The following is a 56,788-nucleotide window of genomic DNA, read 5'->3' as shown; positions in this document are numbered from 1 at the left end:
AGCAGACCCTTGCCCAGCGAGTTCTGGGAGCGGGCGAGCCGGGCCCGGAGGCGGACGAGGCGTCCGGCGGTGGGCTCGGGCACCTCGATCTCGGGGGCGGTGACGACGTCCTCGGGGGTGACGACGACCGGGTCCTCGACGGCGGCGGGGGTCTCGACCGCCTCCTCGGCGGTCGGGAGGCCGACCTCCTCGACGGTGCGGCGTGGTTCTTCCCGCGGCGTCTCCGCCTCGTCGCCGACGTGCGGCTCGGCGGGCGGAGCGGTGATGGTCGGCGTGGTGGACGGCGGCAGCTGCTTCTTCTTGCGGCCGCTGATCACGAGTCCGCTGGTCACGGCGACCGCGACGACCAGTGCGATGACTACAGCAAGGATGAGTTCCATAACAGTCACCAGTATCGGCCACACCCCGGCCGGTGACGCAGTACGTACGCAGCGTGGGTCGCGACCGGTCGGGCACGCCCGTTCTCATCTGACGGCACGTCAGCTATGGTCGCCCCTCGCCGGCAGCCCACCCGCGGAGGGGACCCCATGGCCTTCACCGTCGTACGGTTCAACCTCGTCGAGCCCCGCGCCACCCCCGAGTCCCTGGCGGAGCGCTACCGGGCCGTCCTGGACATGGCCGCGTACGCCGACGGGCACGGGGTGGACACCGTCCAGACCGAGGAGCACCACGGGGTGGAGGACAACTGGCTCCCCTCCCCCTTCGCCCTGGCGGGCGCGGTCTTCGGCGCGACCCGCCGGATCGCGGTCACGGTCTCGGCGATCATCGGCCCGCTGCACGACCCGCTGCGGCTCGCGGAGGAGATCGCGGTGCTCGACCTGCTGAGCCGCGGCCGGCTCGTGACGGTGGCGGGGATCGGCTACCGGCCGGAGGAGTACGAGGAGCGCGGGGTCGACTGGGGGCGGCGCGGGAGGCTCCAGGACGAGCTCCTGGAGACCCTCCTCGCGGCGTGGACGGGCGAGCCGTTCGCGTACCGGGGCCGTACGGTACGGGTCACCCCGCGGCCCTTCACCCGGCCGCACCCGCTGCTGCTCGTCGGGGGCTCCTCGAAGGCGGCGGCGCGGCGCGCGGCCCGCCTCGGTCTGCCGTTCTTCCCGTCCGCGCACCTGCCGGACCTTGAGGCGTACTACCGGGAGCGGTGCGAGGAGTACGGCACCGAGGGGTGGACGATGATGCCGGCGCGGGAGACGCCGCTGCTGCACGTCTCGGAGGATCCGGACCGGACCTGGGCGGAGTACGGGGAGCACTTCCTGCACGAGGCGCGGACCTACGCCTCCTGGCAGTCGAAGGACATCCGCTCGGCGGTGCGGTCGGCGGCGTCGAGCGTGGCGGAGCTGCGGGCGGAGGGGGTGTACCGGGTGGTGACGCCCGGGGAGTGCGCGGGGCTGGGCCTGGAGAGCCTGGTGCTGCACCCTCCCCCTACGCCCTGGGGGCGTGGGGGGACCCCCAGTGCGGCGGGATGCCGGTCGAGGAGGGGTGGCGGAGCCTGCGGCTGTTCTGCGACGAGGTGCTGCCCCGGCTCGGGGCACAGGGCCTCGGGCCGGGGCAGCCGTCGTGAGGAGAGGGGCAGCGGGGAGTTAGCCCATCTCCTCCAACGCCTTGCCCTTGGTCTCCTTCACGAACGTGAGCACGAAGGGGATCGAGAGCACGGCGAAGATCATGTAGATGACGTAGGTGCCGGAGAGGTTCCAGTCCGCGAGGGACGGGAAGCTGGCCGTGATGATCCAGTTGGCGATCCACTGGGCGGAGGCGGCGACGCCGAGGGCGGCGGCGCGGATCCGGTTGGGGAACATCTCGCCGAGGAAGACCCAGACGACCACGCCCCAGGAGAGGGCGAAGAAGAGCACGAAGACGTGGGCGGCGACGAGGGCCACGACGCCCTGGGTCTCGGGGAGCTTGCCGTCGACGAGGTCGGCGGAGAAGGCCCAGGCCTCGAAGGCGAGGGCGATCGCCATGCCGGCGGAGCCGACGAGGGCGAGCGGCTTGCGGCCGACCCGGTCGACCAGGACCATCGCGATCACGGTGCCGACGATGTTGATGATCGACGTGGTGAACGAGTAGAAGAACGAGCTCGACGGATCGACGCCGACGGACTGCCAGAGCGTCGCGGAGTAGTAGAAGGCGACGTTGATGCCGACGAGCTGCTGGAAGACGGAGAGTCCGATGCCGACCCAGACGATGGGGAGGAGCCGGAAGCGGCCGCCGGGGGCGAACAGGTCCTTGAAGGTGGACTTGTGCTCGCTGCGCATGGCGCGCTCGATCTCGGCGACCCGGCGGTCGAGGTCGACGCTGTGGCCCTCGACCTCGGCCAGGACCTCCTTGGCCCGGTCGGTCCTGCCGACGGAGATGAGGAAGCGGGGGGACTCGGGGATGGCGAAGGAGAGCAGCCCGTAGAGGAGGGCGGGGACGACCATCACGCCGAGCATCCACTGCCAGGCCTCCAGGCCGCCGATCTCTCCGCGCTGGTCGCCGTCGGCGAGCTGGAGGATGCCGTAGTTGACGAGCTGGGAGATGGCGATGCCGATGACGATGGCGGCCTGCTGGAAGGAGCCGAGGCGGCCCCGGTAGGCGGCGGGGGCGACCTCGGCGATGTAGGCGGGGCCGATGACGGAGGCCATGCCGATGGCGAAGCCGCCGATGATCCGCCAGAGGGCGAGGTCCCACAGGGCGAAGGGCAGCGCGGAGCCGACGGCGCTGACGCTGAAGAGGACGGCGGCGATCTGCATGCAGCGGATGCGGCCGATGCGGTCGGCGATCCGGCCGGCGGTCGCGGCGCCGAGGGCGCAGCCGATCAGGGCGATGGCGATGACCTGGGCGAGGGTGCCGGAGCCGATGTCGTAGCGGTCCCGGATGGCCTCGACGGCGCCGTTGATGACGGAGCTGTCGTAGCCGAAGAGGAAGCCGCCCATCGCGGCGGAGGCGGTGATGAAGATGACGTGGCCGAGGTGGTCCGGGTGGGCCGCCCTGCCTTCGGAAGGCGGCGGCGTGGGGGCCTGCGCGGTGTCGGTCACATGGACTCCTGGGTGGTGGAACAGCCCTTCGGTGGCTTCCAGTGGCGCATGACTCCGCGCCGCCCACCACATGAAGGTCAAAGCGACGTTGCAGAGACTATGCGTTCAAGTTTTGAAGTCAATAGGCGATGTCATATGACTTTAACCAAGTTTTCGACGCAGTGATCTTCATTGTTTGAAGAAATGAAGTCGGGAGGGGTGTGTAGGGTCTCAGCGGAGCCGCTGGCTGATCACCTTCGAGACGCCGTCGCCCTGCATCGACACGCCGTAGAGCGCGTCCGCGACCTCCATCGTCCGCTTCTGGTGGGTGATCACGATGAGCTGCGAGGCCTCCTGGAGCTCCCGCATGATCCCGATCAGGCGCTGGAGGTTGGTGTCGTCGAGCGCCGCCTCGACCTCGTCCATGACGTAGAAGGGGCTCGGCCGGGCCTTGAAGATCGAGACCAGCAGGGCCACGGCGGTCAGGGAGCGCTCGCCGCCGGAGAGCAGCGAGAGCCGCTTGACCTTCTTGCCCGGCGGGCGGGCCTCCACCTCGACGCCGGTGGTGAGCATGGAGTCGGGGTCGGTGAGCACGAGCCGGCCCTCGCCGCCGGGGAAGAGGCGGGAGAAGACGCCCTCGAACTCGCGGGCGGTGTCCCGGTACGCCTCGGTGAAGACCTGCTCGACGCGCTGGTCGACCTCTTTCACGACCTGAAGCAGGTCGGCGCGGGTCTTCTTCAGGTCCTCCAGCTGCTCGGAGAGGAAGCGGTGCCGGTCCTCCAGGGCCGCGAACTCCTCCAGGGCCAGCGGGTTGACCTTGCCGAGCTGCTGGAAGGCACGCTCGGCCGCTTTCAGCCGCTTCTCCTGCTCCGACCGGATGAACGGCCGGGGCTCCTCACGCGGGCCGGGCTCCTCGGGGGAACCGCCGTCGGACGCGGTGGCGCCGTCGGCGGGCGGTGACGGCGGGACGGGCTGGTCGGGGCCGTACTCGGCGACGAGCGCGCCGCTCTCGACGCCGTGCTCCTCCAGCGCCTTCGCCTCCAACTGCTCGATCCGCAGCCGCTTCTCGGCGCCCAGGACCTCGCCGCGGTGGACGGAGTCGGTGAGCCTGTCGAGCTCGGCCTTGAGCTCGCGGCCCCGGGAGCGGGCGGCGGCGAGGCCCTGCTCGCGGTCGGCGCGGGCGGCGGCGGCCGCGGCGCGTTCGCGCTCGGCCCGTTCGAGGGAGACCTCGACGTGGGCGAGGAGGGTACGGGCTCCGGCGGCGACGGCGCTCGCGACTCGGGCCTCGTGGCGGAGCCGGGCCCGGCGCTGTTCGGCACGCGCGCGTGCGTCCCGTTCCGCGCGGGCGGCCCGGTCGAGGGAGTCGGCCCGGCCGGCCAGGCCCTTGACCCGCTCCTCGTGGGTGCGGACCTGGAGGCGGGCCTCCATCTCGGTCTGGCGGGCGTTGGCCCCGTCGATGGCGAGGCGGTCGCGGACGGAGGTGTCGGGCTCCTCCTCGGCCGGTGTCTCCTCGGCGACGAGCAGCCGCTCGGCCAGCTCGTCGGCCTCGGCGACGGCCCGTTCCAGGACCTCCTGGGCGCGGGCGACGGCGGCGGCGGTGCGCTCGGCCTCGCCGGCCGCTCCCCTGGCCTGGCCGGCGAGCCGGCCGAGGGCCTGGGCGACGGCGGCCCTCTCCTTCTCCGCGGTACGTCGGAGGGCGTCGAGCTCCTCGACGCGCGCGGCGGCGGCCCTGCGGCGCTCGGCCGCCTCCTCCTTGGTGCGGGCCAGTTCCTCGCACCGTGCGCCCAGTTCGGCCAGGTCGGCGGCGGCCTCGTCGACCTGGGCCCGCACTTCGAGCAGGCTCGGCGCACCGGCCGAGCCGCCCTGGGCGCGGTGCGCGCCGAGCAGGTCGCCCTCGGCGGTGACGGCGGTGAGTCCGGGGTGGGTGCGGATCAGCTGACGGGCCTCGTCCAGGCCCTCGACGACCACGATCCGGGCGAGCAGCCGCCGTACGGCTCCGAGGAGTCCGGCGGGTCCGGTGACGAGTCCGGCGGCGGGCAGGGCGTGCGCGGGCAGCGGCGGGCCCGGGAGGTCCTCCGGTGCGGGGGCTGTCTCCTCCCCCATGAGGATCAGGGTCGCCCGGCCGGCGTCCTGTTTGCGGAGGAGGCGGAGGGCCTCGGCCGCGGTGTCGGGGCCGTCGGCGGCGACGGCGTCGGCGGCGGCGCCGAGCGCGGCGGCGACGGGGACCTCGTACCCGGGGGTGATGGTGAGGAGCCCGGCGGCGGGGCCGAGGACGCCGCTGAGGCCGGCGGAGAGCAGGGCGCCGGTGCCGTCCTTGCGGCGGAGGCCGAGGACGAGGGTGTCGTGGCGGGCCCGGGTGGCGGCGCGACGGCTCTCGGTGTCGGCGGCGGCCTCGCGGGCCGCGCTCAGGGCGGTCTCCGCCTCGGCGAGGGCGCGGCGGGCCTCCTCGTACCGCTCGGTGTGCTCGGTGTCGGCGGCGTCGAGGCCGTCGACCTCGGCCCTGAGCCGCTCGTACTCCTCCTGTGCGGCGGCGGCCCGTTCGACGGCCTCGTCGCGGGCGGCGGTGAGCCGGTCGATCTCGGCCTGGGCCGAGGCGGCGCGGGAGCGGGCGGCGTTGACCTGGCCGTGCAGCCGGGCGAGGCCCTCGCGGCGGTCGGCGAGGGCGCGGGCGGCGTCCTTGAGGCGCCGTTCCTCGGCGACGAGGGCGCGTTCGAGGTCGGCGCGGTGGGCGACGGTGTCCTCCAGGGCCCGTTCGGCGGCCTCCAGGGCGGCCTCCAGTTCGGCCTCCTGCTCGCGGACGCGGGCGGCCTCGCGCTCCAGGTCCTCGGGGTCTCGGCCGCGCCGTTCCTCGGCGGGGGCGTCGGTGGCGCTCTTCACCCGGGCGTCGGCGAGGGAGATCGTGCCGCGGACGCGTTCGGCGAGCTGGGAGAGGGCGTACCAGCTCTGCTGGGCGCGCTCCAGGCGCGGGGCGAGGGCCCGGACCTCGGCCTCCAGAGCGGCCTCGCGGGCGAGGGCGGCACGCAGCTCCTCCTCGGCGGCCTCCTTGCGGGCGAGGAGCGCGGCCTCGTCGGCGAGTTCGGCGTGCAGGGCACGCTGGAGGCGTACGAGGTCGTCGGCGAGGAGCCGGAGGCGGACGTCGCGCAGCTCGGCCTGGATGACGACGGCGCGCCGGGCGACGGCGGCCTGCCGGCCGAGCGGCTTGAGCTGGCGGCGCAGTTCGTCGGTGAGGTCCTGCACGCGCGCGAGGTTGGCCTGCATCGCGTCGAGCTTCCGCAGCGCCTTCTCCTTGCGCTTGCGGTGCTTGAGGACGCCGGCGGCCTCCTCGATGAAGGCGCGGCGGCCCATGGGGTCGGCGTGCAGCACCGAGTCGAGCCGGCCCTGGCCGACGATGACGTGCATCTCGCGGCCGATGCCGGAGTCGGAGAGGAGGTCCTGGATGTCGAGCAGCCGACAGGTGTCGCCGTTGATCTGGTACTCGCTGCTGCCGCCCCGGAACATGATCCGGGTGAGGGTGACCTCGGCGTAGTCGATCGGCAGGGCGCCGTCGGAGTTGTCGATGGTGAGGGAGACCTCGGCGCGGCCGAGCGGGGGCCGCCCGGTGGTGCCGGCGAAGATGACGTCCTCCATCTTGCCGCCGCGCAGCGACTTGGCGCCCTGCTCTCCCATGACCCAGGACAGGGCGTCGACGACGTTGGACTTTCCGGAGCCGTTGGGGCCGACGACACAGGTGATTCCGGGTTCGAACCTCAGCGTGGTGGCGGAGGCGAACGACTTGAATCCGCGGAGCGTCAAGGCCTTGAGGTGCACCTTCGGGACTCTACCTGGGGTGTCGCGTTTCACCCGTGATCGCGCAGGGCAGACCCTCGGGTGAGGCGCGGTGTGACACGGGGAGGCGAGAGGGAAGAGGGGGGCCGGGGATCATCGGGGATCAACCGGCGGTCAAGAAAAGAAGGGACGCCGGAGCGCCCCTTGCCTATTCAGCTGTTCCCACCTGATCCCCTCGGGGCTGGGTGTCAGGTGAGCGCAGGCTCCGCCTGGGGTACGTCGAGGTCGATGCGGTCGAGCAGCGTCTCGCCCTGGTGCTGAGCGGCGGCAGCGGCGAGCGCGTCGTTCTCGGACTGGATCCGTACCAGCTCGGATTCCAGGTCCTGGACGCGCTGCTGAAGCCGTCGCATCTCGGCGAGGAGTCGCGGGTCGGAGCCGCCGACGTAACCGAGAAGCGCCTTTGCCATGATGAGTGGTCCTCCACACTGAGTGACCGACCGATTGCGGTGTGGGTCGTGAGGGATGGATTCGCACCCGCGGTGCTCGGCAGTACGTGAGTCGTGCCGGTGTTCTACTGCCACACAGCTAAGGTGCGCGGGGCTTCCAGAGTCTCACCAAAAAGTTTGACGGTCAACACGATCACGCCCCGATCGGTGCGGCGGACGGGGAGTTCGCGGCCGCGTCGCAGGCGGCGGCGCCTCTCGACCCGTTCACCCGGGGCGTGGTGATGATCCTTACCCGGGGAAGCCTTGCACGTGTGTCGAAACTTGGCAACCACCTGGTGCTTCTCCTGTTCACCCTGGGGAAACCGGGTCTTCGTCCGGCGCCGCCGCGGCGCCCGGACGGAGGAGCGGAAGGGGCGGCGGGTCAGCGGATGGCGAAGCCGTCGTAGCCGCCGCGGGGGGTGCCCCATATCTCGGTGACGCCGTCCACGCGGCCGGGCGTGTCGCCGGTCCGCAGCCAGTCGAGAAGACGGTGGCAATTCTCACTCGGCCCCTCGGCCACCACCTGGACCCGGCCGTCGTCGAGGTTCAGGGCGAAGCCGGCGAGGCCCCCGATCTCCAGGGCGTTTGCCCTGGTGAACCAGCGGAAGCCCACTCCCTGCACCCGTCCGCGCACCCAGGCGGTCATCCGTACGTCGTCGCTCATGGCTGCACGCTAGCGGGCGGATTGCCCGGACAGCACGTCGCGGCGGCTTCTCATGGCGTACAGTCCGACGGAATGCGGCTTTCACCCACACGGGTGCGCGCTTCTCGGCCGTCCGTACGCGGCGTACGCCCTCCGGACGGACCCATGCCGAAAGCAAAGGCTGCTGCCGAACTGCAAAGGCAGCAAAGTCCTGGCCCCGGACCCCGGAGGCAGCCGCAGGCATACCAGCAGGCAGAGACACCAGCAGAGAGCCAGTTCAGGGAGGCAGGCAGATGGGACGCCACCGTCGCACCGGCGCCGCGCCCGCCGAGGCAGACTACGCGACCGGCACCGGCCACGGTCACGGGGGTGCCCGCCGCAAGCGGCGCGGTCCCGTGCGTACCGGGCTGCTCGGCGCCTCGGCCGCGGTCGCCGTCGGCGCCGTCGCGGTCACCACGGGGCTCCTCCCCGGCGGCGAGACCCTCACCGCGGGCAGCGCGGGCAGCAGCCGGCCGGTCGCCACGGAGACCCGGCAGACCCCGGAGCTGACCACGCAGGGCGGGGCCGCCCGCACCCAGGCCCCCTCGGGCACGGGCCGGAGCGCGGCGGACACCGGCAGGACCACGGCCCCGGCCTCCTCGAAGCCCACGCCCGCTCCTACTCCCACGAAGACCGCGTCGCCCTCCCCCGCACCGGCGAAGACCGCGCCCACCGCCGCCCCGCCGAAGCCGAAGCCCACGCCCACCACCCGGGCCGCCGCCCCGAAGCCCACGCCCACCCGCGAGGCCCCGGTCGAGGAGACGACGGCGGAGGCCGCAGGCTCCACCGCCGACCGTGCGGACGCGGCCGAGGCCGAGGTGCTGCGCCTGGTGAACGTCGAGCGCGGCAAGGCCGGCTGCTCCCCGGTCCAGCCCTCGGGGGGCCTGGCCGAGCTGGCCGGCGCCTTCAGCGCCGATATGGCGAACCGCGGCTTCTTCGACCACACCGACCCCGACGGCGCCACCCCGTGGGCCCGTGCCGAGGCCGCCGGTATCACCGGCCTCGGCGGCGAGAACATAGCCCGCGGCCAGGTCGACGCGACCGCCGTGATGGTCTCCTGGATGAACAGCGACGGCCACCGCGCCAACATCCTGAACTGCGACTTCACCACCCTCGGCGTCGGCGTCCACTTCGCCGACGGCGGCCCGTGGTGGACCCAGGACTTCGGCTACTGAGGACCGTCAGCGCGCTCACTTTTCGAAAGCGCGGTCTGGTGGTGAGTGAGGGGCGCGGTTACCGTGGGGGTATGACCGACGATCTCGCCTTTGACGTGTTCGCGCGGGGGTGTGCCTCGCGGGTGACGCTGGAGCACGTCACGGGGCGATGGGGCAGCCTCACCCTCGGGGCGCTGTACGAGGGCTCCTTCCGCTTCAACGAGCTGCGGCGGCGGGTCGACGGGGTCAGCGAGAAGATGCTGGCGCAGACGCTGCACGCGCTGGAGCGGGACGGGCTCGTGCACCGGGAGGCGCAGCCGGTCAATCCGCCCCGGGTGGACTACCGGCTCACCCCGCTCGGGCGGGAGATCGCCGAACGCCTCGTCGGGCTGATCGCGCTGGTGGAGGGGCGGATGCCGGAGGTCGTCGCGGCCCGCGAGGCGTACGACTCCGAGCGCGCCGCCGTCACGGGCTGACGGTCACGGGCCGACGCGCGGCGGGCGCTGGCAGCGCGGGCAGAAGTAGCTGGAACGGTTCATCCAGGGGCGGCGGCGCATCGGCGTGCCGCAGCGACGGCACGGCTCGTCCTCCCGCCCGTACGCGTCGAGCGAGCGGTCGAAGTAGCCGGACTCGCCGTTCACGTTCACGTAGAGGCTGTCGAAGCTGGTGCCGCCGGCCGCGAGCGCCGCGTTCATCACGTCGCGGACGTGGCCGAGGAGTTCGGCCGCGCGCGGCCGGGTGAGGGTGGCGGTGGGCCGGTCGTAGTGCAGCTTCGCGCGCCACAGCGCCTCGTCGGCGTAGATGTTGCCGACGCCGCTGATCAGCGACTGGTCGAGGAGCGCCCGCTTGATCGTCGTACGGCGCAGGCGGAGCGCGGTCTGGAAGGCGGCGTCGTCGAAGGCGGGGTCCAGCGGGTCGCGGGCGATGTGCCCGATGACGTCCGGCAGGCCGTCGGCGCTGTCGGGGGCCGTGTCGTGCAGCGAGAGGCCGCCGAAGGTGCGCTGGTCGACGAAGCGGAGCTCCGTACCCTCCGTATCGTCGAAGCGGATCCGGATCCGCAGGTGCTTCTCGTCCGGGGCGGTCTCCGGCTGGACGAGGAGCTGCCCGCTCATCCCGAGGTGGCCGAGGACGGAGGTGCCGGTGTCGGCTAGCGGCAGCCACAGGTACTTGCCCCGGCGCCGGGCGGGCTCGAAGCGCTGCCCGGTCAGCCGGGCGGCGAAGTCCGCGCCGCCCGCGAGGTGGCGGCGTACGGCCCGGGGGTGGAGCACCTCGACGCCGGCCGCGGTCCGGCCTGCGACCCAGCGCTCCAGTCCGCGCCGGACGACCTCGACCTCGGGCAGCTCGGGCACGGGACTCCTCCGAAAGGGGGTACGGGGGTGGTGGTCCTCGCAGCCTACCGCCCGGGAGGACCCGCCTTCCGGTTCCCGGAAAACAGCTCCGCCCGCCCCTGGCGGGGGCGGGCGGGAAGACTCCGCTGAAGGAGGCTGTGGAAGCGCGCGAGGTCGCGGTCAGGCGGTGGCCGGGGCGGCCCCGTCCTTCCGGTCCTGTCCGCCGGTCGCGTCGGCCTCGGCCGCCGCGCGCTCGTCCGCGGCCGCGCGGATCGCGCGCCACGCGGACTCGGCGGCCTGCTGCTCCGCCTCCTTCTTGCTGCGGCCGGTGCCGGTGCCGTACGAGACACCACCGACGCGGGCGGCAGCAGTGAAGGTCTTCTCGTGGTCGGGGCCCTCCTCGGAGACGAGGTACTCCGGCACGCCGAGGCCCTCGGCCGCGGTGAGCTCCTGGAGGCTGGTCTTCCAGTCCAGGCCGGCACCGAGGTTCGAGGACTTCTCGATCAGCGGGTCGAAGAGCCGGTGCACCAGCTCGGACGCCGCGTCGAGACCCTGGTCGAGATAGACCGCGCCGATCACCGCTTCGAGGGTGTCGGCGAGGATGGATGCCTTGTCCCGGCCGCCCGTGCCCTCTTCGCCCCGGCCGAGCCGGATGAAGGAGCCCAGGTCGAGGCCGCGCCCGACGTCCGCCAGCGCACGCGAGTTGACCACCGCGGCCCGGAGCTTGGCCAGCTGGCCCTCCGGCAGATCGGGGTGGGTGCGGTAGAGGGTGTCGGTGACCACCAGGCCGAGCACGGAGTCCCCGAGGAACTCCAGGCGCTCGTTGGTGGGCAGACCGCCGTTCTCGTACGCGTACGAGCGGTGGGTCAGCGCACGCACCAGAAGGGCGGACTCGAGACGATACCCGAGCCGCCCTTCCAGAAGCGTGTGGGACGAGGCGCTGCTGATCTTGTCAGACATCGTGCCTCTCACCAGCCCGCTCAGACCGAGAGGACCTGGCGCTTGTTGTAGGTGCCGCAGCTCGGGCACGCGATGTGCTGCTGCTTCGGCTCCTGGCAACGCTCACACGAAACCAGGGTGGGGACCGCAGCCTTCCACTGCGACCGGCGGTGGCGCGTGTTGCTGCGCGACATCTTCCGCTTCGGAACAGCCACGGCTACTTCTCCTGCTTCTCGTCGACACCGGTAGCGGCGTCGCTCATGTTGTCCTTCTCGTCGGCTCCCAGCGAACCGGCGAGTTCCTGCAGTGCCGCCCAACGGATGTCGGTGGCGTCGTGGTGGTGGTCGGGGTTCTCGTTCAGGTTGATTCCGCATTCGGAACACAGACCCGCACAGTCCTCCCGGCACACCGGCTGCATGGGCAGCGCGAGCACCACTGCGTCACGCAGCACGGGTTCGAGGTCGAACATGCCGTCCTCGAGGGGGGTCATGTCCTCGTCTTCATCGTCCTCGCCGTCCTGGGCCGCCTTGGCGCGGCCCCGGTCGTCGGAGTCGGGGTACGAGAACATCTCCTGGAAGTCCGCGTCGAGCTCCAGCTCGACGGGCTCCAGACACCTTACGCACTCCCCTGCGGCCGATGCACGGGCGGTGCCTGTGACAAGCACCCCTTCCATGACCGACTCGAGTCGGAGCTCGATCTCCACCGGGTCGCCCTCGGGCACTCCGATGACTCCCGCGACGCCGAGGTCGGCGGGGGCGTCGACCGTGCGGGAGATCCGCTGGAGGGCACCGGGACGCCGCCCCAGCTCGTGCGTGTCGAACACGAGGGGGTTGCGGTGGTCGAGGCGCGTGCTCAGGGCTCTTCCTGCTTTCGGGTCGTTCGTGGCGCAAGTTCACGGGGCTGCCGCTCGCGGGCAGCATGGATCGCGGGCATACACGCGACCGAAGGGCCAGGATACTGGACGCTTCGCCCAGGGCCCAATCCGGCCCCTCGGCCGCCCCGTCCGCTACTGGCCCTGCTCGTACCGGCGCAGCTGCTCCAGGTCGATCATGCTGGTGTCGAAGAAGCTGGTCTCGTCGAGCGCGGCGGGCTGGGCCTGGGGCTGGGGCTGCGCAGGATAGGGCTCGGCGTAAGCCGCTCCAGTGGAGCCGGTGCTTGCACCGGAGTACGGGTCCTGCTGCTGGTAGCCGTACGGGTCCACCTGCTGGGGCTGCTGCTGGTACGCGTAGGGGTCCTGCTGCTGGTAGCCGTACGGATCCACCTGCTGGGGCTGCTGCTGGTAGCCGTAGGGGTCCTGCTGGGCCGGGATCTGCGCGGCGGGGGCGGGCGCGGCGGCGACCGGCTCGGGGTCGGCGAGCTCCGCCAGTCCCGCGAGGTAGTCCGCGTCGCTGGTGTGGACGGACTGGCCGAGTCCCTCCTGGGCTGCCATGTGCTCGCCGAGGGCGTCGGTGGCGATCCGGCCGTGCAGCTTCTGCCGGCCGCGGCCGACGGCCTCCAGGGTCTTGGAGAGGACCGCCTCGAAGGCGCCCAGCTTGGCGTCCACGTACTCGTCGGCGCGATGGATCAGGGTCTGCGGGTCGGCGCTGTACTCGGGGGCGTCCTCGTCCGCGTAGCCGTGCTCGTCCAGGCCCGGGCCGCGGCCGAGGAGCTTCTCGCGGCCGCGGTCGACGGAGCCGATGGTCTTGTTGAGGACGACCTCGAAGTTGGCGAGCTTGGAGTCGACGTACTCGTCGGCCTCGGCACGGATCTCCTCGGCCTCGCGGCGGGCCTCGGAGAGGATCCGGTCGGCCTCCTCCTGGGACTGCCGGGCGATCTGGGTGTCGGAGACGATCGTGCCGCGCTCGGCGTGGGCGGCCTCGATGATCCGCTCGGCCTCCTGGCGGGCCTGCTCGACCATCTGCTCGCGTCCGCCGATGAGCTCCTGGGCCTGGGCGAGGGAGTCCGGGAGGGCGCCCCGTACCTCGTCGAGGAGGGCGAGCAGTTCGGCGCGGTTGACCACGCAGGAGGCCGACATGGGCATCGAGCGGGCGTTCTGTACGGTCGCGACGATCTCGTCGAGCTTCTTCTGCACGTCCACCGGGTGCTCGCCACTCTCTACAGCTGGATGGAGACGGACGGGACGACTGTAAGGGCAGTCGTGGCCCGTCCGACACCAGGTGACGGAGCGTCAGCGGCGGTGGCCGCGCGTCACTTCCGGCCGAGGCGCTCGGTGAGCCGGCCGAGGACCGCCGGGGGCACCAGGTGGGAGACGTCGCCGCCCCAGGCCGCGACCTCCTTGACCAGGGAGGACGAGAGGAAGCTGTACGTGGGGTTGGTGGGCACGAACAGCGTCTCGACGCCCGACAGGCCGTTGTTCATCTGGGCCATCTGGAGCTCGTAGTCGAAGTCGCTGACCGCGCGCAGTCCCTTGACGATGGCTGGGATGTCGCGCTGCTTGCAGAAGTCGACGAGGAGGCCCTGGAAGGACTCCACCTCGACGTTCCCGAAGTCGGCGGTGACCTCGCGGATCAGCTCGATCCGCTCCTCGACCGTGAACAGGCCCTTCTTGGACTGGTTGATCATCACCGCGACGTGCACGACGTCGTACAGCTTGGAGGCCCGGGCGATGATGTCGAGGTGTCCGTTGGTGATGGGGTCGAACGACCCCGGGCAGACGGCGCGGCGCATCCTGCTTCCCTCGCTCTCCGGTGCGGTCATCGTGCGTCTTCGTCGGATCGTGCGTCCTCGTCGGTGGCGGTCCCGGCCGGGGCGGTGACGCCGCCGTACCAGAACGTTCCCTCACCGTAGCGGCGGGACCGCAGGGCCTCGAAGCCGTCCGGCCAGACGAACTCCCCGCCCCGCGTGGCGCGCTCCACGGTGACGACGGCATCCTCGCTCAGCCAGCCCCCGGCGCGCAGTGTGAGGAGGATCTCGCGGAGTTCCTCGTCGGCGACGGCGTAGGGCGGGTCGAGGAAGACCAGGTCGTACGGCTCCGCCGGGGCGGGTCCCGTGACGACCTGCTCGGCCTTGCCGGTACGGGCCTCGGCGCCGGGCAGGCCGAGGGCGCGCACGTTCTCCCGGACGGTGCGGGCCGCACGGGCGTCGGCCTCGACGAGCAGGGCGTGGGCCGCGCCGCGGGAGAGCGCCTCCAGGCCGACGGCGCCGGAACCGGCGTACAGGTCGGCGACCCGCACCCCGTCGAGGGTGCCGAGGAGCGCCTCCCAGGTGGAGAAGAGGCCCTCGCGCGCCCGGTCGGAGGTGGGGCGGGTGCCGCTGCCCGGGGGCACGGCCAGGCGCCGTCCGCCGGCGGTGCCGGCGATCACGCGGGTCATCGGTGTCCTCGTCCTCGACTGCTGGTGCTTGTGTGTTGCGCGCGCAACACACAAGCACCAGCTTAAGGCGGCTTCCGCGGTCAGCCCTTCTCCAGGTACTCCTCCCTCTCCTCGCTCAGCAGGGCGTCCAGGGCGGTGCGCAGGCCTGGGTGGGCTTCGAGGTCCGGGTCGGCGAGGACGAGGGCGGTGGCCTCCTCGCGGGCGGCGGCGATGACCTCCTCGTCGTCGATGACGGCGAGGACCCGCAGGGAGGAGCGGGCGCCGGACTGGGCCTGGCCGAGGACGTCGCCCTCGCGGCGCTGTTCGAGGTCGATGCGGGAGAGCTCGAAGCCGTCGAGGGTGGCGGCGACGGCGCCGAGGCGCTGCCGGGCGGGGCTCGCCTCGGGCATCTCGGTGACGAGGAGGCAGAGGCCGGGGGCGGAGCCGCGGCCGACGCGGCCGCGGAGCTGGTGGAGCTGGGAGACACCGAAGCGGTCGGCGTCCATGATCACCATGGCGGTGGCGTTGGGCACGTTGACGCCGACCTCGATGACGGTGGTGGCGACGAGGACGTCGAGCTCGCCGGCGGCGAAGCCGCGCATGACCTCGTCCTTGTCGTCGGGGTGCATGCGGCCGTGCAGGGCGGCGACGCGAAGCCCGGCGAGGGGGCCGGTGCGGAGCTTCTCGGCCACGTCGAGGACGGCGAGCGGGGGCCGCTTCTCGGCCTCGTCCTCCGGGGACGGCCTGGCCTTCTTCTTCTGGTCCTCCTCGTCGCCGATGCGGGGGCAGACGACGTACGCCTGGTGGCCGTTGGCCACCTCCTCGCGGACCCGCTCCCACGCGCGGGCGAGGAAGTGCGGCTTGTCGGCGGCGGGGACCACGTGGCTGGCGATCGGGGAGCGACCGGCGGGGAGCTGGTCGAGGACGGAGGTCTCCAGGTCGCCGAAGACGGTCATGGCCACGGTCCGGGGGATCGGGGTGGCGGTCATGACGAGGAGGTGCGGCGTCCGCTTCTCCCCCTGGGAGTGCCCCTTGCCCCGCAGGGCGTCGCGCTGTTCGACGCCGAAGCGGTGCTGCTCGTCGACGACGACGAGGCCGAGGTCGTGGAACCGCACCTTGTCCTCGATGAGGGCGTGGGTGCCGATGACGATCCCGGCCTCGCCGGTGACCAGGTCGAGCAGGGCCTGCCGACGGGCCGCGGCCCCCATGGAGCCGGTGAGCAGCACCACCTTGGTGGCGTGCTCGGCGCCGCCGAGCATCCCTCCCTCGGCGAGCTCGCCCATCATCTCGGTGACCGAGCGGTGGTGCTGCTGGGCGAGGACCTCGGTGGGGGCGAGCATCGCGGCCTGTCCCCCGGCGTCGACGACGGTGAGCATGGCCCGCAGCGCCACCATCGTGTTGTGCGTCACGGTGAAGTGATCCGTCACGTACGCGTGATCGGGATGCGCGACACTGATGCACTGGACGGGCTTGCGCCCGACGTACTCGACAGCGCGAATGGCTCGCCGGAAGGTGTTGTACTTCGGCCGTGGTCGTACGCGGACGGCCTTGCGAGACAGCCTGAACGGGGCGTACTCGTCAGGGAGACCCACCGAGACGTTCAAGGCATCCTTCTTGGGCAGGACACGTGCCCTGCCCCCGAGGGAACGCACCAGCCAGGCGACGTCCTCCGCGAGCCGGGGAGAGACCGATGCCAGGGACACACTCATTCCGGTCTTCTGGATGGTGCCGTCGGTGTCCAGCAGCCCTTGGAGAAGCGCGAGTCGATTCTTGATCGATGTGTTCTTGAACTCGTCAGGGACGAACTTGCCGTGCGAGGAGGCACCCCACAGGCCAAGGTCGCGCAGGGCCTGGATCACGGGGTTGCGAGCGCCGCCCGTGCGGTGCGTCAGCTGGATCGTGTAATCGCAGGCGGAGCCAGCTACGGGAACGAGCCGACAGTCGGGCGCCACAGCCGTCGCCACGGCGTCGTGGATCTCCCGATCAATCGTGGACAGCCGCAGGTTGTGCCGGAATGAGCCGTCCCCAAGCAGCACCCCCAACAGGTAGGGGTCGAGCGGCAGCGCGGCATCACCGCCGAGGTCCACGGGCGTCGCCGGGGGCACGTACCACTTCGATGTCCCGTTCGCTTTGACGAGGTCGTCGCGGATTTCCCGGGTGGTCATCACTTTGGGCGTCTGGCCACGGTGCCACCCGCAGCTCGTACCGACGATCCAGAGGTGTTCGTCATCGCATTCCACCGTGGTGTCGTCGGACAGGACGAGGCGCCATGTCTCGCGTTCCCCCTGCGGGAAGACCCCGTCGACCAAGGCGATCTCGCCGGAGGGCACGATGACCTCGTCCCCGGCCCTCACGTCGCCCATCCGCCGGAAGCCGCCGGGCGTCAGGACCGACGAGTCCAGGGGCTGGGCTTTGCCCGAGCCGACCTCGCCCTGGAGGAGGCGGTGCATGGGGTGGTCGGTGGCGAGGTCGTCGAAGATCTCCTTGGAGACCTTCTGCTGGCCGTCGGTGAGGGTGAAGGGCAGCTTGGCGTCGAAGGCGGCGAGGATGCCGCCGTCGGCGGGCCGTCGGGGGACGGCGGGGAGCTGGGTGTCGGTGTGCCGGCGGCGGGCGAGGGCGACCTGGAGGACGAAGGCCTCGTCCCACTTGAGCCGTTCGCGGGCGGTGGCGACGTCCGCCTTCGTGCGGGGGTGGTGGATCAGGCGCAGGGCGTCGGGAAGTTCGGCGAGGCCCCGGCCCTCGCGGAGGGCCGGGGGCAGCGGGTCGACGGCTTCGGCGGCGGCCGGCAGGACGGTGCTGACGGCCTTGGCGATCTTCCAGGACTCCAGTTTGGTGGTGGCCGGGTAGATCGGGATGAGGGCCCCGGCCCAGGTGTCCACGGCCACGTCGTCGTCGCCGCGCAGGAGTTCGTACGCGGGGTGGGCGAGCTGGAGGCGCCGGTTGAAGAGGGAGACCTTGCCGGAGAACATCGCGCGGGTGCCGGGCAGCAGGTCGTGGTGGGGCTTGTGCACGCCCTTGCCGAAGAAGACCAGCTGGAGCCGGCCGTGGCCGTCGGTGAGGGTCACTTCGAGGCGCTGGCCGCGGCCCTTGGTGCCGTTGAAGGTGTGCACGCGGGCGTCGGCGACCTGGGCGACGACCGTGACGTGCTCGTCGAGCGGCAGGTCGGAGAGGGTCGTGAGCTCGCCCCGCTCCGCGTACCGCCGGGGGTAGTGGTGGAGGAGGTCGCCGACCGTGTGCAGGTCGAGGGCCTCGGCCATGACCTTGGCGGTGGCGGGGCCGAGGGACTTCTTGAGGGGTTCGTCGAGCGCGGGCACGCGTTCCATTTCACACCACGGGGCCGACAGTCGGGGGGAGGCCTGTGGACGACCTCCCTCCTGTGGACAGTCCCCCGGAGCGTCCCGGCTACTCCACCCCGATGAGGAGCGGCGGGGCGCCCTCGCCCGCGTGGTACGTGACGGTGTCGACGGCCAGGTAGCCGCGCCGGACGTGGGCTTCGAGGGTGTCGGCGAGGGCGGGCGGGGTGCCGTCGGCGACGACGAGGGTGACGAGTTCGCCGCCGGCCTGGAGCATCCGGTCGAGGACGGTGCGGGCGGTCTCGGTGAGGTCCTGGCCGATGACGGCGACGTCGCCCTCGATGAGGCCGAGGACGTCGCCGGCCTGGCAGACGCCGGCGGAGGTGAAGGACTGGCGTTCGGCGACGGCGAGTTCGGCGTAGCGGGTGGCGCCGGCGGCGGCGGTCATGGCGACGACGTCCTCGTCGAAGCTCTGGTCGGGTTCGTGGACGGCGAGGGCGGCGATGCCCTGGACGGCGGCCCTGGTCGGGATGAGGGCGACGCGGATGCCCTCGGCGCGGGCGCGTTCGGCGGCGGCCGCTGCGGCCTTCCGCAGCTCGGCGTCGTTGGGCAGGAGGACGACCTCACGCGCGTGGGCGCGGCGGATCGCGTCGACGAACTCCTCGCCGGCGGGCGGTTCGCCGGGCCGGGCGAGGACGGTGGTCGCGCCGGCCTCGGCGCACAGGCCGGCCAGTCCCTCGCCGGGGACGACGGCGACGACGGCCCGCTGGGCGCGCTCGCTCCCGGCCGTGGCTCCGGCGGTCGCGCTCGCGAAGTGGGTGATGCGGATCCGGTGCGGCCGGCCGGCCTCGATGCCGGCCTCGACGGCGGCGCCCGGGTCGTCGACGTGGACGTGGACGTTCCAGAGGCCGTCGCCGCCGACGACGACGAGGCAGTCGCCGAGGGCGTCGAGCCGGGCCCTGAGGAGGTCGACGGCGGCGTCCTCGGCCTCCAGGAGGTACAGCACCTCGTAGCCGGGGCCCTGTTCGCCGGGCCCGCAGGTCTCCCCCGTACCGGCGGGACCGGCGGCCGGTACGGCCCGTACCGGCGGGAACGGGGGCAGGGGGGCGGGCGCCCGGCCGGTCACCGTCTCCACCAGCGCCCCGAGGACGGCCACCAGGCCCTGTCCCCCGGCGTCCACGACCCCCGCGCGGCCGAGCACCGCCAGCTGCCCCGGGGTGGCCTCCAGGGCCGTCCTGGCCCCGTCGTAGGCCCTCCCGGTCACCTCCGGGAGGGTTCCGCCGTCCGCGCAGGCGGCCGCGGCGGCGTCCGCGACGGTGAGGACGGTGCCCTCCTCGGGGTGGGCGACGGCCGCGCGGGCGGCGGCGGCGGCCGCGGCGAGGGCCCGGGCGAGGTGGTCGCCGTCGGCGCCCCGCGCGAGCACGCCGGCCATGCCGCGCAGCAGCTGGGAGAGGATGGTCCCGGAGTTGCCGCGGGCGCCGAGCAGCGCCCCGTGGGCCATGGCCCGTACGGCGTCGGCGGTGTCAGGGGCGGAGTCCCCCGCGGCCCCGGGGGCGGTGAAGACGGCCTCGACGGCCTCGTGGGCGGCCTGGGCGGTGAGGTACAGGTTGGTGCCGGTGTCGCCGTCGGCGACCGGAAAGACGTTGATGGCGTCGATCGCGGCCCGCTCCCGCCCGAGGGCCCCGGCCGTCCGCGCGCTCCAGGCCCGGACCGCCTCCGCGTCGAGGACGAGGCGCCCGCCGCCGGGGATGCCGTCGGCGTCGTCGTCGGCGTCGTCAGCGTCGTCAGCGTCGGCGGCGTCGTCGAGGGGGTGGGGGGCTCGCGACAACGGGGGTCCTCCTTCGGCGGTGAAGCTCACCGCAGGGTAGACCGGGGCGCCGTGGACCCGGGGGCCGGGACGGTCAGGGGCCGGACCGTGGTAGTTTCGTTCCACGGGAGCAGCCGTTGTATGCTGCTTCGGTTGCCCGGCACTCGCCGGGCCATACCCCGGCAAGCCACTTCAGACTCCTGATTCCGGTGCGCCGGATCTCACTGTAAATCTGAAGTCTTTGGAGTGACCCGTGGCTGCCAACTGCGACGTCTGCGGCAAGGGGCCGGGCTTCGGCAACAACATTTCGCACTCGCACCGCCGTACGTCCCGTCGCTGGAACCCGAACATCCAGCGCGTGCGTGCCGTGGTCGGTCGGACGCCGAAGCGGCTCAACGTCTGCACCTCGTGCATCAAGGCCGGCAAGGTCTCGCGCTAATCGCGACGTTCCGTGTCGTAGCGCAGCCCCTGCGGTTGCCTTGAAAGGCCGGTTCACCTCGGTGAACCGGCCTTTTGCCATGCCCTGAAGCGGATCTCAGCGGCGCAGGCGCCAGCCGTGGTCGACCGGCCCGATGCCCTCCCCCAGGGAGAAACCGGCCGCGATGGCCCCGGTCACGTACGCCTTCGCCTCCCGTACGGCCTCCGGGACCGCGTGGCCGCGCGCGAGGCCGGCCGCGATCGCCGAGGCGAGGGTGCAGCCCGTGCCGTGGGTGTGGCGGTTGTCGTGGCGGGGGGCGCGCAGCCAGTGCTCCTCGGTGCCGTCGGTGAGCAGGTCCACGGCCTCGGTGCCGGTGGGCAGGTGGCCCCCCTTGATCAGTGCCCATTCAGGCCCGTACGAGAGGACGGCCTCGGCGGCGGTCCTCATGTCGCTCTCGTACACGACGTGCACGCCCGTGAGCTGTGCCACCTCGTCGAGGTTGGGCGTGGCGACGGTGGCCGTCGGCAGCAGCCGTCTCCGTACGGACTCCAGGGCGGAGGCGGCGAGCAGCGGGTCGCCGTGCTTGGAGACGCCCACGGGGTCGACCACCACGGGCGCGTGCGTCCCGGCGAGGAGTTCGGCGACGGTCTCCACGAGCGCGGCGGAGGCCAGCATGCCGGTCTTGACGGCCTGGACGCCGATGTCGTCGACCACGGCCCGGTACTGGGCCCGTACGGCCTCCTCGGGCAGTTCCCAGGCTCCCCGCACGCCCAGCGAGTTCTGGGCGGTGACGGCGGTGAGCACGCTCATGCCGTGGACGCCGAGGGCGAGCATGGTCTTGAGGTCGGCCTGGATGCCCGCGCCGCCGCCGGAGTCGGATCCGGCGACGGTCAGCACCAGGGGCGGCCGGGTGGTCACTCGGTCTCCCCGAAGTGGTCCCAGCCGCCGGCGCTGTGCCAGGGCGCGCCGTCGACGGTCACCTGGGGCAGCGCGGAGGGGGCGATGACCTCGCCGATGACCTTCCAGCGGGCGGGCAGCTTCACGTCGGGCGGGAAGGTGGCGACAATGGCGTGGTCCTCACCTCCGGTGAGGACCCACTGGAGCGGGTCGACGCCGACGGCCTGGCCGATGTCGTGCATCTGGCCGGGGATGTCGATGAGGCCGGAGCGCAGGTCGATGCGGACGTTGCTGGCCTCGGCGATGTGGCCGAGGTCGGCGATGAGGCCGTCGCTGACGTCGCACATGGCGGTGGCGCCGAGCCCGGCGGCGGCCGGACCCGCGTGGTAGGGCGGTTCGGGCCGGCGGTGGGCCTCGACGAAGGCGCGCGGGGAGCGGAAGCCGCGGGAGAGGACCGCGTAGCCGGCGGCGGACCAGCCGAGCCAGCCGGTGTAGGCGACGACGTCGCCGGGCTCGGCGCCGCCCCGGGTGACCGGGTCGGCGTTGCGGAGGTCGCCGAGGGCGGTGATGGAGACCATGATCGTGTCGCCGCGGACGACGTCTCCGCCGACCACCGCCGCGCCCGCGACCTGACATTCGTCGCGGAGCCCGTCCATGAGTTCCGTGGGCCAGGTGACGGGGAGCTCGGCGGGGACGACGAGGCCGAGGAGGAGGGCGGTGGGGACCGCGCCCATGGCGGCGATGTCGGCGAGGTTCTGTGCGGCGGCCTTGCGGCCGACGTCGTACGCCGTCGACCAGTCGCGCCGGAAATGGCGCCCTTCGAGCAGGATGTCCGTGCTGGCCACCACGCGCCGGTCGGGGGCGGAGACCACGGCGGCGTCGTCGCCGGGCCCGATCCGTACCGCCGGGGTGGAGGTGAGCCGGGACGTGAGCTCTCTGATGAGCCCGAACTCGCCCATTTCTCCGACTGTGCCCTTCACCGCGTCTCACCTCGTGTCGTCGTGCCGGCCGGCGGTCGGCGGAGCGTCCGCTCGCGCCGCGGGTCGCGGGCCGTCACCGTGCTGGGTACCGTCAAGTTGACCGTCAACTTCCGTCCTGTGTACGCCACGCCCCGGGCGCTCCGGAAGGCGCGGGTCTCCCCGCGGGTTCCGGCGACGCGGTACCGTGGCGTCTCTTTCTCCCACAAGATCCTCGTGGCCGCCCTGGAGGTTCCGTGGTACAGGCGTACATCCTGATTCAGACCGAGGTGGGCAAGGCGTCGACCGTCGCCGAGACCATCGCCAAGATCCCGGGGGTGATCCAGGCAGAGGACGTGACCGGTCCGTACGACGTGATCGTGCGGGCGCAGGCCGACACGGTCGACGAGCTCGGCCGCATGGTGGTCGCGAAGGTCCAGCAAGTGGACGGCATCACGCGCACCCTGACCTGCCCGGTCGTCCATCTGTAGCCCCCGTCTACGCTTGGCCGGTGACGTCTTCCCACCGGCCCTTCGGCCTGCCCGCCTCAGCCGCCGTCCTGCTGCTGGCCGTCACCGGCTGCTCCGCCGACGCCCGGGCGTCCGTGCCGGTGCCGACTCCGCCCGCGGCGGAGGCGGCGCTCTGCCGTGCGCTGGCGAAGGAGCTCCCGGACACCGTGGCGGGGCAGGAGCGGAGCGATCCGTCCCCCGACTCCGAGCTGACCGCGGGGTGGGGTGACGGAGCGATCGTACTGCGCTGCGGGGTCCCCCGGCCCGAAAGGATGAGCGACCCGCAGGCCCAGGCCGTCTCCGCCGAGGGCGTGCGCTGGATGCTGGAGCAGTCCGATGACGGCGGACCGCGGCTCACCTCGGTGTACCGGAAGACGTACGTCGAGGTGACCCTCGGCGAGCGGTACGCGCACGACATCGGGCCGCTCGTGGACCTCGCCGCCCCGGTGGACCGGGCGATACCGTGCGCCCTGGAGCCGGAGTGCCGTTAGGGCCCCAGGGCGCCTGTGCGGCTAGCGCAGGCCCGTGGAGCGGGTCAGCGCGGCCTGGATGAGCCGGTCGACCAGCTCGGGGTAGCTCACGCCGCTCTCCTGCCACATGCGCGGGTACATGGAGATCGGGGTGAAGCCGGGCATGGTGTTGATCTCGTTGATGACGAAGTCGCCGTCCTCGGTGAGGAAGAAGTCGGCGCGGACCAGGCCCTCGCAGGAGACCGCCTCGTAGGCGGCGACGGCCAGGCGCTGGACCTCGGCGGTGGCCTCGTCGCCGATCGGGGCGGGCACCAGGCCGGAGGCCGAGTCGATGTACTTGGCCTCGAAGTCGTAGAAGTCGTGGTCGGTGACCGGGGGGATCTCGGCGGGCACGCTGGCGCGCGGGCCGTCCTCGAACTCCAGGACGCCGCACTCGATCTCGCGGCCGCGCACCAGCGCCTCCACGATGATCTTCGGGTCGTGGCGGCGGGCCTCCTCGACGGCCTCGTCGAGGCCGGAGAGGTCGTCGACCTTGGTGATGCCGACGGAGGAGCCGCCGCGGGCGGGCTTCACGAAGAGCGGCCAGCCGTGGTCGGCGGCGAACTCGACGATCTTCTTGCGGGCCTCGGCCGGGTTGCGGTCCCACTCGCGCGGCCGGACGACCTCGTACGGTCCGACCGGCAGGCCGTACGAGACGAAGACCCGCTTCATGTACTCCTTGTCCTGGCCGACGGCGGAGGCGAGGACGCCCGCGCCGACGTACGGGATGCCGGAGAGCTCCAGGAGGCCCTGGAGGGTGCCGTCCTCACCGTAGGGGCCGTGGAGCATCGGGAAGACGACGTCGACCTCGCCGAGGGCCTGCGGCAGGGTGCCGGGCTCGTGCAGGACGACCTCGCGGCCGGCCGGGTCGACGGGGAGGACCACGTTGCCGGACTCCGACTCGGTGAGCCGGTCGACGTCCGGCAGGGTGCGGTCGGCGATCGCCATCCGCTCGGGGGCGTCGGCGGTCAGCGCCCAGCGCCCCTCCTTGGTGATGCCGATGGGCAGCACGTCGTACTTGGTCCGGTCGATCGCCTTGAGGACGGCGCCGGCGGTGACGACGGAGATGGCGTGCTCGGAGCTGCGTCCGCCGAAGACGACGGCCACGCGCGGCTTGCGGGGGCTCTGGGTGTTCTCGCTCATATCGCGATGAGCGTACCTTGCGGTCTCCGAACTCCTGAGCGCCCCGCGGGCCGTCTCGCGCGTCCGGCTCAGCGGCGCTCGGGCTTGGCGCTGCGCGACATGAGTTCCTTGAGGGCGACCGTCGGCGGCTTGCCGTCGTGGACGATGGAGACGACGGTCTCGGTGATGGGCATGTCGACGCCGTGTCGGCGGGCCAGGTCGAGCACCGACTCGCAGGACTTGACGCCCTCGGCGGTCTGCTTGGTGGCGGCGACGGCCTCCTGGAGGGTCATCCCGCGGCCCAGGTTGGTGCCGAAGGTGTTGTTCCGGGAGAGCGGCGAGGAGCAGGTGGCGACGAGGTCGCCGAGGCCCGCGAGGCCGGAGAAGGTGAGCGGGTCGGCGCCCATGGCGAGGCCGAGGCGGGTGGTCTCGGCGAGGCCGCGGGTGATGAGGGTGGCCTTGGAGTTGTCGCCGAGGCCCATGCCGTTGGCGATGCCGACGGCGAGGCCGATGACGTTCTTCACCGCGCCGCCGAGTTCGCAGCCGACCACGTCGGTGTTGGTGTACGGGCGGAAGTACGGGGTCATGCAGGCGGCCTGGAGCCGCTGGGCGACCGACTCGTCGACGCAGGCGGCGACGGCGGCGGCGGGCTGCCGGGCGGCGATCTCGCGGGCCAGGTTGGGTCCGGTGAGGACGGCGACGCGCTCGGCGGGGACGCCGGCGACCTCGGTGATGACCTCGCTCATCCGCTTGGCGGTGCCGAGTTCGATGCCCTTCATGAGGGAGACGAGCACGGTGTCGGGGCCGAGCTTGGGCGCCCAGGCGGCGAGGTTCTCGCGCAGGGTCTGGGAGGGGATGACGAGGACGGCGAAGTCGGCGCCCTCGGCGGCCTCGGCCGCGTCCGCGGTGGCGGTGATGCCGTTGGGGAGTTCGACGCCGGGCAGGTAGTCGGGGTTGGTACGGGTGGTGTTGATGGTCTCGGCGAGCGCGGGGCGGCGGCCCCAGAGGCTCACCTCGCAGCCCGCGTCGGCCATCACCATGGCGAAGGCGGTGCCCCAGGAGCCGTTGCCGAAGACGGCGGCCCTGGTCGCTCGGTGCGTCACTTGGTGCCCCCTTCGGCCTCGGCGGCCTTGCGGCGCTGTTCCCGGCGGGCGCGGCGCGGGTCGTAGGGCTCGGCAGGGGCCTTCTCGCCGCGGACCTCCTCCAGGAGGGCGGTGATGGCGGCCATGATCGTCTCGGTGGCCTCGCGCAGCACCTCGGGGGTGGGCTCCAGGCCGTCGAAGCGGGAGAGGTCGACCGGCGGACCCGCCTGGACGATCAGCGTCTTGCGCGGGAAGAAGCTGAACTTGTCCTTCTTGGCGTACGGCGGCATCGCGAGGTTGGCGCCCCACTGTGCCACCGGGATGACGGGCGCCCTGGTGAGCAGCGCGACGCGGGCGGCGCCGGTCTTGCCGGGCATGGGCCACATGTCGGGGTCGCGGGTCAGGGTGCCCTCGGGGTAGAAGGCGACGCACTCGCCCCGCTCGATGGCGTCGACGGCGGCCCGGAAGGCGTCCAGGGCGTTCGCGGTCTCGCGGTAGACGGGGATCTGGCCGGTCTTGCGGAGCATCGTGCCGACGAAGCCGCCCTTGAAGAGGCCGGCCTTGGCGAGGAAGCGGGGCACCCTGCCGGTGTTGTACTGGTAGTGCGCGTAGGAGAGCGGGTCCAGGTACGAGTTGTGGTTGACCGCGGTGATGAACCCGCCCTCGGCCGGAATGTGCTCCATGCCGCGCCAGTCCCGCTTGAACAGAACCACCAGGGGGGGTTTGGCGATGACCGCCGCGAGGCGGTACCAGAAGCCGATTCTGCGGCGGGGCACTGGGGGCACCTTTCTCCGTGTCCTGCTGGGTCTTGCCGTGTCTTGCCGTGTCTTGCGGGGTCCTGCCGGCAGGGGGTCAAGTGTCGCCCCATGCTCCTGCTCTGTCGAGGACACCGTACGCCCCGGGGACCGGAGGGTCCCGCCCGGGCGGGACAGAATGGGCGGCGATGAACACGGACGCGGACGACGGCTGGTCCCTGGTCGTACCCCTCAAGCCCCTGGCCCTGGCGAAGAGCCGACTCGCCCCCGCGGCCGGGGAGCGGCTGCGGCCCCGGCTGGCCCTGGCCTTCGCCCAGGACACGGTGGCGGCGGCGCTGGACTGCCCGGAGGTACGGGACGTGGTGGTGGTCACGGACGATCCGGCGGCGGGCCGGGCGCTGGCCGCGCTCGGGGCGCGGATCGTGCCGGACGCACCGGCGGCGGGGCTCAACGCGGCCCTTGCGCACGGGGCCCGGGCGGTGCGGGAGCGACGTCCGCACGCGCGCGTGGCGGCGCTGAACGCGGATCTGCCCGCGCTGCGCCCGGCGGAGCTCGCACGGGTCCTGGCGGCGGCCCGGCAATTCCCCAGGACATTTCTCGCGGATGCCGCCGAAATAGGTACGACATTCCTCTCGGCGGGACCGGGGGTGGAATTGGAACCGGCTTTCGGAGGGCCGTCGCGGCTTCGGCATTTGTCGTCGGGGGCGGTGGAAATCCGGCTGTCCGGGGTGGATTCCGTCCGCCGGGACGTGGACACCGGCGAGGACCTGGTGGCGGCGGGGGCCCTGGGGCTCGGCCCGCGGACGGCGGCCCGGCGGCCCGCGACGGCCGGATAGGGTGCGGTCCATGCAGGCGACCGCGTACACGTACGACTCCGAGACCCGCAGCGGCAGTGTGCTGCTCGACGACGGCACCCCGGTGGAGTTCGGGGCGGAGGCCTTCGACGCGGGCGGGCTGCGGCTGCTGCGTCCGGGGCAGCGGGTGCGGATCGAGGCGGAGCCCGGCACCTCGGGCGCGGGCCTGCGGATCACCCTGGTGACGCTGCAGACCTTCTGAACCCTCCCCCACCGTCCGTACGGCTCCGGGAACGCGCCCGTACGGCTCCGGGAACGTGCCCGTACGACCCAGGAAACGCGTCCGTACGGCCCCGGGAACGCGCCGCGGGCCGGGCTCCCGTGACGGGAGCCCGGCCCGGCGGACGTGCGGTGACCGTCCTACTTCTTGGCGGCGGTCTTCTTGGCCGTGGTGGTCTTGCGCGCCGTGGTCTTCTTGGCGGGCGCCTTCTTCGCCGTGGCCTTCTTGGCCGGGGCGGTCTTCTTGGCGGCGGCCTTCTTGGCCGTGGCGGCCGGGGCGGCCTTCTTGGCGGCGGCGGTGGTCTTCTTGGCCGCGGCCGTCGTCTTCTTGGCGGTGGTCTTCTTCGCGGCCGCCGTGGTCTTCTTCGCCGGGGTCGCCTTCTTGGCTGCGGCGGTGGTCTTCTTGGCCGGAGCGGCCTTCTTGGCGGCGGCCTTCTTGGCCGTGGTGGCCTTCTTCGCGGCAGCCTTCTTCACGGTGGCGGAGGCACCGCCGGTGAGGCTGCCCTTGGGGGCCTTCTTGACGGAGACCTCGCCGCCCTTGGGGAGCTTCTTCGAGCCGCTGACCAGGTCCTTGAAGCCCTGGCCCGCGCGGAAGCGCGGAACGGAGGTCTTCTTGACCCGCACGCGCTCGCCCGTCTGCGGGTTGCGGGCGTACCGGGCGGGGCGGTCGACCTTCTCGAACGAGCCGAAGCCGGTGACCGAGACACGGTCGCCGGCGACCACGGCGCGCACGATGGCGTCGAGCACGTGGTCGACGGCATCGGCGGCCTGCTGGCGACCGCCCATCTTGTCGGCAATCGCTTCTACGAGCTGCGCCTTGTTCACGTCTTCCCCTTCGGAGACTTTGCCGGAACGAAAGTGTTCAAGCTTTTTCGCACGTTAGGCATGTATATACCGCAAATCAAACACGAAACGGTCTAATCACCCTAGTGCCGCAACGCGGAAGAGCCGTTGCGGAGTTCCTGGTGTCAGTCGTCTTCAGGGAATCGGCCCTCATCGAGGTCCTTCATCAACCGGTCCAGACGCGTTGCCGCGTCCGCGAGATCGTGCTTCGCCGCGGCCGTGACGACCAGCAGCTTCCGGGACAGCGCCATCCTTACGCCCTCCGGGACTTGCAGTGCGCGCACTCGGGAGTGCGCTTCTTTCAATCGGGCGGCGACGGCCTCGTAGAGCTCGAGTTGGCTGTCGCGTTCCATGCACAGATTGTGCCATCTAGGGCGAGTTGTCGCCCGACGGGGTCTCAACAAGCGACTGCGCCCCCCACCGGAGGGTGGGGGGCGCAGTCGGGGAAAAGCGCTGCTCAGGCCGTAATTGTACGGGGCTTGAAGGAGGGCCTTGCCGCCTCGTAGGCGGCGATGTCGGCTTCGTTCTGAAGGGTGAGGCTGATGTCGTCGAGGCCGTTCAGGAGCCGCCAGCGGGCGTTCTCGTCGAGTTCGAAGTCGGCGTCGATCCCGTCGGCCAGGACCTTGCGGGCCTCCAGGTCGACGGTGATCTCGGCGGTCGGGTCGGCCTCGGTCAGCTGCCAGAGGGCGTCGACGGTCTCCTGGGGCAGGACGACGGTCAGCAGACCGTTCTTCAGCGAGTTGCCGCGGAAGATGTCGGCGAAGCGGGAGGAGATGACCGTCTTGAAGCCGTAGTTCTGCAGCGCCCAGACGGCGTGCTCGCGGGAGGAGCCGGTGCCGAAGTCGGGGCCGGCCACCAGGACCGTGGCGCCCTGCCGCTCGGGCCGGTTGAGCACGAAGGACTCGTCCTTGCGCCAGGCCTCGAAGAGGCCGTCCTCGAAGCCGTCGCGGGTGACCTTCTTGAGCCAGTGCGCGGGGATGATCTGGTCGGTGTCGACGTTGCTGCGGCGCAGCGGGACGGCCCGGCCGGTGTGCGTGGTGAAGGCTTCCATGGTTCCTCAGACCCCCGCGGTGGTGACGGTGTCGGACAGGTCGGCCGGGGAGGCCAGGTGGCCCAGTACGGCGGTGGCGGCGGCGACCTGGGGGGAGACCAGGTGGGTGCGGCCGCCCTTGCCCTGCCGGCCCTCGAAGTTGCGGTTGGAGGTGGACGCGGAGCGCTCACCGGGAGCCAGTTGGTCGGGGTTCATGCCCAGGCACATGGAGCAGCCCGCGTGCCGCCATTCGGCCCCGGCCTCCTTGAAGACCTTGTCCAGGCCCTCCTCGACGGCCTGGAGGGCGACCCGGACGGAGCCGGGGACGACCAGCATGCGGACGCCGTCGGCGACCTTGCGGCCTTCCAGGAGGGCGGCGGCGTTGCGCAGGTCCTCGATGCGGCCGTTGGTGCAGGAGCCCACGAAGACGGTGTCGACCTTGATGTCGCGCAGCGGCTGCCCGGCGGTCAACCCCATGTACTCCAGGGCCTTTTCGGCGGCGAGGCGCTCGGAGGGGTCCTCGTACGAGGCGGGGTCGGGGACGTTCGCCGAAAGCGGGGCGCCCTGGCCGGGGTTGGTGCCCCAGGTGACGAAGGGGGCGAGCTCGGCGGCGTCGATGACGACCTCGGCGTCGAAGACGGCGTCCTCGTCGGTCTTGAGGGTCTTCCAGTAGGCGACGGCGGCGTCCCAGTCCTCGCCCTGGGGGGCGTGCGGGCGGCCCTTGAGGTAGGCGAAGGTGGTCTCGTCGGGGGCGATCATGCCCGCGCGGGCGCCGGCCTCGATGGACATGTTGCAGATGGTCATGCGGCCTTCCATCGAGAGTTTCTCGATGGCCGGGCCCCGGTACTCCAGGACGTAGCCCTGGCCGCCGCCGGTGCCGATCTTCGCGATGACGGCGAGGATCAGGTCCTTGGCGGTGACGTCGGCGGGCAGCTCGCCGTTCACGGTGATGGCCATGGTCTTCGGGCGGGCCATCGGCAGCGTCTGGGTGGCAAGGACGTGCTCGACCTGGCTGGTGCCGATGCCGAAGGCCAGACCGCCGAAGGCGCCGTGCGTGGAGGTGTGGGAGTCGCCGCAGACCACGGTCATGCCGGGCTGGGTCAGGCCCAGCTGGGGGCCCACCACGTGGACGACGCCCTGCTCGACGTCGCCGAGCGGGTGGAGCCGTACGCCGAACTCGGCGCAGTTCTTCCGCAGGGTCTCCAGCTGGGCGCGGGAGACCGGGTCGGCGATCGGCTTGTCGATGTCGAGGGTGGGGGTGTTGTGGTCCTCGGTGGCGAGGGTGAGGTCGAGCCGCCGCACCTGCCGGCCGTTCTGACGGAGACCGTCGAAGGCCTGGGGGCTGGTCACCTCGTGCAGCAGGTGAAGATCGATGAAGAGGAGATCGGGCTCGCCCTCGGCGCGCCGGACGACATGGTCGTCCCAGACCTTCTCCGCGAGTGTCCTACCCATCGCTTTCCCTCCGGCCGGCGGCTGCGCCGACACCACTAGAGATCGTTTCGCGGTCCGTTGTGCGGCCGCTCCTCCAGAGTGACAAGTTCCTCGGGAAATTGAACTTGCGTTTCACAGAGTGAGACGCAAGTATCGTTGCATGGACAACTCTAGCGGCGTAGGCGTTCTCGACAAGGCAGCCCTTGTCCTGAGCGCCCTGGAGTCCGGTCCGGCCACCCTCGCAGGACTGGTCGCGGCGACGGGACTCGCACGACCCACGGCCCACCGACTGGCCGTGGCATTGGAACACCACCGGATGGTGGCCCGCGACATGCAGGGCCGTTTCATTCTCGGTCCTCGGCTGGCGGAGCTCGCGGCGGCGGCCGGTGAGGACCGCCTCCTGGCGACGGCAGGGCCGGTGCTCACGCACCTGCGCGACGTCACCGGCGAGAGCGCGCAGCTCTACCGGCGCCAGGGCGACATGCGCATCTGCGTGGCTGCGGCCGAGCGGCTCTCGGGCCTGCGGGACACGGTCCCGGTGGGTTCCACGCTCACCATGAAGGCCGGCTCGTCGGCGCAGATCCTGATGGCCTGGGAGGAGCCCGAGCGGCTGCACCGCGGCCTCCAGGGCGCCCGTTTCACGGCGACGGCCCTGTCGGGCGTACGGCGCCGCGGCTGGGCCCAGTCGATCGGCGAGCGGGAGCCCGGCGTGGCGTCCGTCTCCGCGCCCGTCAGGGGCCCTTCCAACCGCGTGGTGGCCGCCGTGTCGGTCTCGGGTCCGATCGAGCGTCTGACGCGCCATCCCGGCCGTATGCACGCCCAGGCGGTCATCGACGCCGCCGCCCGTCTCACCGAGGCCCTGCGCCGCAACGGCTGAGACGCCTGCCCCCACTCCCCTTCCCTCCCCGTACGTCTCCCGGCCCACCGCTCCAACGCCGCAGCGGTGGGCCGGAGTTGTGCGCGTACGGAGGTCTGCCGGGAACAGCGAAGAAGCCCTCCCCCCGAAGGGAAGGGCTTGTTCGTCGAGTACCCCCGACCGGATTCGAACCGGCGCTACCGCCTTGAGAGGGCGGCGTGCTAGGCCGCTACACAACGGGGGCTTTGGATCATGCAGGCGTTAAATTAATACCGCCGCAGACCCGAGCTGGTCTACCAGGACTCGAACCTAGACTAACTGAACCAGAATCAGTCGTGCTGCCAATTACACCATAGACCAATACGTGGTTAGACCAGCGTCGTACCCCCGACCGGATTCGAACCGGCGCTACCGCCTTGAGAGGGCGGCGTGCTAGGCCGCTACACAACGGGGGCCCTAGCGATCCTGCATCGTGGCCACCGGGAGCTACCCAGGTGGTCACGCGGGAAGGATCTGTACCCCCGACCGGATTCGAACCGGCGCTACCGCCTTGAGAGGGCGGCGTGCTAGGCCGCTACACAACGGGGGCTTTGTGGATGCCATCCACGGTTTGCAGATGAGCTCTGCGAGCTGGCCTACCTGGACTCGAACCAAGACTAACTGAACCAGAATCAGTCGTGCTGCCAATTACACCATAGGCCACCGGGGCAACTTCCCCGCGAGGGGGATCTTGCTCGGCTTGCGCTTTCCGGGTTCTTGCCTTTCGGCTTGCTCCCCTCGGCGCAGGAAGAACATTACCCGAAGGTGGACGGTGCTCCAAAACGGGTATCCCCGCGGAGCAGCGGGGGGAGCTGGTGGAGGTCGGTGATGCGGCGGAGGCCGGGCTGCTCGCCGGTGTCGGCGCGGTCCAGCCAGATGCCGTGGAGCCCCGCCTCCTGGGCGCCGAGCGCGTCGATGTCGGGCCGGTCCCCGACGTACGCCACCTGGTGCGGGGCGAGGCCCAGGGCCGTACAGGCGGCGTGGAAGGCCTCGGCGGCGGGTTTGGCGGCGCCCAGCTCGGCGGCGCACAGGACGGCCTCGAAGCGGTGGCGGACGCCGAGGGCGCGCAGCTTGGGCTCCTGGGCGCGGATGCTGGAGTTCGACAGGACGGCCTGCCGGTAGTCGGCGGCGAGCAGGTCGAGGACGGGCAGGGCGTCGGGGAAGAGCTCCCAGGCGGCCTCGTAGTGGGCCACGTACCGGTCGAACCAGGCGTCGGCCTCGGCGTCGGTCATCCCCGGCCGGTCCAGGAAGTCGCGGACCCGCCAGCGCCGCTGCTCCTGCCAGTCCCCCAGGCCGTCCTCGTAGCGCCGCCAGTGGATCTCGGTGAGCTCCTTCCAGCGGCACAGGGCGTCCTCGACGGTGCCGTGCAGCCCGGCCAGGCCCTCGGCGGCGAGGTGGGCGCGCATGCCGGCGCGGTCGGCGCCCGCGTAGTCGAAGATCGTGTCGTCCACGTCCCAGAGGACGGCGCGGATGCTCATGGGACCGACCGTACCGCCGGAACCCCGCCCCGGTCAGGGCTTCCCGACGTCCACCGCCCACACGCCGGTGCCGTCGTACGCCTCGGGCTCGGCCGTCAGGACCTGCCCCTCCGGGGAGCTCGCCGCGGCCGCGTACACGGCGTGTGCGTGCCGCCAGTCGAGACCGGCGGTCACCGCCTGCTCGACGGCGGCCGTGGCGGCGAAGTCGAGCGGCAGGAACTCCAGACCGGGCAGCGCCCCGGCGTGCGCGACGATCCCCGGTAGTTCGAGGCTCGCCGCGAACAGGCAGAGCGCCGGCACGTGGGCGCGCTGGGCGGGGTCGTCCACCTCGACCACGACGATCGAGGACAGCAGCCGATGACCGCGCCCGAGCGCCACCATGGCCGTGTGATCGAGGATGATCACCTGCGACTCCCCACCCGCCGCTCGGCGATGGCCTGGCGCCACGCCTGGCCCTCGCGCAGGACGGCGTCGTCGACTTCGGCCCCGAACTGCTCACGGACGTAGGCGATCGCCTTCGCCGTTCGTTCGGCGCGCTCGGTCTCGGTCGGGATGGCGGCCACCATGCGCTCGACATAGGCCCGCGCGCTCAGGCCGCGCTCCTCGGCCAGCGTGCGGAGGCGGTCCCTTATCTCGCCACTGATCTTGATGGTGGTGTCAGCCATGACCCGAGAATACCAATGAATACCGAACGGCGTGGGCGATTCGGCCTGCCCCCTTCGCCGTACCTGCCTGGCCTTCTGGCAGAAGGCCAGGCAGGTACGGCGTGCGGTTAGGCGGCAAGCGCCGTGGGGCGTGCCCGGTTCAGGAGGTCCTTGAAGACGATCTCCAGGGCGTCGATCTCCTCGTTCGCGAACAGGTCCTCGGGGCCGTTCGGTGCCCGGTCGGTGAAGGGGGCCTCGTACAGGTCCGCCACTCCGATGATGCCGCGCTGCACGACGACGTCGATGATCAGGGTGATGAAGTCGAGCTGTCGGGCGCTGAGCCGCTTGCCCGCGATGAACGATTCGAGTGCCCGCTGTGCCGCCCGGCGGTCGAGCCCGCAGAGCTTGCGGACGAACAGGCCCAGCCCTTCGCCGGAGTCCTTCACCGCTTCGAGGTCCTCGGGGGACGCGACGGCTTCGGCGAGGAAGACCTTCTCCAGACCGGCGATGTCCTCCTCGGTGATCTGCTCGTTGTGGCGGAGCTTGCGGACAGCGGGCTGGTCGGCGTGGTTGAGGAGGTAGGTGCGGGCCTTCTGCCGGAGGCGCTGCTCGTCCGTGCCGACGGGGACGCCGTGGATCTCCGCTTCGGTGATCTCGCCCAGCTCGTCCTCGAAGTCGGTGAAGACGACCTTCCGCTTGGCCTTCGGGTCGGTGAGTCTGACCAGCGCGCGCAGTCGGCGGCGCATCTCCTCCAGCATCGGCAGGGTGGCGTCCTGCCACCACTCCTCACCCGCGACGGCTTCGAGGAGCGCCGCCTGCTCGGCCACGGCCGGGATGTTGGTCTTGCCGAGGAGATCGTCGGCGATCTCCCGGATGCGCTTCCGCAGCTTGACGTAGTCGGCCCCGCCTTCGAGGGCGGCGAGCTGGAGGCTGTACGCCATGAGGTCGAAGCGCTTCGCCTCTTCGCCGTTCTCGGTCTCGTCCGGCGTGTGCTCGGTCGGCAGGGGAAGCAGGGCGTCGCGGATGGCCGCGTCCGCTTCGTCGTCGATGCGGTGCCAGGAGGCGAAGTCGCCGAAGGTCTCCACCGTCCGCAGATGGGGGCGTACGAGGAAGTTGTCGGGGTTCATCCCCGCGACGGTGCGGTGCAGCCGGTGTGCCAGCGACCAGCGGACCTCGGCTTCCGTGGCGATGCCGTCCGGGCCCGCGTCCCGGCCGGCGTCCGGCTGCTGTCGGCGGTCCAGTGCCCGGACGAGGTCGAGCTGGCGCCGGAGGATCTTCTCGGTGAGCGAGACCGCCTGGCGGGCTTCCACGGAGGCGAGGCCGCTGTTGAAGAAGTCGATGTTGCCGCAGAAGTCGAAGACCCGGAAGTCCTGCTTGTCGCGGTCGGGGCCGTACAGGCCCTTGCGCAGCCGGGTGCCGCGGCCGATCATCTGCCAGAACTTCGTCTTGGAGAAGACCGGCTTGGCGAAGACCAGGTTCACGACCTCGGGCACGTCGACGCCGGTGTCCAGCATGTCGACGGAGATGGCGATGTCGGGAGCGTTCGGCGGGTTCTTCGGGTCGGAGAAGGCGTCGATGAGGCTCTGGGCGTAGGTCTCCTTGTAGGTGATGACCCGTGCCGTGTGTCCGGCGCCCGCGGGGTAGTTGGCGTTGTAGCGCTCCTCGATGAAGCGCGCGTGGTCGTTGTTCCTGGCGAAGACGATGGTCTTGCCGAGGCGGTCGCCGCCCTCCACGCGGTGGCCCTGCGTGACGAGGACCTCCAGCATCTTGTCGACGGTGTCCGCGTTGAAGAGGAACTTGTTCATCTCGTGCCGGCCGACGGCGTCCGGCACGTCACCATCCTCGGACCACTCCTTGGCGTCCCACTCGGCCTTCTCCTCGTCCGAGAGTTCGTCGTACCGGATGCCTCGCTCCATGAACCTCAGCGGTACGCGGACGGAGGCAGCGGGCACCAGGTAGCCCTCGTCCACGGCCTGCTGGAGGCCGTACGAGTCCGTGGGCACGCCGTCCTCCAGCTGGAACAACCGGTAGGTGTTGCGGTCGATCTCGTCCTTGGGGGTGGCGGTGAGCCCGAGGAGCAGCGAGTCGAAGTAGCGGAAGATCTCCCCGTACTTGGCGTAGACGGAGCGGTGGGCCTCGTCGATGACGATCAGGTCGAAGTAGCCGGGCCCGAAGCGGCGTCGGCCGGCGTCGTCCGTGGTGTCGATCAGCCGCATCATCGTCTGGTAGGTGGAGACGAAGACGTGCGCCGACGCGTGCTTGTCGTCGAGGAGGCTGGCGACCGGGGTGTTCGGCAGATGTTCCTTGAACGCCTTCACGGCCTGGTTGACCAGGGTCTGGCGGTCGGCGAGGAAGAGTACCCGCTGCACCCAGTTCGCCTTCTTCAGCTGGTCCACGAGGGCGACGGTGGTACGGGTCTTGCCGGTGCCGGTGGCCATGACGAGAAGGGCCTGCCGCATGCCGTCCCGCTCGAAGGTCTCGCCCACGCGGGCGATGGCCTGCTTCTGGTACTTCCGGCCGGCGATCTTCTCGTTGACCGGCGCGGTGGTGAGCGAGCGGCGTTCGGCTCGCTGCCGGATGCGCCAGCGGAGCTGGTCCTGGGTGAGGAAGCCCTGCACCGGCCGGGGCGGGTACTTCATGGCGTCGTCCCAGAGGTACGTCTCGTACCCGTTGGTGTAGAAGATCAGCGGGCGGCGGTGGAACCGGGCCTCGATCGCGTCCGCGTACAACTTGGCCTGCTGTTGCCCGTCGCGGGCGTCCCGCTTGGTGCGCTTGGCCTCGATGACGGCGAGGGGCTTGCCGTCATCACCCCACAGGACGTAGTCGACGTACCCCGTACCACTGGCCGATCCTGCGAAGCCGGTGACCTCGTACTCGGTGTCCCGCCCCTTCTCCAGGCCGTCCCAGCCGGCCTCCTTGAGGAGGAGGTCGATGAAGGCGCTGCGGGTGGTGGCCTCGTCGTAGTCGTGGGTGTCCCGGACCTGCTGGTTGGCCTTCTTGGCGAGGGCGATCTGCTTGCGCAGTTCCTCGATCTGCCGCGCCTGCTCCTCGTTCGCCTCGCGCGCGGCCTTGAGCTCCTTGGCCTGCTGCTCGTAGCGGCGCTGGTCCTCCTCGGCCTTCGCCTTGAGCTCGGCCTGCTTGGCGAGGCGGGCCTGTGGGGAGAGGGGGCGGGGGATGCGGTCGGCGTCGAAGGCGATGCCGGAGGGTGGGGTCTGCACGCGCGCGTAGGTGCGGGCGAACCAGTAGAGGGCGTGGAACAGCTCCCGGAGGCTGTCCACCGCGTTCTTCACCGGCACGGGCGCGGACTTGTGCACGGCGTTGTTGCCCTGCCGCCGGACGAGGTCCATCTTCACGCCGACGGCCGGCCCGACCTGCGCCTTGAACGTCGGCTCGTGCAGCATCGCGGCGAGATCCGTCTTGTACGGCGCGTGAAGGGAGGTGTCGGTGTCGTACATCCAGTGCACGGCCTGCTCCAGAACGCGGCGGGCGTAGAAGCAGGCGGCTCGGGGGTCCGTGTGGGCCAGCCGCTCGGCGTGCGCGGCCTCGGCGTGGAGGGCCGGCCACTCGGCGCGGAGGAAGTCGAAGTTGCCGGGCGGGCGGGCGATGTTCTGAGCGGCGTTGGTCTGGGGGCCGATGGGAGGCAGGCCGGGCGTGCCCGGTTTGTTGGGTGTGGCCCCCTGCGGCGGCCCGGGCTTCGGTGCAGGCTTCGGTGGGGTGGGCTTCGCGCCCGGCGCCCCGCTGTTCGCCTGCCCCTTGCTGCTCTCGTCGCTCCCCATGCTGGTGCGGCGCCCCTTCCCCGTGATGCGGCGTGCGGTGTGCCGCGCGGCCTCCCCTGGCTACGCGCGTACGCCGGTGTCGTGTGCGGCCGTTGCGGGTGTTCGGCCGCGCGGTGCTGCGCGGCCGAACGCCCCGGTGGCCTGGTGACTGAACGTGCGGGTGTTGATGTTGGTTCCGCGCCCGGTGGCGGGGCCCGGAGGGCTGCGGGTTACGCGGCTTCGCGCTCCCAGAGACGGCCGGAGAAGGCGCGCTGCTGGATGGAAGCGGAGAGCTCGTCGAGGGTGGCGAGGTGGACTCGGTGACGGGCTCGGACCTCGTCCAATGCGGCCAGTCGCCGAAGAAGGCGCTCTTGTTCAGAGATCTCAGGAAGCGGAATCATGAAGTTTTCGATCTGTTCGAAGTTCAGTCCTGGTTTCGTCTGCCCGTACTGCGCCTTCGAAATCTGCCGTTGCCCTTCTGACGGAAGACTCAAGAAACGCGCCAAAAACCCCGGCCTCAGCCGTTCTGTCGCAGGACGGAGAATCGCCACATGCTGACTGACGTAGGAGCCCTCCGCCACGTCCGGAACTGCAGCCACCCGCCCGATGAGTGATCCCGTGATGGTAAGGAGGACATCCCCCTTCCGAACCCTTGTACGTCGCGCTTCCGCATTTTCTGGAGGTGTCACGAACACTGCCCGATCGAGAGTCACTTCATTCATCTGTACATCAAGCGAGCGAATGAATCGGGCACCTTCGTCAGAATAATACTTTGCCCACCCGCGCCCGCCGCTCGTAATGAAGTCAAGACATTCTCCAAGCCGAACCCGATCCCCACTCCACTTCCCCCCGAAGAGGTCAAGAAAAACGGACTGCGCAAGGTCGTCGACTAGGGCGATGGCCTCGCGGCGCTTGGCGCGCTGGGAGTCCACCTGGTCGAGGACGGCGGCGATGCGCCTCTGCACCGCGACAGGAGGAAGGGGAACCTTGAGTGCCAGCAGACTTTCCTTGCTGACGGTCGCCTGATTGACCCACCGCTTACAAAGGCCAGCGAAGACTCCTAGCGAGAACTGGTAGGATAGCCATTTACTCAGATAGTAACTGTCCAGCAATTCGCTCTTCGTCCGGATCCTCTGGAAGTGGTTGCTATAGACCACCTCCTCATCCAGCTCGGGAAAATAGAGCGTCTTTCCGACCAGCTCTGGGCTATTAGTGGCATTGAACAATACGTCACCGGGCTCCAGGCGGCTCTTCTCGACTCCCGGAGCCGAACGCGGCACTCTGCGCCGCTTCGTCAGGTCGAGTTCGCCATGCTTCGTGACGTTGTTCATCCGGATCTGAAAGATCCCGTCCTCGTCCTGATCTCCACAGGCAAATCCGGGCTTCGCCTCCCGGATAAGCATCGCCAAAGGCACGCGATCCCACGCCGTCACGCCAGCATCCCCTTGAGCTCGGCCGTCCCCTTGGCGATCTCGGCGTCCAAGCGCTCCAGATCCGCCAGAATCTCCAACGGCGCCCGGGTCTCGACCTCCTCGTGGACGATCTCTTTGTAGCGATTCAGGCTCAGGTCGTAGCCCTGGGCCGCGATGTCCGCCTTGGGGACGCAGAAGCTCTGGTCCGTGCGCTCGCGCTCAAGCTCCGAGCCGCCGCGCTCGTGCCAGCGGGCGAGGACGTCCGGGAGGTTGTTCTTGGCGTGCTCCTCCGGGGAGAAGGGGTCCCCCATCGGACGGACGCCGAAGCGGTCCTCGGGCACCAGCAGGTTCCGCTTGTCGTCCAGGCTCAGGCCGTCCGCCTGGACGTCGTAGAACCAGACGTTGTCCGTGCCGCCGCTGTCTGTGCGGGTGAAGAACAGAATCGCGGTCGAGACACCGGCGTACGGCTTGAAGACCCCGCTCGGGAGCTTCACTACGGCGTCCAGCTTGTGGTCCTCAACCAGCATGCGGCGCAGTTCCTTGTGGGCCTTCGTCGAGCCGAAGAGAACACCGTCCGGGACGATGACCGCCGCCCGGCCACCGGGCTTGAGGAGGCGCAGGAACAGCGCGAGGAAGAGGAGTTCCGTCTTCTTCGTCTTGACCACGCGCAGCAGGTCCGCCGCCGTCTCCTCGTAGTCCAGGCTGCCCGCGAACGGCGGGTTCGCCAGGATCAGGGAGTACTTCTCCGACTCCCCCGCCGCCGACTCCGCGAGCGAGTCGCGGTAACGGATGTCCGGGTTCTCGATGCCGTGCAGCAGCATGTTCATCGAGCCGATGCGGAGCATCGTGGAGTCGAAGTCGAAGCCGTGGAACATGCTCGCGTTGAAGTGTTCGCGCTGTTCCCTGTCCAGGAGCGCGTCCGCGTGCTCGCGCTTCACGTACGACGCCGTCTGCACCAGGAAGCCGGCGGTGCCGCAGGCCGGGTCGCAGACCTCATCGCCCGGCTTCGGCTGGGTCATCTCGACCATCAGGTCGATGATGTGGCGCGGAGTGCGGAACTGGCCGTTCTGGCCGGCCGTCGCGATCTTCGCCAGCAGGTACTCGTAGATGTCGCCCTTGGTGTCGCTCGACTCCATCGAGATGGCGTCCAGCAGGTCGACGACCTTGGCGAGCACGCTGGGCTTGGGGATGGTGAAACGGGCGTCCCGCATGTGGTGGGAGTACGTCGACTCGTCGCCGCCCATCGCGCGGAGATAGGGGAAGACGCCCTTCTCCACGATGTCGTACATCACCTCGGGGTCGCGGGCCTTGAAGTTCTGCCAGCGCAGTTCCTGCTGGTCCGCGTCGAAGAACGGGTCAGGGTCCGGCACGCCCGTACGGTTCGCCTTGTTGTCCTTGCGGGTCTGGAGCTCGTCCAACCGCTTGATGAAGAGCAGATACGTGATCTGCTCCATCACCTCAAGGGGGTTCGAGGTACCCCCGGTCCAGAACGTGTCCCAGACACGACTCACCGTGCTCTTCAGCTCGCCCGTAATCACAGACGCGATCCTACGACCCGCCAGTGACACACCGGGACGAGTCGGCCAAGCCTCCGGCAGCGCGGCGGGAACGGTCAGCCCGTGGACTCGCCGGTCTCACGCTCGATGACGAACGAGCCCTTGCCGACGACCGTCCGCACGTAGCCCATCTCGGCCAGCAGCACCAGCGTCTTACGGGCGGTTCCCCGCGCGATCCCGAACTCCTGCATCAGGCGATCGACGCCGGGCACGGCACGGCCCATCGGGTACACGCCGCCCGCGATCCGAGCGATCAGCACCGCGGCGAGCTGCAGGTACAGCGGGTCCGCCGCTTCCGGGTCCAGCTCATCGTCCGGGCCGTAGCCCTCCGGGATGTCCACCATGACAAGACCGTATGAGGCCAGGGTTGGCGAAGCATTTTGATGTCATGCCATGGCAGGGCATGACCAGGTTGGCGTATCCTCCAACATCAAGAGACCCCGGCGACGGCGTTGTGAGGACGGCCGTCCCGGGGCATGGCCACCAACTTCAACGGAGTTGCTGACGTGAGCATTATCCATGCCCTGCTGTGCTGGGCCCCGTGTCTCCTCCTCCCCGACTCCGGGAGGCGCCGAGCATGTCGGCCCCTGCCGAGCGGCGCCCGGGTGCAGGCCCGCCGCTCCCCCGCGCCCGGGCCCGTCTCGTACCGTCCGCCCCGCCGGTCCCCCCTCGTCCACACCCTCCCCCTCGACGGGCGCGCCACCCCTCTCGTACGGCCGTACCTCGTGACGCACGAGCGGCTGGACGTCCAGCAGCGGCGTCGGCTGGCGCTCGTCCTGGCCGCCGATTTCGGTATCGACCTCGGTCAGCACGTCGTCGGGGCGCCGGGGTGGACCGCGTGAGCGGGCCGGGCGACGCGCCCCGGCGGCCCGTGCGGATGTGTGTCCGCTGCCATGCGGTCACCGACAACCCGACCGTCGTGTGCGAGGTGCACCAGAGCTCCGGGCCCGGGTTCAACGTGTACGCCTGCGAGGCGTGCGCCCCGCAGTTCCCGCCGCTGCCGGACGTGCTCGATCTGCTGCCTCGTCGGCGTCCACCCGAGGGCGCGCGGTGAGCCCGTCGCGGCTGTCGCCGGAGTGCGCGCTCGCGCGGCGGCCCGGGTACGCGGACCTCCACGGCGACTGCCGCCGGATCGAGGACGTCCCGTTGCCTCACGGGACGGGGCTGGTGCTGTTGCCTCGTTGCGGCTGTGCCTGCCACCGGCGAGGGCCGGAAGCGGCGTGCCCCGCGGCCCTGACCGGTGCGGATGGCTGAATCCTGACGCTTTCCAGGCGTCTCGCCGCGATCGGCTTGACCGTCGGAAAACGGCTTGCCAGCATCGGGAGCAGAAAGCAAAACACCGCGCATATGGCTGCGCAGACCCTGTGGCCGTCCCTTCGGGGGCGGCCACAGATGTGTTCAGGGGAGGTTCGGTGCATCTCTGCTACATCGACGAGGCGGGCAACGGGCAGACGTTCGAGCCGGCCAGGCCGGACGCCCCTCCCGTCCTCGTCGTCGGCGGATTCACCGTGCCCCGCTCCCAGGTGAAGGCGCTGACCTGGGAGTTCCTCAATGTGAAGAAGCACTATCGGCCCGAGTTGCAGCGGGCTGAGCGGCTTTCCGAAGTGATCCAGCACGAGATCAAGGGCTCCGACGTGCGGAAGAACCTCCGCGCGGGCAACCGCAACTGGCGGCGGGCCGCGATGGGGCTCGTGTGCTCGCTGCTCGACATACTGGAGAGGCACGACGCCCGTGTGCTGGCCCGGGTCTGGATCAAGGAGGAAGGGCGGGCGTTCAACGAGTCCGGCGTCTACCCCACCTCCGTCGCCGCGCTGCACGAGACCTTCCAGGCCCAGCTGGCGTACGAGCACTCACGCGGCATGATGGTGCTCGACAGCCGCACCAAGGTGAAGAACGCGCCCAACGTCCACTGTGTGACCACGCGGAAGTACCGGTCCGGCGGTGACAGTCTGCGCGGAGTCATCGAGTCCCCGGTCTTCGGGCACAGCGACACCCACACGCTGCTTCAGGTGGCCGACCTCCTCGTGTCCTCTCTGCTGTTCCCCGTCGCCTGCCACGCTTATCTGAGCGACGTGGAGTGGAATGTGCACTGCGACGACGCGTATCGGTCATTGTCCGAGCAGTTCGGGGAGCGGCTGAAGAACCTCCAGTTCCGTTACCGGGATGCCGAAGGCAGGTGGCGCGGCGGGATCGTGGTGTCCGACCGACGGACGCGGCGGCCGTCGAGCCTGATGTTCGGTCCTCTCAAGCCGCCCGCCGTCGCTCCTCGGCTCATCCCCTCGCCGTCGGCCGGGGACGGGCCTGCCCCTCACCCCGTAGCGTCAGGGCGGACATGACGAGAGGGGCGGCGGCCGGACATCTTCCGGCCGCCGCCCCTCCGATGCGTACAGGCGCTGTCTACGCGGCGAGCTTCGTCAGGGCCGCGTCGATGCGGGCGAGGGTCTTCTCCTTGCCCAGGATCTCCAGGGACTCGAAGAGCGGCAGGCCGACCGTGCGGCCGGTGACGGCGACGCGGACCGGGGCCTGGGCCTTGCCGAGCTTGAGGCCGTGGGCCTCGCCGGCGGCCAGGACCGCGTTCTTCAGGGACTCCGGGTCGGTCCAGTCGGCCGCCTCCAGCTTCTCGCGGGCGGTGGTGAGGAGGGCCGCGGGCTCGCCCTTCATCGCCTTGTCCCAGGAGGGCTGGTCGAAGACCGGCTCGGGGAGGAAGAGGAAGTCGACGTTGGCCGTGATGTCCGAGAGGACGGTGAGGCGGGTCTGGGCGTGCGGGGCGATCCGCTCCCAGGCGGCGCGGTCGAAGTCCTCGGGGGCCCAGTTCGCGTGCGGGGCCCGCAGCCAGGGCTCGCAGGCCTCGGTGAAGGCCTTCACGTCGAGCATGCGGATGTGGTCCGCGTTGATGGACTCGGCCTTCTTGAGGTCGAAGCGGGCCGGGTTGGCGTTGACGTCCGCGATGTCGAACTTCGCCACCATCTCGGGGATGGTGAAGATGTCCTGGTCGGCGGAGAAGGACCAGCCGAGGAGCGAGAGGTAGTTCAGCAGGCCCTCGGGGAGGAAGCCGCGCTCCCGGTAGAGGTTGAGGGAGGACTGCGGGTCGCGCTTGGAGAGCTTCTTGTTGCCCTCGCCCATCACGTACGGCAGGTGGCCGAAGGAGGGGATCTCCTTGGCGACGCCCAGCTCGATCAGCGCCTTGTAGAGGGCGATCTGGCGGGGGGTGGAGGAGAGCAGGTCCTCGCCTCGCAGGACGTGGGTGATCTCCATCAGGGCGTCGTCGACCGGGTTGACCAGGGTGTAGAGCGGGGCGCCGTTGGCCCGGAGGATGCCGTAGTCCGGCACGTTCTCCGGGGTGAAGGTGAGCTCGCCGCGGACCAGGTCGGTGAAGGTGATCGGCTCGTCGGGCATCCGGAAGCGGACGATGGGCTCGCGGCCCTCCGCCTCGTAGACCGCGAGCTGCTCGGCGGTCAGCTCGCGGCAGTGGCCGTCGTAGCCCGAGGGCTTCCCGGCGGCGCGGGCGGCCTCGCGGCGGTCGTCCAGCTCGGTGGTGGTGCAGTAGCAGCGGTACGCGTACCCGTTGGTGAGGAGCTTGTCGGCGACGTCCTTGTAGATGTCCATGCGCTGCGACTGGCGGTACGGGGCGTGCGGGCCGCCGATCTCCGGGCCCTCGTCCCAGTCGAGGCCGAGCCACTTGAGCGAGTCGAGCAGCTGCTCGTACGACTCCTCGGAGTCGCGGGCCGCGTCGGTGTCCTCGATGCGGAAGACCATGGTGCCCTGGTTGTGCCGGGCGAAGGCCCAGTTGAAGAGGGCGGTGCGGACCAGGCCCACGTGGGGGTTGCCGGTCGGGGACGGACAGAAACGGACGCGGGGGGGTGCCCCCTGCTCGAGCGAAGTCGAGAGCTTGGGGGAGTTCGCGTTAGCCACGCTTGATCACCTTGTTGGTGAGAGTGCCGATGCCTTCGATGGTGACGGCGACCTCGTCGCCGACGGTGAGGGGGCCGACCCCGGCGGGGGTGCCGGTGAGGATGACGTCGCCGGGGAGCAGCGTCATGGCCTCGGTGATGTGGACGACCAGGTCCTCGATGGAGCGGATCATGTCGCTCGTCCGACCGAGCTGGCGCTGTTCGCCGTTGACCGTGGCCTGGAGGGCGAGGTCGCTCGGGTCGAGGTCGGTCTCCACCCAGGGGCCCAGCGGACAGCTCGTGTCGAAGCCCTTGGCGCGGGCCCACTGGGCCTCGCGCTTCTGGACGTCGCGGGCGGTCACGTCGTTGGCGCAGGTGTAGCCGAAGATCACGTCCTTGACGCGCTCCCGGGGCACCTCGCGGCACATGCGGCCGATCACCACGGCCAGTTCGGCCTCGTGGTGCAGCTCGCTGGAGAAGGAGGGGTACTCGATGGCGTCGCCGGGGCCGATGACGGAGGTGGTCGGCTTGAAGAAGGCGACCGGGACCTCCGGGACCTCGTTGCCGAGCTCCTTGGCGTGCTCCGCGTAGTTGCGGCCGATGGCCACGACCTTGTTGGGGAGCACGGGCGGCAGGAGCCGGACCTTGCTCAGCGGGACCTTGGTGCCGCTGAGCTCGAAGTCGGTGTACGGGATGCCCTTGATGATGTCGAGGACCAGGCCGCCGGACTCGACGGTCCCCTCGCCCTCGACCGCGCCGAAGGCGACATTGCCGTCGATGGAGAATCTGGCGATGCGCACGAGTGCTGTGGCCCCTCACTTGGTGCTGGCTGGAGTCTGACGCTCCAGGCTAGCGCGGCGCGGGGCGGCCGACCGGCGGATATCGCCGGTGGCGGGCGGGTGGGCGCGCCTTTCGGGGGCGGCTGCCCCGGTCGGCTTTCCGGGCCGGCTTCAGGGGCGGCTTTCCGGGGCGGGCGGGTCAGGCCTCGGTGAGGTAGGCCGGGACGTGGGGCGCGGGGGGCTGCATGAGGACGGTACGGCGCGGGTTGGCCGTGGTGCCGGGCAGCTCCGTCGCGTACTCGGGGGTGGCGCCGCGGTCGAGGGCGGCGGCGTCCGCGAGGTGGGCGAGGGTGGAGCGGCGCGGGTTGGCCGTGGTGGCGGGCGTGGGTGCAGTCATCGCGCTGGCAGACCTTGTTCCGGGACGGGCGCCCGTGCGGGCGCGGGGATGATGCTGTAAAGCGTCAGGCTAAATCAAGGCGTTCCCTTCGAATGCATGGCTAAGGCATCCATTCTCGTGTGAGTTTCCTCACCAACGGACGGACATTCCGGGCATTACGGACGGTCATGTCAGGTCACGGAAAGGGGCATTACGCCACTGAACGATCCATTCCGCTCCTGATCATCGCTACTGGGACACTCGGGGACGCCGAGTCATTGCAACGGAAAAGTCCGAATCCTCCGTGATCATCTTCTACGCGCCGTGACCTCCCGCGCACGGGTTGTCATCGGTGCTGCGGTACAGACCGCAGCCCTTGTTGGAGGTCCGGCACTGTGCTGGAATTCCACGCACCGTCGTGGGTTTCAGAAGCCGGCACGCAGGGGGCGCAACGCAGCGCCGGCCGAGCGGCGGAGGAGGGGGATCTGCGCCGGTCACCGACGACCACCCGGGGCGCGCCGACGCGCCCCATCGACGCCGACACCGTCCGCTCCGGTTCCACCCGGAAGGACGCCTGGTCCAGAGGTTGCGACGCTAGTGCAGGGACGTTTCAAGAGGGATGGCGCGGGCTCCGCCCCGGCCCGCAAGGGTCGCGCGGACGCTCCGTCGGAGCAGGAACCGCGTACCGGGGCCGATCGCGGTCCCGGGGCCCCGCACTCCGCCCAGCAGGCGCCCGGCCCGGGCGGCCAGGGCAGGAACCAGGGCAAGGCCGCGCGGCCGAACGGCGAGCCCGGCGAGGGCTCCGCACGCCGTTCCGGCCCGTCCGCCGCGCCCGGCGAGTCCGACGCGGCCACCGCCGCGCGCGGGAAGAAGAAGGGCGGGGAGAAGGACGCCCCGCCCACGAACCCCGAGAACTCGACCGGCCCCCGAATAGCCCTGCGCAACTGGCGCATCTCCACGCGCCTGGTGGCCCTGCTGACCCTCCCCGTGGTCGCGGCCACCAGCCTCGGCGGCATCCGCATCAACGAGTCGCTGCAGGACATGCAGCAGCTCGACCACATGCAGCTGCTCACCAAGCTGACCCGTGAGGCGACCGCGCTCGCCCAGGCCCTCCAGGCCGAGCGCGACCTGTCCGCCGGTCCGCTCGCCAACGGCCGCCCGGTCAGCGACTACCAGATCGCCAACCCGCGGCGCCGCACGGACCGTCAGTACGACGCCTTCCTCGACGCGACCCGGGCCATCCCGAACGGCGAGAACGACGAGGCGCTGCGGAGCATCCGCTCGAACGTCAACACGATCGCCTCGCAGGTCATCGACCTCACCAACATCCGGGGCAACGCCTACAAGAAGGGCGTCCAGCACTCGGTGACGGTCGAGGCGTACAGCCGTCTCATCCGCTCGCTGCTCAGCCTCTCCCAGGACATGGCGCAGGCGACCAGCAACCCCGAGATGATCAAGCGGACCCGCGCGCTCGCCGCGTTCTCGTCCGCCAAGGAGTACGCCTCCATCCAGCAGGCGATCATCGCGGGTGCCCTGCCGGCCAGCGACAAGACCACCGGCCAGTTCAAGCCCGGTGACCGCCTCTACGGCGAGGCCGCGCTCAGCGGCGAGAGCAACGCCTTCAAGTCCTTCACGGCGATCTACGAGGCGACCGGCGGCAACGCCGCCGACCTCACCGACTCGCTGCGCTCCGGCAACCCCACGATCGTGGACGCCGAGAAGTACGCCGAGCGGGTGCTGAAGTCCGACGCCGCCATCACCAGTCAGAGGGACAAGCGCGGTTACCTCAACTTCACCGACGAGTACGAGACCAAGATCGCGGCCATGGGCCGCATCGAGAACCAGCTCCTCGGCGAGATGGAGACGATGGCCCGTGAGCTGCGGCAGGAGTCGCAGCGCGAGGCCATCATCAACGGTGCGCTGATCCTCCTCGTCCTCGGCGTCTCGCTCATCGGCGCCTTCGTCGTGGCGCGGTCCATGATCCGCTCGCTGCGCCGGCTCCAGGACACCGCGACCAAGGTCGCCCAGGAACGCCTGCCCGAGCTCGTCAAGCAGCTCTCCGAGTCCGACCCGCAGGACGTCGACACCTCCGTCGAGTCCGTCGGTGTGCACTCCCGGGACGAGATCGGCCAGGTGGCCGCGGCCTTCGACGACGTGCACCGCGAGGCCGTCCGCCTCGCCGCCGAGCAGGCCCTCCTCCGGGGCAACGTCAACGCGATGTTCACCAACCTCTCGCGCCGTTCGCAGGGTCTCATCCAGCGTCAGCTCTCGCTCATCTCCGAGCTGGAGTCCCGCGAGGCCGACCCGGACCAGCTCTCCTCGCTCTTCAAGCTCGACCACCTCGCGACCCGTATGCGCCGGAACGGCGAGAACCTCCTCGTCCTCGCGGGCGAGGAGCCGGGCCGCCGGTGGACCCGCCCGGTCCCGCTGGTCGACGTGCTCCGCGCCGCCGCCTCCGAGGTGGAGCAGTACGAGCGCATCGAACTGGCCGCGGTCCCGGCGACCGACGTCGTCGGCCGGGTCGTCAACGACCTCGTGCACCTCCTCGCCGAGCTGCTCGAGAACGCCACCTCGTTCTCCTCCCCGCAGACCAAGGTCCGGGTCACCGGTCACGCGCTGCCCGACGGCCGCGTGCTCGTCGAGATCCACGACACCGGCATCGGCCTCTCCCCCGAGGACCTGGCGGCGATCAACGAGCGGCTCGCCTCGCCGCCCACCGTGGACGTCTCCGTCTCCCGCCGCATGGGCCTCTTCGTGGTCGGCCGCCTGTCCCTGCGACACGGCATCCGCATCCAGCTGCGCCCGTCCGACTCGGGCGGCACCACCGCGCTCGTCATGCTCCCGGTCGACGTCGCCCAGGGCGGCCGCAAGCCGGCCCCCAAGCAGGGCCCGGGCTCCCAGGGCGCGGCCCCGCAGGGTGGCAACGCCCCCGGCGGCCGTCTCCCCGGCGGCCCCGGCGCGGGCGGTGGTCCCGGCGCGGGCGGTCCCGGTGCGGGCGGTCCCGGTGCCGGACGTCCGGGCCTCGGCGGCCCGTCGGCTCCGGCCGGCCGGCTCGGCGCCGGTCCGGGTGGCGCACGCGGCCAGGTCGGCCCGGCCGGTGGTCCGCGCACCGCGCTGCCCGCCCGTGACGGCGCGCCGCAGGCCCCCCAGGCCCCGGCCCCGCAGCAGCCCCAGCAGCCCCAGCAGCCCCAGCCGGCCAACGCCCAGCTGGAGCAGACCGGTCAGCTTCCGCAGCTCCCCAAGCCGCAGCAGCCCGGCCCCGGCGCCGGTCTCATCGGCGGCGCGGCCAGCGCCATCCCGTCCCGTACGGACGTGTGGGGCGGCCGTCAGCAGAGCCCGCAGGAGCCGCAGGCCCCCCAGGTCCCGCAGCAGCAGGACCCGCTGGGCGCCCCGAACGGCTTCCCGCGCGCCGAGCTGCCCGGCGGCAACCCCCAGCGCCCGCAGGCCGCGAGCTGGGGCAGCGACCCGGCCCAGCAGCAGCCGGTGCGCCGCCCGCAGCAGGACATGACGCCGCTGGACGCCCCGCGCGGCCACGACGACCCGGAGACCACGGGCTCGTTCGCCGCGCCGGGCGCCCCGCAGGGCCCCGGTTCGACCGGTCAGTTCCCGCGCCCCGACTTCGGTGCCCCGCAGGCGCCCCAGGTCCCCCAGGCCCCGCAGGCCCAGGACCCGGCGTCCACCGCGCAGTTCGCGCGTCCGGACTTCGGTGCCCCCCAGGGTCCCGGCTCCACGGGCCAGTTCCCGCGCCCGGACTTCGGCGCCCCGCAGGCCCCCCAGGGTCCGGGTTCCACCGGCCAGTTCCCGCGCCCGGACTTCGGCGCACCGCAGGCGCCCCAGGCCCCCCAGGCTCCGCAGTACCAGGGCCGTCCGCCGTACGGCAACCAGCCCTTCGTACCGCAGGCGCAGCAGCAGCCGCAGGCCCCGCAGCCCCCGGCCCCGCGTCAGCGCACCGGCAACGACTTCGGCGCACCGCAGCAGGCGGGACCGCAGCAGCCGGGTCCCCAGCAGGCCGGTCCCCAGCAGCTCGGTCGGCCGCGTCGTCCGGAGGCCCTGCCGCCGGCGCCGGGCGCGGGCGAGGGACGTACGCCGCTGTACGACACGCTGGAGACCAACTGGTTCCACCAGGACCAGGGTCAGCAGCAGGCCCAGGGCCGTCCGGCGCAGCCGGCGCCCCGGGTCGAGCAGACCACGCAGACCCCGGTCGTGCAGCAGCCCGCCCCGGCGGGTCCGCGGCCGGCCGGCGGTCCGGTCGCCGGTGACGGCGGCCGGACGGGCGGAGCCGCCTGGCGGCCCTCGCCCAACGACGACCTGGTGCGCCAGGCCGAGCGGGCGCGCAAGCCCTCCGCCGGCGGGGTCACCACCTCCGGTCTTCCGCGCCGTGTGCCGAAGGCCAACCTCGTACCCGGGACCGCCCAGGAGCAGGCCCACACGGCCGGCCCCCAGGTCTCGCGTGCACCCGACGACGTCCGCGGCCGGCTCACCAACCTGCGCCGCGGCATCCAGCAGGGCCGTCAGGCGGGCAACTCGACCACGGGTAGCTTCCACCTCGGTCCGAACCACCAGCAGGAGCGATAGTTGAGCGCGATGAGCCAGGCGGCGCAGAATCTGAACTGGTTGATCACCAACTTCGTGGACAACACCCCCGGGGTGTCCCACACAGTGGTGGTCTCCGCCGACGGCCTTCTGCTGGCCATGTCCGAAGGATTCCCCCGTGACCGCGCCGACCAGCTGGCGGCGGTCGCGTCCGGACTCACCTCGCTGACCGCGGGCGCCTCCCGGATCTTCGAGGGCGGTCCCGTGGCCCAGACCGTGGTGGAGATGGAGCGCGGCTTCCTCTTCCTCATGCAGGTCTCGGACGGCTCCTCGCTGGCCGTGCTCGCGCACCCCGAGTGCGACATCGGCCTCGTGGGCTACGAGATGACGCTGCTGGTCGACCGGGCCGGCAGCGTCCTCACCCCGGATCTCCGCGCGGAGCTCCAGGGCAGCCTGCTGCACTAGCGGCCCCACCCGCCCGCGGCACCCGCCCTCCCCTCGACGGGGCGGTACCTCCCCCTCACGTACCGCCCCCGCACCGTTCACCGTCCGGCCGCCCCACCCGGCCCCCCACCGGCCCCATCAGACGGCAGAAGTCTTGCTGTCACGCCCGGAGGATTCATGACACCGCCCCCCGCCACTCACGATCCGTACGGCGGCTCGTCCCAGGACGATCCGTACGGTCATGAGGGCGACCAGCCGCTGGTCCGTCCGTACGCGATGACCGGCGGCCGGACCCGGCCGCGTTACCAGCTCGCCATCGAGGCCCTGGTCAGCACCACGGCCGACCCGGCGCACCTCGCCACGCTCCTCCCCGAGCACCAGCGCATCTGCCACCTGTGCCGTGAGGTCAAGTCGGTGGCCGAGGTGTCCGCCCTGCTGACGATGCCGCTCGGTGTCGCCCGGATCCTCGTGGCCGACCTGGCCGAGGCGGGCATGGTGGCGATCCACCAGCCGGGCAACGGAGAAGCCGGCGGCACGCCGGACGTGACACTGCTCGAAAGGGTGCTCAGTGGACTTCGCAAGCTCTAGCGGCGACGCCGCCAGATCGACCACCAGCGCGAAGATCGTGGTGGCCGGCGGCTTCGGCGTGGGCAAGACCACGTTCGTCGGCGCCGTCTCGGAGATCAACCCGCTGCGTACCGAGGCCGTGATGACCGCGGCCTCCGCCGGGATCGACGACCTGACCCACACCGGCGGCAAGACCACCACCACGGTGGCGATGGACTTCGGCCGCATCACGCTGGACCAGGACCTGATCCTGTACCTCTTCGGTACCCCCGGTCAGGACCGCTTCTGGTTCATGTGGGACGACCTCGTCCGCGGCGCCATCGGCGCCGTCGTCCTCGTCGACACCCGCCGCCTCGCCGACTGCTTCCCCGCCGTCGACTACTTCGAGAACTCGGGCCTCCCCTTCGTCATCGCCCTCAACGGCTTCGACGGAAACCAGCCCTACACCCCCGACGAAGTCCGCGAGGCCCTCCAGATCGGCCCCGACACCCCCATCATCACCACCGACGCCCGCCACCGCGCGGACGCCAAGAGCGCGCTCATCACCCTCGTCGAGCACGCCCTCATGGCCCGGCTCAAGTAGCCTTCCCACCTGGGCAGTTGTCATATGCCGCCGGATCGGGACGGCCGGGGCCGAGCTGTGTCCTTGGCCACGGGCCGGCCCGGGCTTCATAACATTTCGACAGAGAATTCGGGCGCCTCGGACACCCGACGCATCCGATCGGTGTCACTGCGCTCACATGAGCCCCGCCATTTGGCGGGGCTCGCTCTTTATGCCCGTTTTAGGTGAGGCGTGGACCACGGAAAGCGGGCCCGTCCCACTGTTTGGAACCGGCCCCCTTCACGTGCTGCAATTCATGAACTCCCGAGTAGTACGGCCCTGAACGAAACACCGGCACGACGTAGGTGCCGACGCCGAGAGGTTGTTGGTCGAGTGAGGCGCAGCATGGACAGCTCCGCGGAGCAGGAGGCGCGGGGCAACTTCACCCCGCCGTCGCGCGGCGCGGTGTCGCCCGCGGACGTACCGGTGACGCCCGAGCCCGCGCCCGCCCCCCGGGGCAGCTCCAGCAAGCTGTCCCCGCGCAACTGGCGCGTGCCCACCCGGCTGAACGCGATCCTCCTCATACCCGTGCTCGTCGGCCTCGTCATGGGCGGTTTCCAGGTCAAGGGGTCCATCGACACCTGGCAGGAGGCCCAGGACGCCGAGAAGACGGCGCGCATCGTGCGCGCCGCCTCGGAGTACTCCACCGCGCTCCTCAACGAGCGCGACCTGACGGCCGCCCCGCTGCTCTCCGGCAAGGACCGCGACAGCCAGGAGATCACCCAGGCGTACGCGGCCACCGACGCGGCCCGCGCCGCCTTCGACAAGGCCGTCGAGAACATGCCGTCGGGCCAGGGCCTCGAACGGCGTCTGCAGACGTTCAAGAACGAGGAGCCCAAGCTCGCGGCGCTCCGCAAGATCGCCTACACGGCCTCGCAGGACCCGGTGAACACCCAGCTCGCGTACACCGGCGTGCAGCACTACCTCATGGAGTTCTCCAACGAGCTCGGCCTGGGCACCGGCAACGTCACCAGCTACGGCCGGACCGTCTACGCGATCCAGCTCGCCAAGGGCGCCGCGTCGCTCCAGCGCTCCATCGGCACCCAGCTGCTCGTCCGGCCGAGCGCCAAGCCCGCCGTCTTCGCCCAGCAGTCCGTCGCCTTCAACTCGTACAACTACCTGGAGCAGATCGCCCTCGGCGAGTACAACTCCGGTGGCACCGCCGAGGACGTCGAGCGGCTGAAGAAGGTCATGACCGGCAAGGCCGCCGAGGGCGAGAAGCGGATGCAGGCCGCCGGCATCACCCTGCCCAAGGGCAAGGACGGCTCGGTCTACTCCGGCCTCGCGGGCGCGATCGGCAGCGCCCAGGACGCCGACGCGGCCAAGGCCCTCGCGGCCAGGGGGATCAACGCCGAGACCTGGCTGGCGGTCGCCACCGCCAAGTTCGAGGGCTACAGCGAGGTCGAGAAGGTCCTCGTCGACAAGGCCGTGGCCGAGGCCACCACGATCTCCGACGACGCCAAGACGGACGCCTGGGTCACCGGCGGCATCGTCGTCGTCGCCCTGCTCGCCGCCTTCATCCTCGCCGGGATGATGGCCCGGCAGATGAGCCGCTCGATGAGCGAGCTGCGCACCGCCGCCTTCGGCATCGCCGAGCAGCGCCTGCCGATGCTGGTCGACCAGCTCTCCCGTACCGAGCCCGGCCGGGTCGACACCCGGGTGCAGCCCATCCCGATCGACTCGCAGGACGAGATCGGCGAGGTCGCCCGCGCCTTCGACCAGGTCCACCGCGAGGCCGTGCGGCTCGCCGCCGAGCAGGCCATGCTCCGCGGCAACGTCAACGCGATCTTCACCAACCTCTCGCGCCGCAACCAGTCGCTGATCGAGGGCCAGCTGACCCTCATCACCGACCTGGAGAACAACGAGGCCGACCCGGACCAGCTGGAGAACCTCTTCAAGCTGGACCACCTGGCCACCCGTATGCGCCGCAACGGCGAGAACCTCCTCGTCCTCGCCGGCGAGGAGCCGGGCCGCCGCTGGGACCAGCCGGTCCCGCTGGTCGACGTGCTGCGCGCCGCCTCCTCCGAGGTGGAGCAGTACGAGCGCATCGAGATCGAGGGCGTGCCGGAGGCCGACATCCACGGCCAGGCCGTGACCGACCTCGTGCACCTGCTCGCCGAGCTCCTGGAGAACGCCACCACGTTCTCCTCCCCGCAGACCAAGGTCCGCGTCACCGCGACCCGTCTCCCCGACGGGCGCGTGATGGTCGAGATCCACGACAAGGGCATCGGCCTCACCGCCGAGGACTTCGCGGACATCAACCACAAGCTGGCCAACCCGCCGACGGTGGACGCGGCCGTCTCCCAGCGCATGGGCCTGTTCGTGGTCGGCCGGCTCTCCGACCGCCACGGCATCCGGGTCCAGCTCCGCCCCTCGGGCGAGCAGGCGGGCACCACCTCGCTGATCATGCTGCCGGACGCGATCACCCACGGTGGCGGTGGCGAGCAGCCGGTCCAGGACGACTTCACGGTCTCCCAGATCATCCCGCACCAGCAGCAGACCGGTTTCGAGGCCCCGGGGGCCCCGATGCGGACCGCGGCCGAGCTCGGCTTCGACGACTCGCGCTACGAGCAGCAGGACGAGGGCCGCCGGCTGGACCCGGTCAACCGCTCGCTGAACCGCGAGGAGCGCCGCGCGGCCCTGGAGGCCCAGGTGCAGGGCGGCGACCGCCCGCTCTTCCAGGACGAGACGGAGCAGGGCCGGGAGTACGGCCAGGAGTACGGCTCCGAGTACGACCAGGAGCAGGGCTACGGCCAGGAGTACGGCTCCGGCTACGAGCAGCAGCAGGGCCAGGCCCAGGAGTACGGCCAGGAGTACCACCAGGACTACGCCCAGGGGTACGAGCAGCAGCCGCAGGACGGCTACGGCTACCCGCAGCAGCAGGGTTACGAGACCTACGACCAGCAGCCCGAGGCGTACCCGCAGCAGACGTATGCGGAAGCGGCGTACGGCAGCCAGGAGACGGGCCACGCCGGATACGACCAGGCGTTCGAGGGCCGGTCCCACCAGGGCCAGTGGCCGGAGCAGAGCTCCTACCAGGGTGCTTTCGACCAGGGTTACCGGCCGGAATCGGAATCTTCGCAGGCCGCTCCCGAACAGGGCCGTGAGCGCGTAGGCTTCGACCGTCCGGCTCCGGCTCCGAGTCCCGCTCCGGACACCGGCCACGCACTGACCGACGCCGGTCTGCCGCGCCGCGGCGGTGTCGCCCCGCAGGCGCCCCAGGCGCAGCGGCCCGTACCGCCGGCCCAGCCCGCGCAGCCGGCGGGGCAGGACGAGAAGAACGAGAACGACGGCTCCGACGAATGGCGCTCGGCCAATGACGAGCGCTGGGAGCAGGCCAAGAAGCTCCGCGAGCCGAAGGCGGGCGGGGTCACTCCGTCCGGTCTCCCCCGGCGCGTCCCCAAGGCCAACCTGGTCGAGGGCACCGCGGAGCAGACCCCGCAGGGCGGCCCCCAGGTCTCCCGCGCACCCGAGGACGTGCGGGGCAGGTTGAGCAACCTGCGCCGCGGTGTCCAGCAGGGACGCACCGCGGGGTCGGACACGAACGGATCGGGCCTCGGCCCGGGTAGTACCTACAACCAGGAGCGTTAGTGTGAGCCCGATGAGCCAGGCGGCGCAGAATCTGAACTGGTTGATCACCAACTTCGTGGACAACACCCCCGGGGTGTCCCACACGGTGGTGGTCTCCGCCGACGGACTCCTGCTGGCCATGTCCGAGGGGTTCCCCCGGGACCGTGCCGACCAGCTGGCGGCGGTCGCCTCCGGGCTGACCTCGCTGACCGCGGGCGCGTCCCGGATCTTCGAGGGCGGCGCGGTCAACCAGACCGTGGTGGAGATGGAGCGCGGCTTCCTCTTCATCATGTCGATCTCGGACGGCTCCTCGCTGGCCGTCCTCGCCCACCCGGAGTCCGACATCGGTCTGGTGGGCTACGAGATGGCCCTGCTCGTGGACCGCGCGGGTTCCGTCCTCACCCCGGACCTGCGGGCGGAACTCCAGGGAAGTCTTCTCAACTAACAGACACACAGTGCGTTCCACGTCACCGCACCGTTAGGGTGCGGTGACGCGGTCCAAGGGACATGGGCCGCGAGGCAGTCGAGGAGGAGACGTGGGAACACCCCCGGGGGCGAACCCCTACAACGGTTTCGATGCGCATCAGGCGCCGCTCGGCGACACCGCGCAGAACCGGTACAACTTCCCTTCCGCACCCAGCGGACAGGGGGTCTCCCCGTCGTACGGGCAGCCGCAGGCCCAGCGGCCGGCGGCCCAGCGCCCCGCGAGCGGCGGCGCGCACAACCCTCTCGTGCGTCCCTACGCGATGACCGGTGGCCGGACCCGGCCGCGTTACCAGCTCGCCATCGAGGCACTGGTCAGTACGACGGCCGATCCGGCCCGGCTGCAGGGGCAGTTGCCCGAGCACCAGCGGATCTGCCGGCTGTGCTTCGAGATCAAGTCGGTCGCGGAGATCTCGGCCCTTCTCTCCATCCCCCTCGGCGTTGCCCGGATCCTCGTCGCCGACCTGGCCGAGGCCGGACTTGTCGCCATCCACCAGCCCGGCGGCGACGAGGCCGCCGGCGGTCAGCCAGACGTGACACTGCTCGAAAGGGTGCTCAGTGGACTTCGCAAGCTCTAGCGGCGGTGCGGCCCGTTCTACCACCAGCGCGAAGATCGTGGTGGCGGGCGGCTTCGGCGTGGGCAAGACCACGTTCGTCGGCGCCGTCTCGGAGATCAACCCGCTGCGTACCGAGGCCGTGATGACGTCCGCGTCGGCGGGCATCGACGACCTCACGCACACCGGCGACAAGACGACGACGACTGTCGCCATGGACTTCGGCCGCATCACGCTGGACCAGGACCTGATCCTGTACCTCTTCGGTACCCCCGGTCAGGACCGCTTCTGGTTCATGTGGGACGACCTCGTCCGCGGCGCCATCGGCGCCGTCGTCCTCGTCGACACCCGCCGCCTCGCCGACTGCTTCCCCGCCGTCGACTACTTCGAGAACTCGGGCCTCCCCTTCGTCATCGCCCTCAACGGCTTCGACGGAAACCAGCCCTACACCCCCGACGAAGTCCGCGAGGCCCTCCAGATCGGCCCCGACACCCCCATCATCACCACCGACGCCCGCCACCGCGCGGACGCCAAGAGCGCGCTCATCACCCTCGTCGAGCACGCCCTCATGGCCCGCCTGCGGTAACCCGTCCCGACGGGTCGTCGGCAGCGACACGAAAGGGCCCCGCTCCTCGAAGGAGCGGGGCCCTTTCTCGTGCTGTGCCGCGGGCGTCAGCGCCAGCTGTGCGGGGCGCGGAAGCCGTTCTCGCGCTCCAGGCGGCGCCAGCCGGCGGCGGTGCGGGCGTGGCCGGCTACGGCGGGTTCGGGCTGGGTGGCGGCGCGGGCGAGCAGGACCGCGGTGAGGGCGGCCAGTTCCTCGGGATCGGCCTGGCCCTTCTCGACGCGGAGCAGGCCGGCGGTGGCGGGTGTGGTCACTTCGGTGGGCTCCTCTT

Annotated in this window: 53 protein-coding genes, 5 tRNA genes and 1 pseudogene (1 of these 59 cut by a window edge); 20 read left to right on the top strand and 39 right to left on the bottom strand. The window is 71.2% G+C overall.

Going from position 1 to position 56,788, the window contains the following annotated elements; all coding sequences use genetic code 11:
• Positions 1-380: the start of a signal recognition particle-docking protein FtsY gene (gene ftsY / locus QK442_RS12650; RefSeq protein ID WP_282693998.1), read on the bottom strand. 844 nt of this gene lie to the left of the window's left edge; only the first 380 of its 1,224 coding nucleotides appear in the window; the start codon lies at positions 378-380; its stop codon lies beyond the left edge, outside the window.
• Between the two features lie 147 nt (positions 381-527).
• On the opposite strand from ftsY, the pseudogene QK442_RS12645 reads away from it, so the two are divergent.
• Positions 528-1,558, top strand: a pseudogene (locus tag QK442_RS12645) (LLM class flavin-dependent oxidoreductase).
• A 19-nt stretch (positions 1,559-1,577) separates the two neighbouring features.
• Here the strand turns inward: QK442_RS12645 and QK442_RS12640 are convergent.
• The 4 genes from QK442_RS12640 to QK442_RS12625 all read right to left on the bottom strand — a co-directional run bounded on the left by QK442_RS12640 (position 1,578) and on the right by QK442_RS12625 (position 7,904).
• Complete coding sequence (locus QK442_RS12640; protein WP_282693997.1) at positions 1,578-3,011, bottom strand: sugar porter family MFS transporter; 1,434 nt, start codon at positions 3,009-3,011, stop codon at positions 1,578-1,580.
• 210 nt (positions 3,012-3,221) lie between these two features.
• Positions 3,222-6,797 (bottom strand): chromosome segregation protein SMC, encoded by a 3,576-nt coding sequence (gene smc, locus QK442_RS12635; protein ID WP_282693996.1) that lies wholly within the window; start codon positions 6,795-6,797, stop codon positions 3,222-3,224.
• A gap of 206 nt (positions 6,798-7,003) precedes the next feature.
• Positions 7,004-7,222 carry a hypothetical protein gene (locus QK442_RS12630; protein WP_282693995.1) on the bottom strand — a complete coding sequence of 73 codons (219 nt, stop codon included), beginning with the start codon at positions 7,220-7,222 and terminating at the stop codon, positions 7,004-7,006.
• 400 nt (positions 7,223-7,622) lie between these two features.
• On the bottom strand, positions 7,623-7,904 hold the full coding sequence (locus tag QK442_RS12625) for an acylphosphatase (RefSeq protein ID WP_282693994.1): 282 nt from the start codon (positions 7,902-7,904) through the stop codon (positions 7,623-7,625).
• 272 nt (positions 7,905-8,176) lie between these two features.
• On the opposite strand from QK442_RS12625, the gene QK442_RS12620 reads away from it, so the two are divergent.
• Positions 8,177-9,097: a CAP domain-containing protein gene (locus tag QK442_RS12620; RefSeq protein ID WP_282693993.1), complete on the top strand. Its 921-nt coding sequence runs from the start codon at positions 8,177-8,179 to the stop codon at positions 9,095-9,097.
• 71 nt (positions 9,098-9,168) lie between these two features.
• Complete coding sequence (locus QK442_RS12615; RefSeq protein WP_282693992.1) at positions 9,169-9,552, top strand: helix-turn-helix domain-containing protein; 384 nt, start codon at positions 9,169-9,171, stop codon at positions 9,550-9,552.
• 3 nt (positions 9,553-9,555) lie between these two features.
• Here the strand turns inward: QK442_RS12615 and mutM are convergent, their stop codons facing one another.
• The 9 genes from mutM to QK442_RS12570 all read right to left on the bottom strand — a co-directional run bounded on the left by mutM (position 9,556) and on the right by QK442_RS12570 (position 19,676).
• Positions 9,556-10,425 carry a bifunctional DNA-formamidopyrimidine glycosylase/DNA-(apurinic or apyrimidinic site) lyase gene (gene mutM, locus QK442_RS12610; RefSeq protein WP_282693991.1) on the bottom strand — a complete coding sequence of 290 codons (870 nt, stop codon included), beginning with the start codon at positions 10,423-10,425 and terminating at the stop codon, positions 9,556-9,558.
• A gap of 159 nt (positions 10,426-10,584) precedes the next feature.
• The gene (gene rnc, locus QK442_RS12605; RefSeq protein ID WP_282693990.1) at positions 10,585-11,364 is read right to left on the bottom strand and encodes a ribonuclease III; all 780 of its coding nucleotides are present in this window, start codon (positions 11,362-11,364) and stop codon (positions 10,585-10,587) included.
• Positions 11,365-11,384: 20 nt separating this feature from the next.
• Complete coding sequence (rpmF, locus tag QK442_RS12600; protein WP_030496967.1) at positions 11,385-11,558, bottom strand: 50S ribosomal protein L32; 174 nt, start codon at positions 11,556-11,558, stop codon at positions 11,385-11,387.
• 2 nt (positions 11,559-11,560) lie between these two features.
• Positions 11,561-12,166: a DUF177 domain-containing protein gene (locus QK442_RS12595; protein ID WP_282693989.1), complete on the bottom strand. Its 606-nt coding sequence runs from the start codon at positions 12,164-12,166 to the stop codon at positions 11,561-11,563.
• Between the two features lie 183 nt (positions 12,167-12,349).
• Positions 12,350-13,420: an ATP synthase F0 subunit B gene (locus QK442_RS12590; protein WP_282693988.1), complete on the bottom strand. Its 1,071-nt coding sequence runs from the start codon at positions 13,418-13,420 to the stop codon at positions 12,350-12,352.
• A gap of 110 nt (positions 13,421-13,530) precedes the next feature.
• Positions 13,531-14,010, bottom strand: coding sequence for a pantetheine-phosphate adenylyltransferase (gene coaD / locus QK442_RS12585; protein ID WP_282694117.1), 480 nt, complete (start codon positions 14,008-14,010; stop codon positions 13,531-13,533).
• A gap of 26 nt (positions 14,011-14,036) precedes the next feature.
• Positions 14,037-14,654, bottom strand: a complete 618-nt coding sequence (gene rsmD / locus QK442_RS12580) for a 16S rRNA (guanine(966)-N(2))-methyltransferase RsmD (RefSeq protein ID WP_282693987.1) — start codon at positions 14,652-14,654, stop codon at positions 14,037-14,039.
• Positions 14,655-14,734: 80 nt separating this feature from the next.
• The gene (locus QK442_RS12575) at positions 14,735-17,956 is read right to left on the bottom strand and encodes a helicase-related protein (RefSeq protein WP_282693986.1); all 3,222 of its coding nucleotides are present in this window, start codon (positions 17,954-17,956) and stop codon (positions 14,735-14,737) included.
• A 79-nt stretch (positions 17,957-18,035) separates the two neighbouring features.
• Positions 18,036-19,676, bottom strand: coding sequence for a DAK2 domain-containing protein (locus tag QK442_RS12570; RefSeq protein ID WP_282694116.1), 1,641 nt, complete (start codon positions 19,674-19,676; stop codon positions 18,036-18,038).
• Positions 19,677-19,986: 310 nt separating this feature from the next.
• On the opposite strand from QK442_RS12570, the gene rpmB reads away from it, so the two are divergent.
• Positions 19,987-20,172, top strand: coding sequence for a 50S ribosomal protein L28 (gene rpmB, locus QK442_RS12565; RefSeq protein ID WP_003957616.1), 186 nt, complete (start codon positions 19,987-19,989; stop codon positions 20,170-20,172).
• Positions 20,173-20,268: 96 nt separating this feature from the next.
• On the opposite strand, the gene thiD is transcribed toward rpmB, so the two are convergent.
• Positions 20,269-21,069, bottom strand: a complete 801-nt coding sequence (gene thiD / locus QK442_RS12560) for a bifunctional hydroxymethylpyrimidine kinase/phosphomethylpyrimidine kinase (RefSeq protein WP_282693985.1) — start codon at positions 21,067-21,069, stop codon at positions 20,269-20,271.
• Positions 21,066-22,028: a thiamine-phosphate kinase gene (locus QK442_RS12555; RefSeq protein ID WP_282693984.1), complete on the bottom strand. Its 963-nt coding sequence runs from the start codon at positions 22,026-22,028 to the stop codon at positions 21,066-21,068. The genes thiD and QK442_RS12555 overlap by 4 nt, the downstream gene beginning before the upstream one ends.
• A 233-nt stretch (positions 22,029-22,261) precedes the next feature.
• Between QK442_RS12555 and QK442_RS12550 the strand changes: the two genes are divergently transcribed.
• A complete protein-coding gene (locus QK442_RS12550) occupies positions 22,262-22,495 on the top strand; it encodes an Lrp/AsnC ligand binding domain-containing protein (RefSeq protein WP_064070330.1) in 234 nt (77 codons plus the stop codon).
• 20 nt (positions 22,496-22,515) lie between these two features.
• Complete coding sequence (locus QK442_RS12545; RefSeq protein ID WP_282693983.1) at positions 22,516-23,004, top strand: DUF3515 domain-containing protein; 489 nt, start codon at positions 22,516-22,518, stop codon at positions 23,002-23,004.
• A 21-nt stretch (positions 23,005-23,025) separates the two neighbouring features.
• On the opposite strand, the gene QK442_RS12540 is transcribed toward QK442_RS12545, so the two are convergent.
• The 3 genes from QK442_RS12540 to QK442_RS12530 form a co-directional block, all read right to left on the bottom strand.
• Positions 23,026-24,165: a D-alanine--D-alanine ligase family protein gene (locus QK442_RS12540; protein ID WP_282693982.1), complete on the bottom strand. Its 1,140-nt coding sequence runs from the start codon at positions 24,163-24,165 to the stop codon at positions 23,026-23,028.
• A gap of 68 nt (positions 24,166-24,233) precedes the next feature.
• Complete coding sequence (locus QK442_RS12535; protein ID WP_282693981.1) at positions 24,234-25,247, bottom strand: NAD(P)H-dependent glycerol-3-phosphate dehydrogenase; 1,014 nt, start codon at positions 25,245-25,247, stop codon at positions 24,234-24,236.
• A complete protein-coding gene (locus QK442_RS12530) occupies positions 25,244-26,002 on the bottom strand; it encodes a lysophospholipid acyltransferase family protein (RefSeq protein ID WP_282693980.1) in 759 nt (252 codons plus the stop codon). Before QK442_RS12530 ends, QK442_RS12535 begins: the two co-directional genes overlap by 4 nt.
• A 167-nt stretch (positions 26,003-26,169) precedes the next feature.
• On the opposite strand from QK442_RS12530, the gene cofC reads away from it, so the two are divergent.
• Positions 26,170-26,817 carry a 2-phospho-L-lactate guanylyltransferase gene (gene cofC / locus QK442_RS12525; protein ID WP_282693979.1) on the top strand — a complete coding sequence of 216 codons (648 nt, stop codon included), beginning with the start codon at positions 26,170-26,172 and terminating at the stop codon, positions 26,815-26,817.
• Between the two features lie 10 nt (positions 26,818-26,827).
• Positions 26,828-27,037, top strand: coding sequence for a hypothetical protein (locus tag QK442_RS12520; protein ID WP_282693978.1), 210 nt, complete (start codon positions 26,828-26,830; stop codon positions 27,035-27,037).
• A 158-nt stretch (positions 27,038-27,195) separates the two neighbouring features.
• On the opposite strand, the gene QK442_RS12515 is transcribed toward QK442_RS12520, so the two are convergent.
• From QK442_RS12515 to leuC, 4 genes are all read right to left on the bottom strand, one after another.
• The gene (locus QK442_RS12515; RefSeq protein ID WP_282693977.1) at positions 27,196-27,879 is read right to left on the bottom strand and encodes an HU family DNA-binding protein; all 684 of its coding nucleotides are present in this window, start codon (positions 27,877-27,879) and stop codon (positions 27,196-27,198) included.
• Positions 27,880-28,022: 143 nt separating this feature from the next.
• The gene (locus QK442_RS12510) at positions 28,023-28,250 is read right to left on the bottom strand and encodes a hypothetical protein (protein WP_030496950.1); all 228 of its coding nucleotides are present in this window, start codon (positions 28,248-28,250) and stop codon (positions 28,023-28,025) included.
• A gap of 104 nt (positions 28,251-28,354) precedes the next feature.
• Positions 28,355-28,948 (bottom strand): 3-isopropylmalate dehydratase small subunit, encoded by a 594-nt coding sequence (gene leuD, locus QK442_RS12505; RefSeq protein WP_282693976.1) that lies wholly within the window; start codon positions 28,946-28,948, stop codon positions 28,355-28,357.
• Positions 28,949-28,954: 6 nt separating this feature from the next.
• On the bottom strand, positions 28,955-30,379 hold the full coding sequence (gene leuC, locus QK442_RS12500) for a 3-isopropylmalate dehydratase large subunit (protein WP_282693975.1): 1,425 nt from the start codon (positions 30,377-30,379) through the stop codon (positions 28,955-28,957).
• 139 nt (positions 30,380-30,518) lie between these two features.
• Between leuC and ndgR the strand changes: the two genes are divergently transcribed.
• Positions 30,519-31,235 carry an IclR family transcriptional regulator NdgR gene (gene ndgR, locus QK442_RS12495; RefSeq protein WP_128977462.1) on the top strand — a complete coding sequence of 239 codons (717 nt, stop codon included), beginning with the start codon at positions 30,519-30,521 and terminating at the stop codon, positions 31,233-31,235.
• 150 nt (positions 31,236-31,385) lie between these two features.
• Here the strand turns inward: ndgR and QK442_RS12490 are convergent.
• The 12 genes from QK442_RS12490 to QK442_RS12435 all read right to left on the bottom strand — a co-directional run bounded on the left by QK442_RS12490 (position 31,386) and on the right by QK442_RS12435 (position 40,442).
• A tRNA-Glu gene (locus QK442_RS12490) sits at positions 31,386-31,458 on the bottom strand.
• 44 nt (positions 31,459-31,502) lie between these two features.
• Positions 31,503-31,574, bottom strand: a tRNA-Gln gene (locus QK442_RS12485).
• A gap of 22 nt (positions 31,575-31,596) precedes the next feature.
• A tRNA-Glu gene (locus QK442_RS12480) sits at positions 31,597-31,669 on the bottom strand.
• 61 nt (positions 31,670-31,730) lie between these two features.
• Positions 31,731-31,803 (bottom strand) — tRNA-Glu (locus tag QK442_RS12475).
• A 41-nt stretch (positions 31,804-31,844) separates the two neighbouring features.
• Positions 31,845-31,916 (bottom strand) — tRNA-Gln (locus tag QK442_RS12470).
• A gap of 92 nt (positions 31,917-32,008) precedes the next feature.
• Positions 32,009-32,731: an HAD family hydrolase gene (locus QK442_RS12465; protein WP_282693974.1), complete on the bottom strand. Its 723-nt coding sequence runs from the start codon at positions 32,729-32,731 to the stop codon at positions 32,009-32,011.
• A 33-nt stretch (positions 32,732-32,764) separates the two neighbouring features.
• The gene (locus QK442_RS12460) at positions 32,765-33,136 is read right to left on the bottom strand and encodes a hypothetical protein (RefSeq protein WP_282693973.1); all 372 of its coding nucleotides are present in this window, start codon (positions 33,134-33,136) and stop codon (positions 32,765-32,767) included.
• Positions 33,133-33,396, bottom strand: coding sequence for a hypothetical protein (locus tag QK442_RS12455; RefSeq protein WP_282693972.1), 264 nt, complete (start codon positions 33,394-33,396; stop codon positions 33,133-33,135). Before QK442_RS12455 ends, QK442_RS12460 begins: the two co-directional genes overlap by 4 nt.
• A gap of 107 nt (positions 33,397-33,503) precedes the next feature.
• A complete protein-coding gene (locus QK442_RS12450) occupies positions 33,504-37,151 on the bottom strand; it encodes a DEAD/DEAH box helicase family protein (RefSeq protein ID WP_282693971.1) in 3,648 nt (1,215 codons plus the stop codon).
• Between the two features lie 209 nt (positions 37,152-37,360).
• Entirely contained in the window at positions 37,361-38,563 is a 1,203-nt protein-coding gene (locus tag QK442_RS12445) for a restriction endonuclease subunit S (protein WP_282693970.1), read from the bottom strand.
• Positions 38,560-40,053, bottom strand: a complete 1,494-nt coding sequence (locus tag QK442_RS12440; RefSeq protein WP_282694115.1) for a class I SAM-dependent DNA methyltransferase — start codon at positions 40,051-40,053, stop codon at positions 38,560-38,562. Before QK442_RS12440 ends, QK442_RS12445 begins: the two co-directional genes overlap by 4 nt.
• A 101-nt stretch (positions 40,054-40,154) precedes the next feature.
• Positions 40,155-40,442, bottom strand: a complete 288-nt coding sequence (locus tag QK442_RS12435) for a GntR family transcriptional regulator (protein ID WP_282693969.1) — start codon at positions 40,440-40,442, stop codon at positions 40,155-40,157.
• A gap of 162 nt (positions 40,443-40,604) precedes the next feature.
• Here QK442_RS12435 and QK442_RS12430 point away from each other — a divergent pair, with 162 nt between their 5' ends.
• From QK442_RS12430 to QK442_RS12420, 3 genes are all read left to right on the top strand, one after another.
• Positions 40,605-40,940 (top strand): hypothetical protein, encoded by a 336-nt coding sequence (locus QK442_RS12430; protein WP_282693968.1) that lies wholly within the window; start codon positions 40,605-40,607, stop codon positions 40,938-40,940.
• Positions 40,937-41,152, top strand: a complete 216-nt coding sequence (locus QK442_RS12425) for a hypothetical protein (protein ID WP_282693967.1) — start codon at positions 40,937-40,939, stop codon at positions 41,150-41,152. Before QK442_RS12430 ends, QK442_RS12425 begins: the two co-directional genes overlap by 4 nt.
• A gap of 358 nt (positions 41,153-41,510) precedes the next feature.
• Positions 41,511-42,434: a DUF3800 domain-containing protein gene (locus tag QK442_RS12420; protein WP_282693966.1), complete on the top strand. Its 924-nt coding sequence runs from the start codon at positions 41,511-41,513 to the stop codon at positions 42,432-42,434.
• A gap of 61 nt (positions 42,435-42,495) precedes the next feature.
• On the opposite strand, the gene gltX is transcribed toward QK442_RS12420, so the two are convergent.
• The 3 genes from gltX to QK442_RS12405 all read right to left on the bottom strand — a co-directional run bounded on the left by gltX (position 42,496) and on the right by QK442_RS12405 (position 45,164).
• Positions 42,496-44,010, bottom strand: coding sequence for a glutamate--tRNA ligase (gene gltX, locus QK442_RS12415; RefSeq protein WP_282693965.1), 1,515 nt, complete (start codon positions 44,008-44,010; stop codon positions 42,496-42,498).
• Positions 44,003-44,788 (bottom strand): fumarylacetoacetate hydrolase family protein, encoded by a 786-nt coding sequence (locus QK442_RS12410; RefSeq protein ID WP_282693964.1) that lies wholly within the window; start codon positions 44,786-44,788, stop codon positions 44,003-44,005. The genes gltX and QK442_RS12410 overlap by 8 nt, the downstream gene beginning before the upstream one ends.
• 178 nt (positions 44,789-44,966) lie before the next feature.
• Complete coding sequence (locus tag QK442_RS12405; RefSeq protein WP_282693963.1) at positions 44,967-45,164, bottom strand: hypothetical protein; 198 nt, start codon at positions 45,162-45,164, stop codon at positions 44,967-44,969.
• A gap of 576 nt (positions 45,165-45,740) precedes the next feature.
• On the opposite strand from QK442_RS12405, the gene QK442_RS12400 reads away from it, so the two are divergent.
• From QK442_RS12400 to QK442_RS12365, 8 genes are all read left to right on the top strand, one after another.
• Entirely contained in the window at positions 45,741-49,718 is a 3,978-nt protein-coding gene (locus tag QK442_RS12400) for a nitrate- and nitrite sensing domain-containing protein (protein ID WP_282693962.1), read from the top strand.
• Positions 49,719-49,727: 9 nt separating this feature from the next.
• Positions 49,728-50,141, top strand: a complete 414-nt coding sequence (locus QK442_RS12395) for a roadblock/LC7 domain-containing protein (RefSeq protein ID WP_053644606.1) — start codon at positions 49,728-49,730, stop codon at positions 50,139-50,141.
• 156 nt (positions 50,142-50,297) lie between these two features.
• Positions 50,298-50,708: a DUF742 domain-containing protein gene (locus tag QK442_RS12390; RefSeq protein WP_282693961.1), complete on the top strand. Its 411-nt coding sequence runs from the start codon at positions 50,298-50,300 to the stop codon at positions 50,706-50,708.
• Entirely contained in the window at positions 50,689-51,270 is a 582-nt protein-coding gene (locus tag QK442_RS12385) for an ATP/GTP-binding protein (RefSeq protein WP_282693960.1), read from the top strand. The genes QK442_RS12390 and QK442_RS12385 overlap by 20 nt, the downstream gene beginning before the upstream one ends.
• Positions 51,271-51,621: 351 nt before the next feature.
• A complete protein-coding gene (locus QK442_RS12380; protein WP_282693959.1) occupies positions 51,622-54,879 on the top strand; it encodes a nitrate- and nitrite sensing domain-containing protein in 3,258 nt (1,085 codons plus the stop codon).
• 10 nt (positions 54,880-54,889) lie between these two features.
• Positions 54,890-55,303 (top strand): roadblock/LC7 domain-containing protein, encoded by a 414-nt coding sequence (locus QK442_RS12375; RefSeq protein WP_128978734.1) that lies wholly within the window; start codon positions 54,890-54,892, stop codon positions 55,301-55,303.
• Between the two features lie 91 nt (positions 55,304-55,394).
• On the top strand, positions 55,395-55,919 hold the full coding sequence (locus QK442_RS12370; protein ID WP_282693958.1) for a DUF742 domain-containing protein: 525 nt from the start codon (positions 55,395-55,397) through the stop codon (positions 55,917-55,919).
• Positions 55,900-56,481 (top strand): ATP/GTP-binding protein, encoded by a 582-nt coding sequence (locus QK442_RS12365; RefSeq protein WP_282693957.1) that lies wholly within the window; start codon positions 55,900-55,902, stop codon positions 56,479-56,481. The genes QK442_RS12370 and QK442_RS12365 overlap by 20 nt, the downstream gene beginning before the upstream one ends.
• A gap of 86 nt (positions 56,482-56,567) precedes the next feature.
• On the opposite strand, the gene QK442_RS12360 is transcribed toward QK442_RS12365, so the two are convergent.
• Positions 56,568-56,771: an acyl-CoA carboxylase epsilon subunit gene (locus QK442_RS12360; protein WP_282694114.1), complete on the bottom strand. Its 204-nt coding sequence runs from the start codon at positions 56,769-56,771 to the stop codon at positions 56,568-56,570.
• Positions 56,772-56,788: the final 17 nt, after the last annotated feature.

The organism is Streptomyces sp. CC208A (assembly GCF_030010625.1).
GTDB lineage: Bacteria > Actinomycetota > Actinomycetes > Streptomycetales > Streptomycetaceae > Streptomyces.
The sequence above is the reverse complement of the archived record's forward strand: the minus strand, read 5'-3'. Positions and strand labels throughout refer to the sequence as shown.

Excerpts from the sequence above, each read along its gene's own strand:
- leuD (WP_282693976.1), bottom strand. The coding sequence starts at position 28,948 with ATGGAAGCCTTCACCACGCACACCGGCCGGGCCGTCCCGCTGCGCCGC.
- QK442_RS12620 (WP_282693993.1), top strand. The coding sequence starts at position 8,177 with ATGGGACGCCACCGTCGCACCGGCGCCGCGCCCGCCGAGGCAGACTAC.
- QK442_RS12375 (WP_128978734.1), top strand. The coding sequence starts at position 54,890 with ATGAGCCAGGCGGCGCAGAATCTGAACTGGTTGATCACCAACTTCGTG.
- leuC (WP_282693975.1), bottom strand. The coding sequence starts at position 30,379 with ATGGGTAGGACACTCGCGGAGAAGGTCTGGGACGACCATGTCGTCCGG.
- QK442_RS12465 (WP_282693974.1), bottom strand. The coding sequence starts at position 32,731 with ATGAGCATCCGCGCCGTCCTCTGGGACGTGGACGACACGATCTTCGAC.
- QK442_RS12510 (WP_030496950.1), bottom strand. The coding sequence starts at position 28,250 with ATGGAACGCGACAGCCAACTCGAGCTCTACGAGGCCGTCGCCGCCCGA.
- QK442_RS12615 (WP_282693992.1), top strand. The coding sequence starts at position 9,169 with ATGACCGACGATCTCGCCTTTGACGTGTTCGCGCGGGGGTGTGCCTCG.
- rnc (WP_282693990.1), bottom strand. The coding sequence starts at position 11,364 with ATGTCTGACAAGATCAGCAGCGCCTCGTCCCACACGCTTCTGGAAGGG.
- QK442_RS12630 (WP_282693995.1), bottom strand. The coding sequence starts at position 7,222 with ATGGCAAAGGCGCTTCTCGGTTACGTCGGCGGCTCCGACCCGCGACTC.
- QK442_RS12575 (WP_282693986.1), bottom strand. The coding sequence starts at position 17,956 with ATGGAACGCGTGCCCGCGCTCGACGAACCCCTCAAGAAGTCCCTCGGC.
- QK442_RS12390 (WP_282693961.1), top strand. The coding sequence starts at position 50,298 with ATGACACCGCCCCCCGCCACTCACGATCCGTACGGCGGCTCGTCCCAG.
- cofC (WP_282693979.1), top strand. The coding sequence starts at position 26,170 with ATGAACACGGACGCGGACGACGGCTGGTCCCTGGTCGTACCCCTCAAG.
- QK442_RS12405 (WP_282693963.1), bottom strand. The coding sequence starts at position 45,164 with ATGACTGCACCCACGCCCGCCACCACGGCCAACCCGCGCCGCTCCACC.
- QK442_RS12450 (WP_282693971.1), bottom strand. The coding sequence starts at position 37,151 with ATGGGGAGCGACGAGAGCAGCAAGGGGCAGGCGAACAGCGGGGCGCCG.
- QK442_RS12625 (WP_282693994.1), bottom strand. The coding sequence starts at position 7,904 with ATGAGCGACGACGTACGGATGACCGCCTGGGTGCGCGGACGGGTGCAG.
- QK442_RS12520 (WP_282693978.1), top strand. The coding sequence starts at position 26,828 with ATGCAGGCGACCGCGTACACGTACGACTCCGAGACCCGCAGCGGCAGT.
- rsmD (WP_282693987.1), bottom strand. The coding sequence starts at position 14,654 with ATGACCCGCGTGATCGCCGGCACCGCCGGCGGACGGCGCCTGGCCGTG.
- QK442_RS12540 (WP_282693982.1), bottom strand. The coding sequence starts at position 24,165 with ATGAGCGAGAACACCCAGAGCCCCCGCAAGCCGCGCGTGGCCGTCGTC.
- ndgR (WP_128977462.1), top strand. The coding sequence starts at position 30,519 with ATGGACAACTCTAGCGGCGTAGGCGTTCTCGACAAGGCAGCCCTTGTC.
- QK442_RS12435 (WP_282693969.1), bottom strand. The coding sequence starts at position 40,442 with ATGGTGGACATCCCGGAGGGCTACGGCCCGGACGATGAGCTGGACCCG.
- coaD (WP_282694117.1), bottom strand. The coding sequence starts at position 14,010 with ATGCGCCGCGCCGTCTGCCCGGGGTCGTTCGACCCCATCACCAACGGA.
- QK442_RS12395 (WP_053644606.1), top strand. The coding sequence starts at position 49,728 with ATGAGCCAGGCGGCGCAGAATCTGAACTGGTTGATCACCAACTTCGTG.
- QK442_RS12455 (WP_282693972.1), bottom strand. The coding sequence starts at position 33,396 with ATGGCTGACACCACCATCAAGATCAGTGGCGAGATAAGGGACCGCCTC.